Annotated in this window: 29 protein-coding genes and 2 pseudogenes; 18 read left to right on the top strand and 13 right to left on the bottom strand. The window is 69.4% G+C overall.

The window, feature by feature from the left end; translation table 11 throughout:
- Positions 1-251 precede the first annotated feature (251 nt).
- From ACIRD3_RS34240 to ACIRD3_RS34230, 3 genes are read right to left on the bottom strand one after another with little or no spacing between them, the layout of a single operon-like run.
- Positions 252-656, bottom strand: coding sequence for a DUF6009 family protein (locus ACIRD3_RS34240; protein ID WP_030240262.1), 405 nt, complete (start codon positions 654-656; stop codon positions 252-254).
- Positions 653-2,299 carry a phage/plasmid primase, P4 family gene (locus ACIRD3_RS34235; RefSeq protein WP_402224371.1) on the bottom strand — a complete coding sequence of 549 codons (1,647 nt, stop codon included), beginning with the start codon at positions 2,297-2,299 and terminating at the stop codon, positions 653-655. Before ACIRD3_RS34235 ends, ACIRD3_RS34240 begins: the two co-directional genes overlap by 4 nt.
- Positions 2,296-3,399: a bifunctional DNA primase/polymerase gene (locus ACIRD3_RS34230; protein WP_402224370.1), complete on the bottom strand. Its 1,104-nt coding sequence runs from the start codon at positions 3,397-3,399 to the stop codon at positions 2,296-2,298. The genes ACIRD3_RS34235 and ACIRD3_RS34230 overlap by 4 nt, the downstream gene beginning before the upstream one ends.
- A gap of 1,115 nt (positions 3,400-4,514) precedes the next feature.
- Between ACIRD3_RS34230 and ACIRD3_RS34225 the strand changes: the two genes are divergently transcribed.
- The 5 genes from ACIRD3_RS34225 (at position 4,515) to ACIRD3_RS34205 (ending at position 11,279) form a co-directional block, all read left to right on the top strand.
- Positions 4,515-5,546, top strand: a complete 1,032-nt coding sequence (locus tag ACIRD3_RS34225; RefSeq protein WP_402224367.1) for a hypothetical protein — start codon at positions 4,515-4,517, stop codon at positions 5,544-5,546.
- 92 nt (positions 5,547-5,638) lie between these two features.
- Complete coding sequence (locus ACIRD3_RS34220) at positions 5,639-7,546, top strand: DNA/RNA helicase domain-containing protein (protein WP_402224365.1); 1,908 nt, start codon at positions 5,639-5,641, stop codon at positions 7,544-7,546.
- A 408-nt stretch (positions 7,547-7,954) separates the two neighbouring features.
- Complete coding sequence (locus ACIRD3_RS34215; protein WP_402224363.1) at positions 7,955-8,620, top strand: hypothetical protein; 666 nt, start codon at positions 7,955-7,957, stop codon at positions 8,618-8,620.
- Between the two features lie 999 nt (positions 8,621-9,619).
- Positions 9,620-10,633, top strand: coding sequence for a DNA cytosine methyltransferase (locus ACIRD3_RS34210; RefSeq protein WP_402224361.1), 1,014 nt, complete (start codon positions 9,620-9,622; stop codon positions 10,631-10,633).
- A gap of 310 nt (positions 10,634-10,943) precedes the next feature.
- Entirely contained in the window at positions 10,944-11,279 is a 336-nt protein-coding gene (locus ACIRD3_RS34205; RefSeq protein WP_402224426.1) for a transposase, read from the top strand.
- 138 nt (positions 11,280-11,417) lie between these two features.
- Here ACIRD3_RS34205 and ACIRD3_RS34200 read toward each other — a convergent pair whose 3' ends face one another.
- The 3 genes and pseudogenes from ACIRD3_RS34200 to ACIRD3_RS34190 form a co-directional block, all read right to left on the bottom strand.
- Complete coding sequence (locus ACIRD3_RS34200; RefSeq protein WP_402224431.1) at positions 11,418-11,930, bottom strand: hypothetical protein; 513 nt, start codon at positions 11,928-11,930, stop codon at positions 11,418-11,420.
- A 154-nt stretch (positions 11,931-12,084) separates the two neighbouring features.
- Positions 12,085-12,834 (bottom strand): annotated as a pseudogene (locus tag ACIRD3_RS34195) (transposase family protein); the annotation flags it as partial.
- 189 nt (positions 12,835-13,023) lie between these two features.
- A complete protein-coding gene (locus ACIRD3_RS34190) occupies positions 13,024-13,896 on the bottom strand; it encodes a hypothetical protein (RefSeq protein ID WP_402224359.1) in 873 nt (290 codons plus the stop codon).
- A 139-nt stretch (positions 13,897-14,035) separates the two neighbouring features.
- Between ACIRD3_RS34190 and ACIRD3_RS34185 the strand changes: the two genes are divergently transcribed.
- Complete coding sequence (locus ACIRD3_RS34185; RefSeq protein WP_402224357.1) at positions 14,036-14,422, top strand: DUF6221 family protein; 387 nt, start codon at positions 14,036-14,038, stop codon at positions 14,420-14,422.
- A gap of 442 nt (positions 14,423-14,864) precedes the next feature.
- On the opposite strand, the gene ACIRD3_RS34180 is transcribed toward ACIRD3_RS34185, so the two are convergent.
- A complete protein-coding gene (locus tag ACIRD3_RS34180) occupies positions 14,865-15,401 on the bottom strand; it encodes an AAA family ATPase (RefSeq protein ID WP_402224355.1) in 537 nt (178 codons plus the stop codon).
- Positions 15,402-15,708: 307 nt separating this feature from the next.
- Between ACIRD3_RS34180 and ACIRD3_RS34175 the strand changes: the two genes are divergently transcribed.
- Entirely contained in the window at positions 15,709-16,188 is a 480-nt protein-coding gene (locus ACIRD3_RS34175) for a very short patch repair endonuclease (protein ID WP_402224353.1), read from the top strand.
- Here the strand turns inward: ACIRD3_RS34175 and ACIRD3_RS34170 are convergent.
- Complete coding sequence (locus ACIRD3_RS34170; RefSeq protein WP_402224350.1) at positions 16,181-17,518, bottom strand: DNA cytosine methyltransferase; 1,338 nt, start codon at positions 17,516-17,518, stop codon at positions 16,181-16,183. The two genes, ACIRD3_RS34175 and ACIRD3_RS34170, sit on opposite strands and share 8 nt — an antisense overlap.
- Positions 17,519-17,948: 430 nt before the next feature.
- Here ACIRD3_RS34170 and ACIRD3_RS34165 point away from each other — a divergent pair, with 430 nt between their 5' ends.
- The 4 genes from ACIRD3_RS34165 to ACIRD3_RS34150 all read left to right on the top strand — a co-directional run bounded on the left by ACIRD3_RS34165 (position 17,949) and on the right by ACIRD3_RS34150 (position 24,369).
- Positions 17,949-19,361 (top strand): PIN-like domain-containing protein, encoded by a 1,413-nt coding sequence (locus ACIRD3_RS34165; protein WP_402224347.1) that lies wholly within the window; start codon positions 17,949-17,951, stop codon positions 19,359-19,361.
- Between the two features lie 95 nt (positions 19,362-19,456).
- Positions 19,457-21,982, top strand: coding sequence for an ATP-binding protein (locus ACIRD3_RS34160; protein ID WP_402224344.1), 2,526 nt, complete (start codon positions 19,457-19,459; stop codon positions 21,980-21,982).
- Positions 21,979-23,748: a DEAD/DEAH box helicase family protein gene (locus tag ACIRD3_RS34155; RefSeq protein ID WP_402224341.1), complete on the top strand. Its 1,770-nt coding sequence runs from the start codon at positions 21,979-21,981 to the stop codon at positions 23,746-23,748. Before ACIRD3_RS34160 ends, ACIRD3_RS34155 begins: the two co-directional genes overlap by 4 nt.
- A gap of 12 nt (positions 23,749-23,760) precedes the next feature.
- The gene (locus ACIRD3_RS34150; protein ID WP_402224338.1) at positions 23,761-24,369 is read left to right on the top strand and encodes a hypothetical protein; all 609 of its coding nucleotides are present in this window, start codon (positions 23,761-23,763) and stop codon (positions 24,367-24,369) included.
- A gap of 86 nt (positions 24,370-24,455) precedes the next feature.
- Here ACIRD3_RS34150 and ACIRD3_RS34145 read toward each other — a convergent pair whose 3' ends face one another.
- Positions 24,456-25,325 carry a hypothetical protein gene (locus tag ACIRD3_RS34145; protein WP_402224337.1) on the bottom strand — a complete coding sequence of 290 codons (870 nt, stop codon included), beginning with the start codon at positions 25,323-25,325 and terminating at the stop codon, positions 24,456-24,458.
- A gap of 112 nt (positions 25,326-25,437) precedes the next feature.
- Here ACIRD3_RS34145 and ACIRD3_RS34140 point away from each other — a divergent pair, with 112 nt between their 5' ends.
- The 4 genes from ACIRD3_RS34140 (at position 25,438) to ACIRD3_RS34125 (ending at position 38,710) form a co-directional block, all read left to right on the top strand.
- A complete protein-coding gene (locus tag ACIRD3_RS34140) occupies positions 25,438-29,937 on the top strand; it encodes an AAA family ATPase (RefSeq protein WP_402224335.1) in 4,500 nt (1,499 codons plus the stop codon).
- Between the two features lie 436 nt (positions 29,938-30,373).
- The gene (locus ACIRD3_RS34135) at positions 30,374-32,386 is read left to right on the top strand and encodes a hypothetical protein (protein WP_402224333.1); all 2,013 of its coding nucleotides are present in this window, start codon (positions 30,374-30,376) and stop codon (positions 32,384-32,386) included.
- Positions 32,379-33,338: a hypothetical protein gene (locus ACIRD3_RS34130; RefSeq protein WP_402224330.1), complete on the top strand. Its 960-nt coding sequence runs from the start codon at positions 32,379-32,381 to the stop codon at positions 33,336-33,338. Before ACIRD3_RS34135 ends, ACIRD3_RS34130 begins: the two co-directional genes overlap by 8 nt.
- Positions 33,335-38,710 carry a DEAD/DEAH box helicase gene (locus ACIRD3_RS34125; protein ID WP_402224329.1) on the top strand — a complete coding sequence of 1,792 codons (5,376 nt, stop codon included), beginning with the start codon at positions 33,335-33,337 and terminating at the stop codon, positions 38,708-38,710. The genes ACIRD3_RS34130 and ACIRD3_RS34125 overlap by 4 nt, the downstream gene beginning before the upstream one ends.
- A gap of 172 nt (positions 38,711-38,882) precedes the next feature.
- On the opposite strand, the gene ACIRD3_RS34120 is transcribed toward ACIRD3_RS34125, so the two are convergent.
- Together ACIRD3_RS34120 and ACIRD3_RS34115 are read right to left on the bottom strand one after the other, a co-directional pair.
- Positions 38,883-39,893 carry an HNH endonuclease gene (locus ACIRD3_RS34120; protein ID WP_402224327.1) on the bottom strand — a complete coding sequence of 337 codons (1,011 nt, stop codon included), beginning with the start codon at positions 39,891-39,893 and terminating at the stop codon, positions 38,883-38,885.
- 231 nt (positions 39,894-40,124) lie between these two features.
- Positions 40,125-43,859, bottom strand: a complete 3,735-nt coding sequence (locus tag ACIRD3_RS34115) for a ricin-type beta-trefoil lectin domain protein (protein ID WP_402224324.1) — start codon at positions 43,857-43,859, stop codon at positions 40,125-40,127.
- A gap of 458 nt (positions 43,860-44,317) precedes the next feature.
- On the opposite strand from ACIRD3_RS34115, the gene ACIRD3_RS34110 reads away from it, so the two are divergent.
- Positions 44,318-51,451 (top strand): RHS repeat-associated core domain-containing protein, encoded by a 7,134-nt coding sequence (locus tag ACIRD3_RS34110; RefSeq protein WP_402224323.1) that lies wholly within the window; start codon positions 44,318-44,320, stop codon positions 51,449-51,451.
- Between the two features lie 41 nt (positions 51,452-51,492).
- Entirely contained in the window at positions 51,493-51,897 is a 405-nt protein-coding gene (locus ACIRD3_RS34105; protein ID WP_402224320.1) for a hypothetical protein, read from the top strand.
- A gap of 322 nt (positions 51,898-52,219) precedes the next feature.
- Here ACIRD3_RS34105 and ACIRD3_RS34100 read toward each other — a convergent pair.
- A pseudogene (locus ACIRD3_RS34100) lies at positions 52,220-53,221 on the bottom strand (IS5 family transposase).
- 505 nt (positions 53,222-53,726) lie between these two features.
- Entirely contained in the window at positions 53,727-54,878 is a 1,152-nt protein-coding gene (locus ACIRD3_RS34095) for a hypothetical protein (protein WP_402224319.1), read from the bottom strand.
- A 203-nt stretch (positions 54,879-55,081) separates the two neighbouring features.
- Between ACIRD3_RS34095 and ACIRD3_RS34090 the strand changes: the two genes are divergently transcribed.
- Positions 55,082-55,519 carry a hypothetical protein gene (locus tag ACIRD3_RS34090; RefSeq protein ID WP_402224316.1) on the top strand — a complete coding sequence of 146 codons (438 nt, stop codon included), beginning with the start codon at positions 55,082-55,084 and terminating at the stop codon, positions 55,517-55,519.
- Positions 55,520-56,025: the final 506 nt, after the last annotated feature.

Genomic DNA, 56,025 nt, shown 5'->3' with positions numbered 1-56,025 from the left:
GTTACCCAATGCTTACCCCCCCCCCCGGTTTTTGAACTTGCACGGCTCCCCCCGGGGGGGGGGGGGCCACCCCCCCCGCCGGGGGGGGGGGGGTGCCCCCCCGACCGCTTTATCAGCCCTCTGGCCGGAGGCGCCGCCGGGCAAAGAGCCCGTGCGCGGAAGCCCGCCACGCACAGAAGGCCGCCACTCAAAGCGGCGGTGGGGTGCCACCCGGGACTCGGGTGGCACCCCACCGCCGTCCACCGACGCGCTCAGGCCTTCGGAAGAGTTATCCCCAGCTCCAGCATCGCCGGGGAGGCCGGGCCGCCCTCGGAGCGCTCGGTCTTGTAGCCCTTGACCCCGGGGGCCACGGTGCGCGGGTCGACGGCCTCCGACGGGGCGCCGGTGGAGTACAGGCCGTCCGGGTCCTGGTCGCGGTCGTGGGGCAGCAGCCAGAAGACGCGGCGGCGGAACGTACCGGAGGCCCGGGAGGACTTGGCGTCCGGGCCGAGGATCGCGTAGCCGACCATGCGGCCGTCGCGGTGGTAGGCGGGGCGGCCGCGGCGGGTGGTGAGCCGGTCCAGCGACTGACGGACGTAGTCGAGGTCGGAGGTGTCCTCCAGCCAGACGAGGTCGGTTTCGTGGGCGAGCTCGGCCGGGTCGATCAGCGCGCTCACGCGGTGTGCTCCTCTGTGTCGTCAGTGATCAGGCCGATGCCCGGGTAGTACTTGCGGCTGTTGGACAGGACCATCTCCTTGGGAGAGGTCATACCCAGTGTCTCGCGGACTCGTGCGGCGAAGGCCCGCCCGGATACGGGATTGGCCCCCTCGAATCCGCACCACCGGGTGTAGGCGCCGAAGAGCTGGGCCTGTTCGGCGCGCATGCCCTCGCCGGTGACGCAGGCCTCCTTGAGGAAGCGGCCGACGTGGTCCTCGGTCTCCGCGTAGGCGGTGGTGGCGGTCTGGACGGCCTGCGGGCCGGCGAGGTCCTTCTCCCCGGCGAAGTAGCGGCGGGCGCCGTCGATGAGCCAGGCGAGGATGCCCGGGCCCTCCTCGGCGACCAGGACGTGGGCCAGGTTGTCGATCTTGCGTTCCTCGGGGACGACCCGTTCGAACGGGATCAGGCGCATGCGCCGCCAGAAGGCGAAGCCGCCGGTGCCGACCTCGGGGCGGTGGTTGCCGAGCAGCCAGAGCTTGTGGGTGGGCTCGAAGGAGAAGAAGTCCTGGCGCATCCGGCGGGCCTTGATCTTGTCGCCGCCGGTGAGCAACTTGACCCGGGCCTCGTCGAAGCGGTCGCCGGGCTTGAGCTCGGAGCAGACGATGATGCGCCGGCCGTGGAGCTCGGCGAGGTCGGTGGGGTGGCCGTCGAAGGTCTTGGCCATGAGGAAGCCGGGCGGGGCCGCGTCGGCGTAGTCGCCGAGCAGCTGGATCATGACGTCGAGGAGGACGGACTTGCCGTTCTTGCCCTGGCCGTAGAGGAAGGGCATGACCTGGGCGCCGACGTCGCCGCTGATCGAGTAGCCGAGCAGCAGGTGGAGGAAGTCGCGGGTCTGGCGGCCTTCCTTGTCGTCGCCGAAGGTGTCGGTGAGGAAGCGGTCCCAGCGCGGGGTGGGCATCCGGGCGGGGGCGAGGGTGGTGGAGCGGGAGTGGTGGTGGACCTTCGGGTCCGGCGGCACGATGGCGCCGGTGCGCAGGTCGACCACGCCGCCGGGGGTGCACAGGGCGTAGGCGTCGGCGTCCAGGAGCGCGGCGTTGAGGACCATGCCGGGCGCGGACTTGGCCTGGGCGAGCATGGCGTTCATGCCGGAGGTGGACAGGGCGCGGCGGCGGTGCCGGCGCAGGTCGGTGTTGGTGTAGAGGCCGCGGGGGTCGTGGGTGGCGATGCTCTCGGCCATCTCGCCGGCGGCCCACAGGACGGTGTCGTCCTCGTCGAGCTGCCAGCGGTGGGTGGACCATCGGTACCAGCCGATGCCGGGGACGTGGCGGTAGTCGCGTCCGTAGAGGTGGACGAAGAGCTTGGCGTTGCCGCGGTCGGAGAGGGAGTCGGGCAGCAGGCCGTGGGCGCTGGCCTGCGGGCCCGCGTGGGGGTCGGGCCGCGGGCCGGTGTGGGTCCGGGCGGCCGGTGCGCTCGGTGCCGTGGTGTGGAAGGGCTGCGCGGGTCCCTGGACGGTCTCCTCGGCGGGGTCGTCGAGGAGGCTGTCCTGGACGACGGCGCCGTGCCAGGGGGCTTGGGAGGGGCCTGGGACCGGCGGGTACTCCAGGATCTGCTGGGCTGCGGCCACGGGGTCGAAGACCGTCCTCTTGCGGGTGCTGTCGGTCATCCGCGGGCCTTCCCGATGTGCAGGGGCTGCCGGGCGCCGGCGGCGAGGCCGGAGCGGATGACGGCGGAGCTGTGCCGGTCCTGGGCGGGCCGAGCGGTGCGGGCCGCGTCGAGGAGGAGCTGCTCGGCGGCGGCGTGGGTCAGGTGCCCGGCGGAGACGAGGCCTCCGACGGTGTAGGCGGCGCGGTTGAGCTTGCCGGTGAATCCGGCACCCTCGGGGGTGGTGGCGCAGTCGGTGACGTCCTGCAGGACGGTGTCGAGGACACGTTCGGCTCCGCGCTTGCCGCCGCCGGCGGCCACGACGGCCTGGCGGGCGCGGTCGGGGACGGGGGCCGGGACGGGTCGCTGGATGTCCTGCCTGTCCTTCAGGTGTCCGGTGCGGACGAGTTCTTCGGCGAGCCACCGGGGGAGTGGGGCGGGGGTTCTCGCGCCGGGCAGGGGCGTGTAGGTGCCGGCGGCCGTGGCCGTGCCGGGGGCGACGATGTAGCCGCCATGGGCGCGGACGTCGACCTGCCAGGCCAGGGCCCGCCCGGTGGAGGAGCCGGTGGAGCAGGTGAAGCGGTGGCGGGTGTCGTCCAGGTACCAGATGTGCAGGCCGCCGGAGGGGGTGCGTACGCGCAGGGTGCCGGTGTCCTCGGCCGGGTCGGGGCGGTGGCGCAGGGCGGCGAGCAGGGCGAGGGTGTGGTAGCCGTTCTCCAGCCCGTCGAGGTCGACGTGGTCGTGGATCGGGATGCCGGGCAGGATGCGGTCCCTGGCGGGGACGGTGGCGGGGTGGCTGTCGACGTCGATGACGACCAGGTCGGCCGGGCCGCAGGCGACGCCGGTGCCGAAGTCGGGGTTGGTCCGCCACCAGGCGGTGATGACGTCCTGGTCGAGGGTGGCGGCGTGGAAGCCGTGGCACCAGCGGCCGGCCCCGGGGCACGGGCACTCGGTGGGGGAGTGGGGGGAGTCCTGGCAGGCCTGGCAGTTCGCGGGCGGGGTCTTGCGGCCGGGGGCCAGCGGATGGACGGGCCAGCCCTGGGCGGCGCACCAGCGGGCGACGGCCAGCGTGTCCGGCTGGCGGCCCGTTCGGTCGCTCCCCACGGCCTGCGGCGCCGTCACGCGGGTCCCTCCCCCTCGGTTCAGTAGCTGCTTCAGCTTGCTTCGGTCGCTCGGTAGCTGTCCGACGTTCGGTCGCTCGTTCAGTCGCTGAGGGCAAAAACCCAGGTCAGGGCACTGGTGAGCGCCGAATCAGCGACTGAAGCGACCGAAGTCCAGAAGATAGCTCACACAGACTATCCGAGCGAGGACGTGCGCACGCGGAGTGGCGGACCTCGCGGGGGAACTGAGCGACCGAACCCTGGGGCAGCGACCGAGCCGCTTCGGTCGCTGCTTTCGGTCTGCCGGCGTTTCCGCAGGTGGAAGCCGTTTTTCCAGCCGAACAGCGACTGAAGCGACTGAAGCCCGGGTCTATAACGCGCACACGCACACGGGAATGTCTTCATATACCCGAACTTGAGTCGCTTCAGTCGCTGTGGAGGTAGGTTAACAGCCACTGACCTGCGGTTTTGTCCAGCGACTGAAGCTCAGCGACCGAAGCGACCGAGTCTCTCCCCGCCCGGTCGCTCGGCGTGTCGCGCATGTCAGACCTGCTTGGAAGGCCCCCGGTTCGGTCGCTTGGGTCGCTTCAGTAGCTCAGCCCCGGACCGGAAAGGCAGCCCCCTGCCCGCTGGAACCGCAGTTCGATCTGCGGACTTCTGTCCGGGAAGCCGCTGCTTCGGTCGCTTGAGTCGCTTCGGTAGCTCCGGTTCGCCCGTGCGGACCGCAGGACCGACCGGCACTGGCGAGGTCCCTCGAGGCGGCCGGCACGCAGCACACCCCGACAGGGACGAGTAGGCCGCTTCGGTCGCTGAGGCTGAGCGCCAGGAGCGGCCGTACCACCTCCGAGCCCGGCCGACCATCTCCCCTGACGGGCAGTTCCCAGCGACGGAAGCGACCCAAGCGACCCAGGTACGGACCTGTCCGACGTCCGTGACCCACGCAGCCACCGAAGCGACCCAAGCGACCGAAGCCACGGCACTCAGGTCCGGTGTTCCGTCGTCAGGGAAACCGCTTCCGCACCGTCAGCCCCGTCTGGTAGACCTAACCCCGGTGACGCCATCTCCCGCCCGGCGGGACCCGCGCCACCGTCAGACCGCAACCACCGAACTCACCGCTTCGCGGCGGAGAGTCGAGCCGTGGAGGACCACGACGTGTCCGTCGTCGCCGTGTACGTCCCCGCTCCGTCGAAGCGGAACTTCCAGATCGGCCTGCGCGAGTCCATATGGGGCTGGAAGCTCGACACCGCCGACAAGGCCGACACCCCGCGAGTCCTGGCCGCGCTGAAGCCCGGGGACTACATCCTGTTCGGCCACCGGGGACCGAACGCTCGTGTCCCCGCCGGCGACTGGGCCGACGCGGTCCTGCGCGAACTGGCCGTCGCCCAGGTCACCGGGACCGTCTACCCCGACCAGAGCGAGGTCTGGCCCGACGACGTCTACCCGGTGCGCGTCCCCCTGGACGTCCTGGACCTCGAGTCCGCCGTCGCCGGAGCACAGCTCGGCGCCGCCGCGATGGAGGCCTTCCGCCTCTCCGCGAACAAGCAGGGCGCCCCGGTCCCCGTCGCCGACCCCGACGTCATGACCAGGCTGGTCGACTCCATCGAGCACCAGCCGGCATCCCGTGAGGAAGCCGCCGCCGAGCAGCCGCCGCTGCCCATCTCCTGGCACGGCCCGACCTCCGTCCAGAACCAGGACCGCTACCTCGACCTGGGCGACAACCTGGACCGGGCCGTGGTCACCTTCGCCCGCCGCGAGCAGGCCCGACTCCGCCGTGAGAAGTTCAACGGGGCCGGCTCGATCCGCTGTGACCTCTGCGGCCGGACGCTGCCCTCCCAGCTCGTCCGCGCGGCGCACGTGCGCAAGAGGTCACGGTGCAACCTCGAACAGCGCTCCCACCTCGCGAACCTGATGGCCGCCTGCCTGCTCGGCTGCGACGCCCTGTTCGAGGACGGCTTCATCCGGGTGTCCCCCGAGGGCATCGTGGAGGTCTCCCACAAGGGCGCCGCCTCCGCCGACCTCCTCACCGTCGCCAAGACCCTCGAAGGCCGACGCTGCACCGCCCACACACCGGAGAGCGCGGAGTACTTCGACTGGCACCGGAACAACTCCGCCGCGCTACCGCCGGCCGCCGAGCCCGCCCTGGCAGGACCCGCCGCAGCCGTGCTCTGAACACCATGCGAGGGCGCAGCCCCCTCGAGGCCCTCACCTCCGACGGCACCCTCCCGTGACGCCCTGTCAGACACCGGTGATATGCATCGGTCATGTACGTACACCGGGGGGTCATCGGCGACGTCGCGCGACGAGCCGCGCAGTCTGCGTTCATCGACGAGTGCACGAAGCGGTTCGAAGCCCTGCACGGCGCGGAGCCGGGGCCGCAGGAGATCGCCAGCTGGCAGCGCAGCTGGCCGGTCCTCCTCGACGCGCTGGTGCGCGCCGGACTCGGGGACCTCGACGTCCTGCTGGAGCTCTCCCTCCCGGGAACGGGAGAGCGCGTCGACGCCGCGGTCGTCGGCCAGGACGCGGACGGCACCCTGACCGTCGTGGTGGTCGAGCTGAAGCAGTGGACGTGGGCCCGGCCGTCACCGGGACTCTCCGCGTCGCTGGAGGTCGGAGGGCGGACCGTCCCCCATCCCGCCCGACAGGTCGGCGGCTACGTCCACTACCTGCGGGACTGGGCCGACGGCGGCAGCGGCGTACGGGCCAAGGGCACGGTGGTCCTGCACAACGCCCCCGCCGACCTGATCGACCGCCTGCGGGGCATGGCATCCGCCGGCGGGCCGAGCGCCGAGTTCCCCCTCCTCGGCCGCGACGACCTCGCGAGCAGCGTGCCCCCGGAGGAACTCGCGCGGCGCCTCGGCTGCGCCGGTCTCAGGCCCGCACCGCAGGACGCCGTCGACCGCTTCCTCGAAGGCCGCCACCGGCCCTCCGAGCGCGTCCTGGAGCGGCTGGCCGCCAACATCGAGAGCCGCCGCCACTTCTTCCTCATCGGCGAACAGGACCGGGCCCGCCTGGCGATCCTCGACGCCGTCAAACAGGCGGCCGCCCACCGGACCCCCACCGACGGGCAATCCCGGCCGGGCGCCATGGTCCTCGTCACCGGCGGACCCGGCACCGGCAAGACGGCCATCGCCGCCCGCGTCATGGGCGACCTGTGCGGCACAGCCGGCAGCAACCCCCGCCTGCTGACCCCCTCCGGCACCCTCACCCGCCAGCTCCAGCGGCTGCTCAGCGAGGACGCCCGCGGCCTCGTCGCGACGTTCAAGAACAAGAACCCCGGCGGCCTGGACAAGAGCAGCGTCGTCCTCCTCGACGAGGCCCACCGCGCCGCCACCTACCCGGACCAGCGCGGCCCCGGCTTCCCCATCGTCCTGCGCAAGCTCCTCGAACAGGTCGCCGTCCTCGTCCTCTTCCTCGACGAGCGCCAGATCGTGCGCCCCACCGAAGGCCTCAAAGCCGACGAACTGGAACACCACGCGCACGCCACCGGGGCGGCGTTCCGGCGCATCGACCTCGACACCCAGTTCCGCTGCAACGGCTCCCAGGCCTACCACCACTGGGTCGACACCCTGTTCTCCGAAACCGACACCCCACCACCGTGGAGCGGCAGCAGCTACGACCTCGCCCTGGCCGACGACCCCAATACGCTCGCCTCCTGGATCGACGGCCACACCGCGCGCGGCCACAGCGCCCGGATCACCGCGGGCTTCTGCTGGCCCTGGAACGCCACCGACGTCCCCCCGCTCGAGCCGGAGGTCGCCATCCGCTGGCACGGCCCGGACCACGACGAGCGCTCCTGGGCCCGTCCCTGGAACCTGCGCTCCGAACAGCCCGTCCCCGGCTTCCCCGACGTCCCGGCCCGCCCCTACTGGGCGACCGACCGCGGCGGCCACGACCAGGTCGGCTGCATCTACACCGCCCAGGGCCTCGAATACGCCTTCGGCGCCGTCATCCTGGGCCCCGACCTCGTCCGCCGCCGCGACCGCTGGCAGGCCCACCCCGAAGCCAGCCACGACGCCCGACAGCTGCGCACCCTCCCGCCCGAGCGCTACCGGTTCTACGCCCGGAACACCTACCGCGTCCTCGCCACCCGGGCCACCCGCGGCACCCGCCTCTACTCCACCGACCCCGAGACCCAGGCCTACCTCGCCTCCCTGCTGCCCGGCTCCTGATGCGGCGAACCGCCGGGAGCCGACCCGGGCCGTGAGCCGGACCCCTAACCGGCTCCGGCCCGGGTCGGTGGGCAGGCGGCCAGCACCGGGCGCGGTCAGCAGGTCGTTGGGGTCGGTCCCGAGACGGGCCGTCCGCGGCACTTCGTCGAGCCGCACCCTCACGTCTCCTCACTGCACGCCGCGGCCCCGCACCGGCGGGCACCGGCACCCCTGAGCCCCAGCCGCGCACCACATTCCGCCCCGGCGAACAGGCCCACAACGTACGCGCCCGAACTGTCATCCGGAGCGGCTACCACCGCCCGCGGCGGGGGCCGTCCCGGCCCGGGCCAGCAGACGGGCGCCCGTCCGAAGACGGCCTCGGCGACCTGCGCGGGCGGATTGTCGGTGGCGTGCTGTTGGGTATGCGCCATGACCGTCCACGAACTCGTCCTCGCCCTGCCCCGACCGGAGGACCTGCGCGCTCGCTGCCGCGCGGTGGCACTGCTCGACGCGATCGTCTCCGTGCCGTACGCCCCCAGCCACATGTTCGCCGTCGACTGGCGTCCGGGCGTCGACCTGGCCTTCATGGACAACGGCTCCGGCGACCAGTACGCCGTCGTCTTCGACCCGGTCGGCGTGTTCCTGTACGGGTTCGACCACGAGAGCGACGCCACCCCGTGGCGGGAGGAGGACCGCGCCCACTGGCCCGGGCTGCTCGACGGCCTGCCCGCCCCGCTCGCGCCCTACACGCAGGCGGAGGAGTTCCTGTTCGACGGGTTCTTCGACGCGACCGTGTGCGCCTGGTACGAGACCGGATCCACCGCCTGGCGCTGCGGGCCGGTCGAGTTCACCGACGGCGACACGGACGGCGCCGACTGGCTCTTCGACCTCCTCACCGCGCCTGACGGCACTCGGGCCTTCGCCGACTACGCCCAGGACTACTACACGCGCACCGTCGACGAGGATGCCGTCGCGGCCGTCTTCAACGGCGCCCCGCTCGACCGCCGCACGGTCACCGCGCTCTCGGCCCACGCGGACTTCGCCACCATCGCCGGCGAAGCCCGCGCCCTCGGGTACCCCGTAGACGACAGCTGACGGCCACTCCGACGCCTACCGTCTCCACGGACCTGCTGGGGGAGGCTGTCTGGGAGGACGAGCCGTCCCGGTCCGCGCAGAAAAACCTCCAGGCGTACCTCGCGGGTCTGCACGGGGCCGTCGGCGGCGTGGCGCCCGCCTGGTCCATGCGGCCCTGATGCGGTCCGGCCGCGAGGCGGCGGCCCGCGGGAGGACCTGGCCGCGGTCGCCACCCCGGTGCCGGGCCAGCCGTGCGATTCTGAGGCTGGGTATGTGCTTGTGCGCACAAGCACAGTAGGGAAGTGCGCTCATGATGACTGCTTCGGAATGTGTGAGCCATGAGGGACAGCGGACACGCGAGTGAAAGCGGTCAGCAGAGGGACGGCCCGGTGTTCGGTGCGGAACTTGCCCGGTGCAGGAAGGCCCGCAAGCCTGGACCGGCGTGTCTGTGCATGAAGGGCCCCGTGGGGCCGCCCTGTCCACGACGGGGTGATCCAGGTCGCGTCCGCGGGACCGAGGCAACGGGTACGCGTGCGTCGGCACTGCGACAAGACGCAGATTTTCCGCAGTAGATCGGGCCTCCTTCCAGGGTCGGCCCTTACGGGCGCGGCATGACGCTCCTCAGGCTCCCAGGACCCTGCGAAGGCGCCGCATCTCAGGGCAGCGGCCCGTTCTCGAGGCCGGTCGGCAACCCCGGCGACGAGGGACGCAGTGCCCCATGACGCCGACCTCTACCGGCAGCGGGCCGTCGGGGTCGGCGATCACTATGGCAGGACACCGTACGACGAGGAGTGCTGCGCGCTCACTCGTTAGCCGACTGCAGAACCCGCCTTGCTGGAGTGCCAGCGGCGAGAGCCCCGTGGAGGCAGCTGCTCCGTCCCGGCAGCCACATTGACGGTCCGCGCCTGTATGGTCGTTCGAGTCGGCTGCCGGTCGTTTCCGCACCATCAGCCCCACACGGTGCGGCAAATCGGGCCTGACCGCGCCATTCTGCCACCGCACTTGCTTCGGAGAGACCTGATGCCTGCCCCTGATGCCCCTGACACCCTGGACCTCTTCGCCGGGCCCGGCGGCTGGTCTGAGGGGCTGCGCGCCTTTCACGGCATCACTGACATCGGGGTCGAATGGGATGCCGCGGCCTGCCAGACGCGAGCGAGTGCGCGACACCGGACTGTTCGTGCGGACGTCGCCCAGATCGCGACTGCGCCAATGGTCGGCCGTATCCGTCGTCTCATCGCGTCTCCGCCCTGCCAGGCTTGGTCGCGGGCAGGCAAGCAGCTCGGACTCGAGGACCAACCCCTAGTTCACCAAGCTATCGATGACCTTGCCCGCGACCGTGATACACGGGCGGAGCTGCTGGCCGCTTGCAAGGACCCCCGTTCCCTCCTCGCTGCTGAACCCATGCGCTACCTCAGCGGTCTGCGCCCCGAGGACGTGGTGATGGAGGAGGTCCCCGACGCCCTCCCCCTGTTCCGCCACTATGCGGAGGTGCTCCGCAGCTGGGGCTACAGCACCTGGTGCGGCAACCTGAACGCGGCCGACTACGGCGTCCCACAGAGCCGACGCCGCGCCATCCTTATCGCGTCGAGGCTACGCACCGCACAGCCTCCCGAGCCCACCCACACCGAATACGGGGAGGAAGGCAGCCTCTTCGGGGAGGCGCGCGCCCGCTGGGTCTCCATGGCGGAGGGCATCGGCTGGGGTGCCACCGACCGGCCGGCCCCCACAGTCACTGCCGGAGGGGGGAAGACCGGCGGTGCCGAGCCCTTCCCGACCCAGGCCCGCCGCGCTCTTGCCGAGTCCCGCGACCGAGGCCTGTGGAAGGGCCGCACCGCCGCACCCGACACAGCGCGCATCACGGTCCAGGAGGCGGGCCTGCTGCAGTCCTTCCCCACAGGCTATCCGTGGCAGGGAACCCAGACGAAGCAGTACGAGCAGGCGGGCAACGCCGTGCCACCTCTGCTTGCCGCACACGTCGCTGCTGCGGCATTCGGCCTACCTCAGCCGCGACCCGCGGTAGCGGCGGCAGTCTGAGAGCGGTCTGCACGGCCCTCGACATCTTGCTGGGCGTAGCGTCCCTGGTTCCTGCCCGAGAAGTACGGCTTGCAGAAGGGGCCTACACCCGGCTTCGGAACTGGGCGATCGACGGAACCTGGGAGCGGGTCTTCACCGCCCTGCTCGCGCAGGCCGACGTCGAAGGCGACCTCGACCGGTCATGGCGGTCGACTCCACGAGTGTGCGTGCCCACCAGAACGCGGCCGGGCCCGTCAAAAGGGGCCCCGCCCGACGAACCCCGGCCACCGCGCCGTCGGACGGTCCCGCGGCGGGCTGACGACGGAGATCCCTGGCAGCGGACGGCCGCTGTCGCCCCTTGTGTCTCTTGCTCACGCCCGGCCAGGGCGGCGACGCGTCCGCGTTCGAGCACGTCATGGCGGCCCTGCGCGTGCCCGGGTCGGTCGGACGACCGCGCACCCGGCCGCTCGTGGCCCTGGCGGACCGGGCCTACTCGCCACGGGCCATCCGCGAACACCTGCGAAGGCGTGGTATCCGGGTGGTGGTCCCACAGCCCGCCGACCAGATCGCCAACCGCAAGCGCAGAGGCTGCCAGGGCGGTCGCCCGCCGGCCTTCGACCGCGAGGCCTACAGCCCGGCACCGCCGACCGGTGCATCAACCGGCTGAAGGATAAGCCGGCCTGACCACCTGCTACGAGAAGACCGCCACCGTCTACCAGGCCGGCCTCTACATCGCAGGCATCTCCATCTGATCCGCCCGCTGGTCCGAAAGAAAGGACCTGCGGGTGCAGCGGGTAACGACGGCTCAGCACTTCTCGTTCGAGTAGCTTGCCAGGTCGCTGATTATCCAGTGGCTGTCTACACGTTCCGCGATGTAGTGGCCGACGCTGGGGGGATTGCCGGGAAATTTGAACTCGCCCGTGAACTTGTCGATTGACACATAGTTCGTCGAGTCCTGGCAGTCCCGGATCCGTGCCGTGGGCGGGGCGGAGTTCAGGTCGACGGACTGGACCTTTGGTGACAGGACCGGGCGGCCCTTCATGACGAGGCCTGCCCCCCGAAAGTACGCCAGGTTGCGTTGGATGTGCTTCAGGGCCTCGCCGCGGGCGATCGTCTTGATGTCGCCTACCCCGTCCAAGGACCCGGTTGAGTAGATTTTGAGCTCTGCGTCCCGGAACGCCCAATAGGCAGCCATCGCCTGTTCGCTCGCATCGGCTGCGGGATCCGGGGCAACGCGGACCGACGATGAGGAGCACGACGTCAGCAGGACCGCCGAGCACAGAACGACGGCATACCCGGCCAGGCGCTTGCGTAGCACAGTGGAATCCCCCTCCAGAGACGGCTCCGGACCCGGCCCCGTCCTCGACTACGTATCGGTGTTGCATGACCACGCTAAGGGCAGTCCCGTATCGATCTCCACGGTGTGGGAACGCTGTCGTGCCGTGGGCGGGCCGGCTGGCTTTGGCCTGGTGGAGGTTGTGCAGACGGGCGATGCCGAGAACTGCATGGTGGACGCCGTCGCCCTTGAGGCGGCAGTCGCGCAGGACCTTCCAGGTCTTCATGCGCGCGAAGACATGCTCGGCCCGGGCTCGGACCTCTTGTGGGAGTGGTTGTGTTCGCGCTCCCAGTCACACAGTCCGCCGCCGGGCGGCCGGCGGCGCGGCGTGACCAGCCCGGTGCCGGGGTAGCCGCCGTCGGCGATCGCGGTGGTCTTGCCGACGCTGCTTTCGCTCCGGACCCGGCCCAGGCTTTGCAGTCGTTGCGGTTGCCCGGGAGGGGCCTACCGGCGAAGACCACCAGTCGCGTGTCGGCCTCGATGACGAACTGGTGGCTGGTGGAGTACCGATAGTTGTTGGACTGCGCGGCGACTGAGTGGTCCCGGGTGGGCAAGAGCGCGCCATCGACGATGAGCACGGTTCCCTTGGCGGATCGTTGCCGATGCTTGAGCGCCAGCAGCGGGCCGGTGTGGTCGACGATTCGATCGGCCGCGGACTTCGAGACGCGGAACAGCGGTGCGAGCAGTTGCAGCGTCAAATTGGTGCGCCAGTAGGCGGCCACCAACAGGCCCGGTCCTCCAAGGAAAGCGACCAGGGACGCCCGGGGCGGACCTCATCAGCGCCTTCACGCCTCAGCACTGTGATCAGCTTGCGGAACAGGCGGGGGCTCGGCCCGGAGAACGGGGCTATCCACGAAGAGCTCGAAACTGTGATCACGCCCGCCATTCCAAGATCATGGCAGGTGTTGTCCTGTCCGCGTGTAGTTAACCTTGTCCGGGTGTAGTTGTCCTCGTTCGGGTGACTGTCCGGGTGAAGTTGTCTGCCTCGATGCCTCCGGCCCCTACCTTCCGGAGTAGTGGCCGAGGCTGGGGGTGGTGGTGTGGGTGTGCCTGGTGGATTGCTCCCTGTGCTCCGTTAGCTGTTCAGGGAACTGCCCAGAGCCCGCGCGAGGAGACCACCCTGGGCCCGAGTGATGTTCAGTGCCGACAGGATGGCGGATTCTGGCTCACCGGCCGCGGTGGGATCCGGCCCGCCGCTGAGTGGTGATCCGGCGACACCCACCTGCCACGAAGCACAACGCCTCCCCTCCAAAAGGCGCTCTGCGGTTTCCTGGGCGATGTCACTCGGCACCCCGACAGCAACGAGTGCGCCGTGAACGACTGCTGTCGCGTCTGCCGGAAGTTCCGCCTCGACAAGAACCGGCAGCAGGAGCAGCAGACGACAGGCTGGATCCTGTACGCCGACTGCCACCTGCTCGGGAGTGCCGGAGATATAAGTGAGGTCGCGCCATGAGAAGCCCGGGCCCGACCAGTCCCCGTCGAAGCTCGCGACGACCTCCGCCCGACTCCATGCCGGATGGATGAGCAGGTAGTCGATTCCGTAGTCCCCGACGAAATTCCGGTAGACGATCAGGAACGTGTGGCCGGCATCGAACGGGATTCGGAATACCGGCCAGCTGCGGTCATCGAAGAGGACCTCGGAGAGCGCGTCGGTGTCAGCACTGTCGTCACCAAACCACTCCGGATCCCACCGCTCCCCCTCAAACGTGAGGCTGCACATAGCGAGAAGGTGGTTGGCCCAGAACCCGCCACGGTCCAGCAACGGCTCACCCGGCACCAACGGGCCGTGATCGTTTCCCCTGATCAGCACGGGATCAGGATGACAGGTCGTGCTGACAGCCAGCCCGGACGGCGAGGATTCCATTCCATTACGCGACAGGATGAGCCGCCCGGAGGCCGACTTCGGCCGGACGCCGAGGGCTCGTTGATCCGTGGAGACCAGACTCACCCGGACACCTATGCGTGGATGTCCGGGTGAAGCTGTCCCGCTCCTGGTCAGCGCTTCGTCACCGGACATCATCATCCGGACAGGACAGGTGTGGGCGACTTCGTGGACGCAACCGGCAGCCGACCGGCAGGATCCGTCCATGACCACGGACGACCACAGCGCCAAGAGGCCGGCCCCGCTTGTGGCGGCCTTCCTCAGGGCACGGCTCCAGGACGACTGGGATCACGCCCGTGACGCCATGATGAGCAGCGGGCACTGGACAGCCGAAAGAACGGTCGTTGTCCTGGACACGGGCGCTGAGATCGCGGACGCCTTCCTCGGCCCCGCGGACCACATCGCCCGTTTCGACCCAGCGCGCGTCATGGCGGAGGTCGACGCCAAGCGGGCCATCGTGGACGCCTACGACCGGTCGCCAGGGAACGACGGTACAACGGTGGCCTGCCACGAGGGGCTGCACACTGCTGTCCTCCTGCTCGCATCCGTGTACGCCGATCATGCCGACTACCGCGACGAGTGGCGCCCCTGATGGCCATCGGCGATTACGGGACAGGCCTTACTGGGCGAGTAAGGCCAGGAGCCGGGCGAGGACGGGCCGGTACGTGGAATAGCCCCGCGGGCCGGTCGGGAACGGTCTTGGAGGCTGCCAGGAACACCGGATATCCCGCGAGGCAGCCAGCCCGACGACGACCGTGGGCACCCGTCAGAACGTTGCCCTGCCCGACGACAACGACGACCAGGGCGGTGCCGTCGAACCGGCCGAGCCGTCCTCGCCGGGACGGACTGCGTTCCCGTGCGGCGCAGCCTGCCGAACGGCTCGACCATTGCCCTGCGCTCGGACGTCCTCCGCGTGCGGCGCTCTTAAAGTCCCCACTGCCGATCAGCTTCAGTGGCTGCTGCGCACAGGGCGGCGTCGGCCGAGCCGTTCCCAACGCGTATCCCGCGAGCGGCGTTCCGGTCGGAGTGCGCGGTCAGGGGCGGGGAGTCCAGCCGGTTGGGGTGAGGGCGGTGTCGATGAGGATCCGCTGGACGGTCTCGTCGAGGGTGCTGTGCCGGCTGATGACGTGTTCGATGCCGTGGGGGAGGAGGTCGTGAGCCCGGTACCACCCGGCCATGTCGTCGCGGGAGAACTCGGCGGCCTGGGGGCGGGTGGCGTGCCGGCGTACGGTCTCGTCGAAGTCGACGTCGAGGTAGTAGAGGTGGTTGCGCCCGCGGTGGTCGGCGGTGAGCCGGGCCAGCATCCCCCCGTAGCGCTCGGCGTCGAGGATGCCCTCGACGACAACGTGGAAGCCGTGGTCGAGAGCGTGGCGCGCCACCAGGTCGATAAGCCCGATGTTTGCTCCTCCCGGGACGTCGCGCTCGCGCAGTACGGTGCGCCGCAGCAGGTCCTGGGCGACGACGGCGATGCCGCGCCCGTAGGCGGCGCGCAGCCGTGCGGCGACGCTCGACTTCCCCGCGCCGCTCGGGCCGCGTACCACCACCAGCACCGTGTCGGGACTTCCTGTCATGCCAGAGCCCATCCCCACCGGGCTGTCTCCTATGCCGGCATGGGCGGGCTGGAGCCAGGAAGCCGTGGCCGCCAGGACGATCCCACCCGCGCACGGTGCGGCGTCGATAGCACTCCGAGTGTGGTCACGGCACGGAGCCCGGCGCGCCCGCGCCCTCAGCGCCGCGCAGCCTTCTGAACAGGCAGGACATCGAAGTCGTGGCGGAGTACTAGGCTGGCTACCGCCCGATTGGGGAACAGCAGCGAGGACTTTCCGGCGTCCGTCGGCGGCGGACGCCCGGTCCTCCCGAGCAACAGGAGCCTGTGTCGTGGCCACTGGCACACCGGGGGAGACACCGCAGGAGTGGGCCCCGCCGCCCGGGTCCTGGGCGTCGTCAGCGGCCAACCGGCGGAGCATGCTGGGCAACCGCAGCCGGGACACCCAGCCGGAGCTGGCGCTCCGCCGTCTCGTCCACGCCGCGGGGCTCCGGTACCGCGTGGCTGCGAAGCCCCTGCAGGGCATGCGCCGCAGTGCCGACCTGGTGTTCCGGCAGACCCGGGTCGCAGTGTTCGTCGACGGCTGCTTCTGGCACGGGTGCCCAGAGCATTTCGTCCCGCCCAAGACGAACCCCGACTACTGGCGGGAGAAGATCGGCCGCAACGTCCAGCGGGACCGTGACACCGACGCCCGGCTCGCGGCCGAGGGCTGGCTCGTACTGCGCTTCTGGGAGCACGAGTCCCCGGCGGCCTGCGCGCCGACGGTGGTGGAGCAGGTCCGGCAGCGGCGCGCAGGCGGTACCGTCAGCTGACCTTCCCCCGGTGCTGGGCGAAGTAGTCGTGGCGGGCGTGGTCCTGCTGGCCGACGAAGGCCTTGAACTCACCGAGCCGGTACACCAGCTCTCCGTTCTTCCGCGCCGTCTTCTCCACATGGAAGTCGCGCTCGATGTGGGCGATGCGCCGCTCGATCTCCGGCGGCGGGAGCTTCTTCGCGCCGGACTTGGCGATGAGGTCGGCCATCTTCTGCGCGGTGAGGGTCTTGACCGGGTGGTGGCGGAGCAGCAGGTAGACCGGGTCGAGTTCCGGGCGCTCCCATTCGACCGAGTCTGGGCGCTCCTCCTCCTTGCGCAGTGCGCTGGCGATCGCCTTGCCGAGCGCCTCCGCGACGGGCGGCGGGAAGGCGTTGCCGATCTGGCGGTAGACCGTGGTCTTACGGCCCTGGAACTCCCAGTGGTACGCCTTGCCGTGCCAGCCCTGGATGCGGGCGACCATGGCGGTGGTGAGCTTCGGGAGGTGGTCGCCGTCCGTGTCGGGGCCTGGAGCGGAGTTGGCGACGCCCATCGCGTCGACCCCCAGTGCACGCCAGGCGGCCTTGGCCCGGGTGGGGCCGAGGTCGGCGCCGCCGTGCTTCTTGGAGCCACCGACGATGGTGGGCGCAATGGCACAAGCCTTCTGGGCCCACGCCTCGACGTGCTGTTCGGCCCAGCCGTTGGCTCCCATGAGGTCCTTGAGCAGCTCGCCCACGGTGGGGGCCGGTTCCTTGGAGGGCTCGGGCCAGTGGAAGTACTTGGCGAACTCCTCCTGCAGGGCGACCAGGACGAACCGCGGCCGGAGCTGGGAGACGCCGAACTGGTGGGCCTCCAGCAGGCGCCACTCTCCGACGTACCCGGCGTTGTGGAGGAGTTCGAGGATGTGCTGGCGGTAGGCGGAGAACCGGTTGCCGCTCAGGCCCTTGACGTTCTCCAGGAGCAGCGCTTTGGGCTGGATGTCCCTGCACAGGTGCACGGCCCAGGCGAAGAGGTCCCGCTCGTCCGTCGCGCCGAGCTGGTTGCCGGCGATGCTGAAGGGCGGGCAGGGGACGCCCCCAGCGAGGAGGTCGACGTCCTTGTGCGCGCTGGGGTCCCAGAGCGACGGGTCGGCGACGTCCCCGACCTTGACGACTTCCTCTGCCTTGAGCACGGCGTCCTCGGGGCTCGCGCCCTCGGCCTCCATGAGCCGGGCGAGGTTGTGGCGGAGGGTTGCGGCGGCGTTCTGGTCGAGCTCCAGGGCGAGCCTGTGCGTGAATCCCGCATTGTGCAGGCCGAGGGACTGTCCGCCCGCGCCGGCGCAGATCTCGACCACCTCAAGGCGCTCAGGTGCCATGAGACCTCCTCTCGGTGGCGCCGCCCTCGAAGCGGACGCCGACGTGTTCCTCTGCCAGTGGCAGCCGCCTGTTCTGCTGCCGCTGCTGGCGGCCGCCTCGCGAGCATGTGCCCGGTATCCGGGCCGGATGTGCTTGCAGGCTTGCCTGTGACAGGTGGCACCAGCAGAACCTGAAGAGTAGGCGACACCTGTGACACAGCCCAAAACGCCGCACTCCGGCGTCCCGGGTCACTGCTCGTCTCCGGGCAGGGGGGCGCCGCCCCGGTCCGGTGCTCCTGGGCGAGGTCGCACCGGGCACAGAGGACCCGCTGTACGGGGAGCGGGAGGGCTCAGGACCGTGGGGGCGACTGCGCTCCGTAATTGTGCCTTGACGGGTTCCACTTGCCTCGACAGGATGGTGAGCCCGCAGCTGGGGAGGGAGCAAGGAAGCGTGGGCCAGGCAGACCTGCCGATGGTGGAGCAGTTCCGATCCTGGATCCTCCCCGACAGCGGTGTGGCAGCAGCCGACCGGAAGGCGTTCTTCGAGGACGCCCTCGTCGTGCTCGACACCAACGTGCTCCTCAGCCTGTACGAGTACAACCCTGCCGTGCGCAACCAGGTCCTGTCGCTCCTGGCGCAGATTTCCGGGAGCCTCTGGCTTCCGTACCAGGTCGGGCAGGAGTTTGTGCGGGGCCGGCGCCGTGTGATCATCGAGCGCAGCAAGGAGCTCGGCGACGCCCCGGCCGTGATCGACCGGCACCTGCAGCAGGCCTGCAAATCGGTGCTGGCCGCCAGCGCGCACGTGAAGCGGCTTCTGAAGAAGTACGCCAATGACGACGCGGCGCAGAGCGGTCTGGACGAGACGATCAACCAGGCGTCCGTCAAGGCCCTGCTGGCCGAGTGGCAGGACCTCCTGAAGGACCACGCCAAGCAGCTGAAGTCCGGCCACGACCTCCTGCCTGCTGCTGTCGAGTCCGACGATCCCGTCCTGCCGGAGGTAGCGGCGCTTTTCGGGGACCGCCTCGCCCCGCCGACCGAGTATGCGGTGGTGCAGCGCAGGCTGGAGGAGGCCCTGTCCTTCCGGTTCCCGAACGAGATCCCTCCTGGATTCGCTGACGACGGGAAGGGCAAGCCCCTGGACCGGGTCGGCGACTACCTCGTCTGGGCCGAGATCCTGGACAGGGCGGCTGACCCGGCAGTGAAACGGGTCCTGCTCGTGTCCGCTGATTCGAAGAAGGACTGGTACGAGGAGCTCGACGGCAAGGGCGGGAAGCGCCCGTGGCCGCAGCTCTTCGAGGAGCTGCGGCAGCGGACGGGCGCCGAGCTGCGCATCGAGCAGCCGGGGCAGTTCTTCCAGGGCATCGAGGAGTTCCTCGCACCGGGCACCGAGCTCACCACCGCCGCCTACGACGAGATCGACCGGGCGGCGGGGGCGGTGGCGCAGCGCGGCGCCGAGGAGGACTTCTCGGTGACGGACGACAACGCCCATGTCATCGCGCCGCCGGACGGGCTGGCGCTGGAGGCCTACCGTGCGGCGGGCCTCACGACCCGTACGGTGAGGCAGCTCGCGGAGTCGGAGCGGCGCCGGCACTTCCAGTGGTGGCTGATCGGAGTGACGGCCGAGCTCGGATTCCGTGTGCCTGACGACGACGAGCCCCTCGTGGAGCTCTGCGCAGCAGTCCGGTCGGAGACCAGGCCCGCTCCGGAGTGGTATCCCGGGTCCGCCCTCGCCCAGGGCGAGTGGCCGTACCGCAGCGACACCTGGGTGGCGCCCTGGTTCGTCCAGCTGGTGCAGGACGCCGGCGAGACCGACCGGCTGCCGCTGCAGAGGCTGGCCGCGCGCCAGGTGCAGCCGAAGGCCTGACCGCCGGTGCTCGTGCGGACGGCCCGTTGAGGGCCGGTGCGCTCGCGAGGAGGCGGACCCACTACTCGGATTTTGGACACGGAGCCGACCAGAAGATGGCGCACAAGCCGATCGACATCACCCCCGACCCCAAGGTGCTCGTGGCGCTCACGCGCACCCCGATCCTTCCGATCGACGCGCTCAGCGAGCTCATCGACAATGCCGTCGACTCCTTCCGGACCGCTGCCACCTCGGGAGCCCCCTCGGCGGTCCGCCAGGTGATCATCGAGGTTCCGGGATCCGCCGAGGTCGCGCGGGGTGAGGGGGTGGTCCGCGTCCGCGACACCGGGCCGGGCCTCACCGAGGGGCAGATCGCCGATTCGATGCGGGCCGGCTACACCTCCAAGAACCACTTCGACACCCTGGGCCTGTTCGGCATGGGATTCAACATCGCCACCGGGAAGCTCGGCCGCATCACGCGGGTGGTCTCCGCGCGCGAGGAGGACGACCACGCCGTCCAGGTCACGCTCGACCTGCCTGGGCTCATGCAGTCCCAGACCTTCACTGCGCGGGCCGAGCAGATCGAGAAGCCGCAGGGCCTGCGCCATGGCACCGTCGTGGAGGTCCGGAGCTGGTGGCCTGAGGGGGACGCCAACAGCGGCTTCATCCGCGAGCTCGCGAGGATGCCGAAGAAGACGCTGCGCAGCCGGCTGGGGCGGCGGTACGCCACCCTGCTGCGGCCGGGCGCGGCCGAGCCGGTGGTCATCACGGTCAACAACGAGCGCTGCCAGGCCTTCGAGCACTGCGTGTGGTCGCCGGAACGCTTCGTCGAGCGGAAGTCCCACGGCAAGATCCCCGCCCAGATCAGCTTCGACCGGGTTATTAGCAGTGCGAGGCGCTGCCTCCACGACGGCACCGACTTCGGCGAGCACGACGCCTGCCCCCGGTGCGGCGGGACGGAGAGCCGGGAGATAAGGCACCGGGTGCGCGGCTGGGTGGGCATCCAGCGCTTCGACGACCAGAACGACTTCGGGATCGACCTGATCCGCAACGGGCGGGCCATCCGCCAGGCGGAGAAGGCGGCGTTCTTCGAGTTCGCCGACGAGACCACCGGGCGCGTCGAGCGCGAGTACCCGGTGGACCAGCAGTACGGCCGGATCGTCGGCGAGGTCCACCTCGACCAGGTGCCGGTCGACTTCCAGAAGCAGCACTTCCAGCTGGCCTCCGACGAGTGGCAGGAGGCCATCGGCTTCCTGCGCGGGGGTTCGCTGCTGCCCAACAACTGGACCGACGGCGAGGTGAACGACTCGCCGGTGTCGCTGCTCTTCCAGGGGTACCGGAAGGTCCGCAACTTCGGCCGCGGCGACATGTACATGGGGAAGTACAACCCGGCCAAGGGCAAGGCCGACCGGATCCCGCGGAGCGTCGAGGAGGAGTACTACCGGCGCTTCCTCAACCGCGAACCCGGCTACTACGACGACGCGAAGTGGTGGGAGCTCGTCGAGACGGCCGCAGAGCCTCCGATCCAGGTGCTCCCCGAGTGCCCGGAGTGCGGCTTCCAGAACACGCCGACGGCCGAGGAGTGCGGAGGCTGCGGAGAGGTGCTCGACGGGAAGCCGTGCCTGGACGCGGGGTGCGGCAAGCAGATCCTGCGCTCCGCGACGGTCTGCCCGCATTGCGGCATGTCCCAGGTGCCCAGGGTCCAGCTGCCCTGGAAGTGCACGTTCTGCGCCCAGGAGAACAAGGCGGGGACGGAGCGCTGCGAGCAGTGCGGGCACGTCAAGGACGCGCCGCACCCGGCCAGCCCCGCTGCCCTGGGCTCCGCGTCCGCGGACGTCGAGGAGCTCAGCGCGGAGCAGCTCGCCGTCGTGCTGGCGGACGGGAAGCCGAGCAGCCCGCTGGACGTCCGGGTCCGTGCGACGCACCGGCCGATCCTCCCGGCCTTCGGGCAGTCGGCGGTGCCGCTCGTCACCAGTGCGGACACCCGGCAGATCACCGTCTACATCGACCCCACCCACCCCGTGTTCACGGCGATGGGGCTGCGGCCGGAGTTCCTGGTCGCGACCGAGGTCGCCCAGTTCCTCCACTCCCTCCACCGCAACCTCCAGGGCCGGCCCGGGCACACGGCCGCCGTACTGACCGCTGAAGTCCTCAAGAAGGGCTGGGGCGATGCGGTGACGGACAGCGCCGACGGCGTCCGGAACGACATCAAGTCGCTGTTCGACCAGATCACGGAGCGGATCCTCAGGGCGCCGCACGCGGACCGCTTCTACGACGAGCTCGACGAGGCGCAGCAGCTCGCGCTCGCCGAGTCGATGATCAAATCCGGTGCCGACCTCGCGGAGCTCGGACGCCTCAAGTCCACCGGCGGCTACCTCCGCTACTGCGACCGCGACACGGTCAGCGCCTTCTTCGGCCGCCACCCCGAGGGCTGGTTCAACGGCCTGGTCTGGGAGGACCCGTGGCCCAGCGAGAACGAGGCGGGCCCCCTGATCGCACGGAAGCTCCAGGAGGACCTCCGGGTCAAGTACCTGCGCTGCCTCGAGGACTGCGCCTCCTACCTCCGCTACGACCAGCCCGAACGGCTCATCGTCGTCCGTGCGCGGGCCGCCGTCGACTTCCTGGCCGGGAAGCTCGCATGACCCAGCGCATCGTCACCGACCTCAACCTGGCCGGGACGGGCTGGCAGTCCTTCGAGCGGACCGTGCAGCGCCTCGTCATGGCGCGCGGGTACACCGGGGTGCAGCTGGCAGGAGCCTCCGGCGACGGCGGAGCGGACGTCATCGGCAGCCTCAACGGGCGACGCTGGCTGTTCCAGATGAAGCGGTGGCGGTCCCCGGTAGGGCCCGAGGTCATCGCACAGACTGTCGACGCCTGCCGGCGCTACGACGCGCAGATCCCGGTCGTCGTCAGCCTGAACGGGTTCGAGGCCTCCGTCCGGGCCCAGCAGGAGCAGCTCGCGGCCAGGGGGATCCCCCTGCAGCTGTGGGACCGGCGCACGCTCCGCAAGCAGGCGGAGCGCGTCCCGGACACGCCGCCGGCGTTGCAGGACCCGGACCGCTTCCAGCTCCGCCCCTACCAGGAGCGCGCGGTGGACGGGCTGATGAACGAGCTGGTGAACGGTGCCCGCAGCGCACTCGTCGTCCTCGCGACCGGACTCGGCAAGACCTTCGTGGCCGCCGAGTTCCACCGGCGCGCCCGCGCCCTGCGGCCCGGGGCGAAGACCCTCGTCCTCGCCCACCGGAACGAGCTCGTCTACCAGCTCGAGCGCGCGTTCTGGCCCCTGCTGCCCGCTTCTGCGGCGACCGGGGTGTGGAACGGCTACGAGCGCCCGGACAAGGATGCGCTCAACGACCTGGACGTCGTGTTCGCCTGCGTGGACAGCGTCGCCACCGCCGTCGAGGCCGGGCGCGACCTGCCGGAGTTCGGCCTGGTCGTCGTCGACGAGTGCCACCACCTCGGAACCACCGCCTACAACGCCGTGCTCGGCGAGCTGTCGGCCGCCGACGGCGGCGCGTTCCTCCTCGGGATGACCGCGACCCCCTGGCGGCCCGACGGGAAGTCCCTGCACACCTGGTTCGACTTCCCCGTCGTGGACATCGACATGGTGCGCGGACTGCGCGAGGGGTACCTCGCCAATGTCGACTACCGGATGTTCACCGACAACATCGACTGGGACGCTCTGGCAGCCGGGCTCGCCGAGACCGCCCCCGCGCTCACACCCCGGGGGATCAACCGGACCGTCTTCATCGACGAGTGGGACGACGCAGTCGTCGACCGCCTCGCCGAGGCATGGGCCGAGCAGAAGAGCCCGAGGGGCATCGTCTTCTGCGGGACCATCGACCACGCGGAGCGGATGGCAGGCCGGATCAACGCGCTCGGGTTCACCAGCGCCGAGGTGATCGCCTCGCGCACGGGAGACGGCAGGGCGGTGGACGCAGCCACCCGCAACCGCCTCCTGTGGGACTTCGCCGACGGCCGCACCGGCATCCTCTGCGCGGTCGACGTCCTCAACGAGGGCGTCGACGTCCCGGACGTCAACATCGTGGTCTTCCAGCGGGTCACCCACAGCCGCCGGATCTTCGTCCAGCAGCTCGGCCGAGGCCTGCGCCTGGCCCCCGGCAAGGAGAAGGTCGTCGTCCTCGACTTCGTCTCCGACATCCGCCGCTTCGCCGCGGGCCTGAGCCTCCAGGACTCGCTCAGCACCCGGGGCGGCGCTGCCCGCGACCCCCGGGTGACGATCGGCAGCGAGGTCAGGTTCATGCGGGCCAACCGCGCGGACCAGGAGGGCGAGCAGTTCCTCCGCGAATGGCTCGACGACCTCGAAGCGGTCGAGGACGCCGGAGAGGACGTGCACATCCTCCGCTACCCACCCGACAGCTCGATCACGGCTGCGGCGAAACGATAGGACTCCCTGAACATGGCCGACCACCCCACCGACCCCGCCGCCGACTGGCACCGGCTCAAGCCGGACACCGCCCTCGCGGTCGCGGGCGTCCTCGACCTGCTGAAGAAGGACGGTGCTGACGCAGACGCCCAGAACCTCCTCGACGCCTACCTCTATGCCAAGCGCCTGCTGGCCGAGTCCATGCAGGCCCTCGTACGGACCGACCTGCCCGCAGAGTGCGACACCTTCAGGGACCTCCGTGCTCAACTCGCCGAGCGGATGGCCGAGGAGTACGGAGAGCGGATCCCGGAGCGCTACCTCACCGTGCCCTACGGCAGCCGTACCCACGAGCAGCTGTTCTCCATGCTCCTGCGCAGGCTCGGGCAGCCGGTGAGTGCGGCCCTCCTGCGCGTGGTCACCAGGGACTCCGTCCACACGGAGCGCCGCACCCGGGAACTGCGGGAGCTGGGCCTCGACATCGCGACCAGCCATGAGGGCGGCAGCGAGGTCTACACCCTGAGGTCGCTCGAGCTCGACACCTCGCTGATCCCCACGATCATCAAGAACAACCTCCGGGACAAGAAGGCGTCCGAGCAGGAGAAGGAGGCGGTAGCCGCCGTCCTCGCGGAGCACGCCGGCTGATCTGCGTCCGACGCGTATCCCCGCGCCCTGGTACAGATTCGGACCGTGGCGGGGCGCGGGGTATGCCGCAGGCCGGGCCGTACTCCTCAGGCGGTGCAGCTCTTGAGGATGAGAGCGGCTAGGTCCGGCTTGTCGAGGTAGCGGTGGACGTCGTGGGAGGAGGGGAAACCGCCGTTGTTCACCTCGATGTCCGTGATGCCGGTGGCGAGCCGGGACAGGCCGGCGCACCCGGTCACGAAGTCCTTCGACGCGTACAGGTTCGTCCACTCCACTCCGGCGGGGACTGCGAGCGGTTCGCCCTCTGAATGGATTCCCTTGCGGCCCGCGAGCCAGCTGAGCGGGGAGCCGCACGTCACCAGCCTTGTCACACCGGGAGCTTCACCGCGGCTGAGCAAGTCGTAGACGACTACACTGCCGAGGGAGTGGGCAATGACCAAACGCGCACCTGTCGCTGCCAGAACCCTGGCGACTTCTGCGCGCACGGCGTAGGCCGTCTCCTCATGACGCAGATAGGTGTAGGCCTCACGGACGAGCCACAGCAGGCGGCTCGTGACTCCTCTGCCCACCTTCCTGTCCACCGCCTGGATCCTGCGCACGATCCGTGGTGTGAGGGGGTTCTCCCCGAGCGTCAGGCCCGCCCCGGGCGAAGCGTCTTCGACAGCCGACGGGGCATAAGCCGCCAGCGCCTCGAGGATGAAGGCCTCTTCCTCCTCGCCGACAGGCCCGTCCTGGGAGGGGGAGCCCGCCTCCGGGCCGCCGAGCCGGATGAACCGGGTAGGCGTCCGGGGGAAGACCGCCTGGTAGGAGGGAACGGTCACAGCGACCCCGGGGGCGGCGGGCGAGACGGCAGCCAGCGCACCGTCGATGCTGGTCTGCCATCTTGAGCTCAGCCCGGTCGTGGTCGCCCCCGACCCCTGCCTGATTCCGTGCACCCCGACGATCTGCAGCGCGCTCATGAATCCCCCCATCCGCTGCCTCAGCAGCCTGTAGACGGCTGATGGTAGCCAGGCTCGCGGCAGCCGGTACAGGCCAGGCTAGGCTGGCAAGGCCAGACAGAGGGGGGCGGGTTTGAGCACGGAGGGACTGGACGGCATCGTCCGCAGGCGGCTGGTTGTCGTCGCGGTCGACAGCTACGAGGACGGGCAGGAAGGCTTCACCGAGGCCGTCGCCGCGCAGGTGGAGCGGATCACCGGATGGCTGGCCGACCCCGCGCTCGGCGACGACCGCCGCTTCGAGGTGGTGAAGGCCGAGCACTCGCCCCGCTCAGTGGACGATCTGCGCGCCTTCCTGCACGGCCAGAAGCTGGCAGCGGCCAGCTACAAGGAGGCGGTGGTGGTGTATATCACCGGCCACGGGCTGCGCCGCAATTCCCCGCGCCACTACCTGACGCTTCCGGCTACGGAGGAGGAACGCCTACTGGCAACCGCGTTCCCGACGAGCGAGCTCATCACCACAGTCCTGGACAGCCAGTCCGAGCACGTCCTGGTGCTCGTCGACTCATGCCACTCCGGAACGCTCCACGCCGAACTCGCAAGCCTGTTCCAGGATTTGTCCGACGAACGCCACAGCCACAAAGGGGCCGCGGTCGTCACCGCCGGCCACCACTACGAGAAGCCCCTGGTGGGTTCCTTCACCCGGCGCGTCGCCCTGGCTTGGGAGCGGATGCGCGACGAGGCCGCCGGCTACACCGGCTCCCACTTGTCGTTCGCGGAGTGGGAGCAGCTCCTGCACCAGGTAGGCCTGGATGAAGACGGTGCGGACAAGGGGCTGGTCAGCGCCGAGTGGGTCGTGCCGAGTTCACGCGGCAGTGCTCCGAGCGCGTGCCTGCCCAATCCGCGTTTCCGGCCGGTGGAGAGCGTGGCCGGCCCCGCGCTGCGCCAGCTCGCACTCGGTTCCGGGCCGCTGGATGAGTTCTGGCTGGAGCGGGCTTCGGGGCGGACAGGAGCTGACGATCCCGGCTGGTACTTCAGCGGGCGTGCTGAGCCGATGGGGCGCATGGTCGCCTTCATCCGGAACGGCACGGGTGTCCTTGTCGTCACCGGAGCTGCCGGGTCCGGGAAGTCCGCCCTTCTGGCGCGTCTGGTGACCCTGGCGGACACCGGGTTCGCAGCCGACCCGAGGTATGCCGACGTGGTGGCAGGCATCCCTGGCGAACTGCGGCCGGACCCGGGAGCGGTCGACGTAGCCGTCCTGGCCCGCAACAAGTCGGCCCGGGTGGTCGTGGAGGAGCTGCTGGCCGCGCTCGGCGGCGCCCCGAGCAACGGCGAGCTCCCGCTGCAGAGCCTGCTCGGCCTCCTGGCCGCGAGGGCCTCCGGCTCCGGTGGACCCGTCAACGTGGTCATCGACGCACTGGATGAGGCCGAGGATCCGCTGGCCTGTGTCGGCGATGTCATCGTCCCGCTGTCCCGGCTCGGGGAGAGGCGGGCCGTCCGGCTCGTGGTAGGTGTCCGCAGCTCGCCCTCGAGCGGTGAGTACGCGTCGGGAGGGGCCCTGAGGGACGAGCGGGCGGACCAGCTGCTGCAGCGGCTGGCCGACGCCCTCCGTACGGAGGGCGTCGCTTCGCAGATCCTGCGTACCGACGGGCCTGACTGCACGAGTGACATCGCCGCGTACACCGCTGCGCTGCTGGGCGCCCCGCAGGCTAGCCCGTACCACGGAGAGCCGGAGGCTGCGGACGCAGCGGCGCTCCACGTCGCTGAGGCGGTCGCTCCCTCCTTCCTCGATGCCCGGATCGCTGCCGAGCAGCTCAGGACGGCCGGTGCCTGCCAGGACCTGGAGGAGACCGGGTGGCTGAAGCGCCTCGCTGACGGCACTACCGGGCTCCTGCGCGAGGACATCCGGGCTGTGGCCTCTGCTGCGGGGGTGGAGAGCAGCCTCCTGGTCGCCGCGCTTCGCGCGACTGCGTTCGCACCAGGGGCCGGGCTGCCGTGGGCTGAGGTCTGGCCCGCGGTCACCGTCGCACTGGCCTCGGAGGCATACGGTCACGGCTTCACGGACGTCGAGGCGGCCGACCATGCCATCCGCATCCTCCGTTCCGGCCGTCTCACCGGGTACCTCGCCAGCGCTGAGGAGGATGGCCGCGCTGTCTACCGGCCTGTCCACCAGCGGCTGACCGACCTCCTCCTGACCGGCTGCACCCGCCTGCTGGAGCCGACAGCTGCGGCTGCTGGCCGGGAGGACCGCGACGATCCGCAGGCGCTCACGGCTGCGCAGGCTGCGATCTCCCGTGCGCTAGCGGGGCTGGTGGAGCGGACTACGCCGCATCTGGCGCATCCGTACGTGCGCAGGCACCTGCTGCACCATGCCGACGCCGGCGGCGTTCTGACCGACTCCGAGGTGCCAGTGGAGCTGCTCGCGCAGGAGTCCTCCGGGACGCTGCGCGCCCGCCTCGCTCTGCCGCTTCCGGCCGGAGACCCCGGGCGGCGGAACCTGACGGCGGCGGCCCTGATCGAGCCGTTCGCCGGTGCGGGCGCGGACTACGCCTCGCGCCTGGGCAGCATTGCCTTCCACCGTGCTGTCCGAGGCCTGGACGGGGAGGGCGGCATTCGGCCCGACGTGCTTGACCGGCTGCCGGTAAAGCCGTTGTGGGGCCGGTGGGCGGCACGTGTGAACGTACTGGCGCCTGCACCGGGGCACACGAAGGCCATGTGCGTGGTGCCGACATCGGACGGGCGCCAACTGGCTGCGCTGGCGGCCGATGCCGGCGGTGTCCGGGTCTGGGACGCGAGGACGGGCAGGCCTGTCGCGGACCTGGCTACCGGGACAGTCCACCGCATGTGCACCATCATGGCCACAGGCGGGCGCACCTTCCTCGTGACAGCGGGACGGTCGGACAGCGGTCAGTACGAGGTGCGGATCTACGACCCGGTCTCCGGACAGCCCATCGCCCAGACGCCGGTCCCGCGGACATACGATGTGCACGTCCTGGCAGACGGCCCGGCTCTGTGGAAACTGCTCGTCCTGACCCGCAAGGGCGCATTCCTGTGGAGGCCGCGGGCTAACAGGCTGTTCGAAGCTCCCGGCTTCCCGGACGGGATCACGCAGAGGTACGGCCAGGTCCAGGAACCCTCCCGGCGACAGCCGTCACTGACAGCAGTGGTCCGCTCCAGGGACGGCAAGGCCGTCGTCGCTGTCTGCTGTGAGGACGGGATCCGTCTGTGGGACCCCGTGTCGGGAACGACCGTGAGCGCTCCCTTCGGAGGCAGCCAGGTCGCCGGACTGGTGGGCGTCACCCGGCTGGAGGGGGACGACCTCCTGATTGCCGAGTCCCCCAATCCCCTGGTACCCCTGCGGGTATGGAATCCCTTCACCTTCGAGCAGGTGGCGTCCAGCCGGGAAGGCGGCAGCACGGCAGTGGCCGGTGCCCGCGGGACGGCGTTCGCCTACGTCGCACGCAACCGCATCGTCCTGCAGAGCCTTGACGAGGGCACAGTCCGCACGTTCGACGCTGAAATCCCGTCCGTAGACGCCCTCGCGGTTGCGGAGGACCCGGCAGGGCCGCGAGTGATGTCGGCCGGCCCGGAAGGCATCCGGGTCTGGGATCCCGGGCTCGGCGGGCCGCTGTACGAGGACGGGCTGGACGAGTCGGCGTACCGGGGCCCCTCGCTGGACAGGCGCCGACGGAGTGCGCCCACCTGGTCTATGTGCAGGTCGTTCCTGCCCGCGGACGGTGAGTCCCCGGGAAGCGACGTCCTCGTCCTCGCGACCCGGAGCGGACTCGACATCCACAGCGCAACGACGGGCCTCCTGCTCAAGCGGATCGGTACGGGTCTTGTCGGGCAGGTCCTGCCGCTCGCCCGTACGGGGGCACGGGTGGCTGTCAGCGACCCGGATGGCAACCTGTCTGTCTGGGACCTCCCGTCGGGACAGAAGGTGATGACGGTCCGGAAGGAGCTGTCCCAGTCCACCCTGTCCTCATGCGTCGCATGGACGGCGGACGGACTGCCGATGTCTGTCTCCCTGGCCGCCACTGGCAGCGGCCCGAACCTCACCACCGTCGTCCTTGACTACGAGAACGGGCAGCCCGTCTTCAGGACGCTCCCGCTCAGCGCCGACACGGGCGGATCAGCCGTCCGCCTCCTGGGAGCCCTGCCCCCTTCCCCGTCCGGTGCTGTCGCTGTCGTGGCAGGGGTCGGCCTGGAGACGGTGCTCATCGATGCCGCCTCCGGGCGGCTTGCCGGCACGCTGTCCGGCTGGGACCACAGGGGCGGCCACGGCAGTGTCCTGTGCACTCTGCCCGGCGGCAGGGGCCTGCTGCTGGCGATGTCCAACGGCACGGACATCGGCGTCTGGGACGTGGCCACCCTGGCGCAGACCACCGTGTGGAAGTCCCCGGACACCTTCGCCATGACGGGCCTGCCCCTCCCCGGCGGCCGGACGCTGCTCGTCTCAGGCGGCACCAGCGGCGTGAGGATCTGGGACCCGCGCACCGGCGATCTCGTCCACACCGTCCTGACAGGTGCCCCTGTCCACGGCATCGCCGTGGACAGGGGCACTGCCGGTCCGGTGATCCATCTCTACGGTCCCGCCGGCCTGGCTACAGTCTCGGTCGACCCCAGGCTGCTGTGACAGGCAGCGAAGGCCCCGCGGGACGTGTCCATCCGGCGCCTGCCGAACCAGTCCGGGCCGCTGGACCGTCCCGGCTCCTGCCGTACAGCTGAAGTCCGCCGGGTGCACACCGCCTTGGGGCGGCGTCGTCACCGCAGGAAGGCGAGGCCAACCAGTTCGCCCAGGGCTGGATAATCTTCAACCCTACATTCAGGCGGACGCGTTCGTGTGCCCTTTGAAGAAACCTCCGAGCCGGCCTAGCCTCGTCTCCTTCCATGAAGCTGCTGGTTATGAACAGCCCGGCCAAGATGATAAATCTGAGCAGTGCTGACTGATCATCAGCATGTTCCTGAGCTGGGGGGCTATTCATGCATGTGAGCGCGGCCGCTGCACTGCCTGCGCGCGGCCAGGGCGAGGTCCGGGCTGCCGGGACTGGTCGCGGACATGGAACCGACAGGTGAGGGACGAGTCCGGCGACGGGCCGGGCAGCCGCTGGGCCGCATACGAGTGGTGGCAGACCCGCCTTGCCGAGGCGTTCTTCGGCGGGCACCGCAAAGACACACCGGTCCTCTTCTTCATCAATGACAACGAGCTACGCGAGCTCCAGGGCAGCGCCGAGGTCCAGGGCCTCAGCACAGCCGTCAGTTCCGTGCTCGGCTGGCATGGGGACCCGTACCAACCGGTCTCGGACCGCTGCCGCGTTTGGAAGCGCGGAAAGCGCGAGGATCCTCCGCCCTGCCTCCCGCTCCTCGCGACAGCTGTGCTGGCAGCTGCCAGGATGCAGCGGACTGAAGCGGGGCCCGGCGCTCCCGCGTACTACGCGCGCCTTGCCGAGGTGCTCTGTCCTTCTTGGGGCGGGGAGCGGCACAGGAAGCCGCTTGAGAGCAACTACGAGGCCGTCGTCGGCCAGTGGCTGTGCCTGGATGAATGGCTCCGGGAGCAGGGCGGGGCACGCGGCCTCAGCACTATCAGGAGGAACCCGGCCCTACGGAAGATCGGCTACGCCCAGTCCCAGGCTCTGGTCAGGGCGTCCGACCACGCGGCCCTGCGGCGGTTCTTCCGCTCGGAGAACCTGTCGCCAGGCCAGGAAGTCCACGGAAGGCGGCTGCTGGAGAAGCTCCAGATGTGGAGCTCCGTCAATCCAGGGGGCCTGTCCCAGCGGCTTCGCCAGGCGCTCGGCTCCCATGCAGAGGGTCCGCTCCTGGAGCCTTTGCTGGTCACCCTGTTCGAGGGCTGGGACGGGAGCACGAACCTGGGACACGGCAGCAGCGGCCTGCCCCAGGTGCGCCTGCGCGTCGTCCTCGAGGACGAATTCACAGGATGGGAAGCGCGCTGGCACGCGGAGGCCGTGTCCGATGTGGAGCACGACCTACTCCGGCATCCCGCCGGAGCGCTGGAAATCGCGCTCGCGGACCAGGTGTACGAACTCTCCGGGGCGATACCTGACCTGGCCCAGGCCCTGCAGCACGGGCTCTGTGCACGCGGGGCGGTGGCCGAAGCCTGCGTCGAAGGCGGACGCAGTGTCCTGGCGCTGCGCGAGGACCCTCTCGCCGGCGGCTGGACGGAAACCGATGTGCTGACAGCCCTCGAGCCCTATGTGTTCCTGTTCAACCCGTCCGGCCAGGGTCCGCTGCAGAGCCTCCTGGCCGATGCAGGCCATCAGTGGCGCTGCCCTGAGCCCGTCCCGGTTCCGGGCTGGCAGGTCACTCCCGAGCTGCGGTTCGACGACGAGCAGGCCCTGGCCGCGGCTCTGTCCCGGTCCGCTGTCGGGAGCGTCCGCCACCATCCGCAGCAGCGCCTGAGCCTTCGCAACGGGCTGCTCGTCGAACGCGGGTGGCGGCACCGCTCGCTCTTCCTACTGGGCGGGGAGCCCGATGCCATGGTCCCCGAGGCCTACCGCCGGCCCGGCCTGGTGACACTGGACGGCCAGCCGCTGGCCGTCCCGCCGGACGGCCTGACGGTGCTGCGGGGGAAGGGCCTCGCCCCCGGGCGGCACGTACTGGCAGCCGGCGGCACCGCCGCTGACTTCTACCTCGCATCGGCGCCGGAGCCCCTGGCCGACGCTCCGGGCGGCCCCGTGCCCGGTGCCCCGCCGGGAACCGTCGCCGTTCCCCTGGGCGGCGACGTGCGCTTCCTCACCGCCCAAGGCCACTTCCTCGCGGCCCGGCGGCCTCAGGAGCCCGCGTGGTGGAGGGACCGCGCCCCCGCGCTCTGCGGCGGCGGGACAGCCCGCATACCGGTTCCGCCCGGCGCTGTCTGGCTGGTGGCTGCTTCCGGCGCCGGCGAGCCCGCCGTCACCCTGCTGCAGCCGCAGGAGCCGGACTTCGGCTCCCTCAGCCGGGCTGCCAAGGACTACTGGAGCCGGCTCGTCCTGCTCGACCTGGCCGGCACAGCCCACTCGACCCTGTGGAAGCGCTACAGGGAGGCAGCCCTCAGCCAGTTCCCGCGAGGGGGATTCACACGTGTTTGACCCGGACCACTTCATCTCCTGGATGGCACAGCAGGGCAGCGGCCCCCTGGCCGCGCTCATCCGCCACACATCATGGGCCGCCGGCTGCGACAGGCGGCCCGCCACCCAGTGGCTCAGCCGCATCGAAGCCCTCGGCGCCGTCACGATCGACTGGCGAACCGGCCGGTGGAGCGCGAACGCCTGCGAGATCACGGACCTGCCCGGGAACACCCAGACCGCCGTCCTCACCGGTGCGCGGCCCGTCGGGCCGGGCTTCTACCAGGAGCACGGAGCGGTGACGGCCGTACCCCAGGAACCTGAAGAGTCCGGGATACCCCTGCCGACGGCCGTATGGCTGCAGTACTCGGAGCGCTCCCGCCTCCATGAGTTCGCGGCGTCCACCGGCTCCGCGGCCGTCCCGTGCGCGGCTGAGTCCGCCGCCAGGTCCCTACGTCCGTTCACCCTGGGGCCTGCGGCGGCTCCCCCGGCGCGCGACAGCCCAGCCGAACGGTTCGACCCCGTCGCCGGCCGGTTCGTCCCCGTCGCCCTCGGCGGCAGCTGGCCCGCCCCCGGCCTGTACCGGTTCACGCAGTACAACCGCCTGCAGCGCTACTCCCTGCTCCACCGGCCCAGGCTGCCCTCGGCTCCCGGCCGTCTGCACACCCCCGACCCGTTCCCGGAGCAGACCTGGCACAGCGTCGACCGGAGGGCAGGCATCCACCACGTCATCCCGCCGGCAGCGTTCCCCCTGCGCTGGAAAGCCGACCGAACAGGCAGCCGAAGCGCCGGCACGCTGGGACGCATGACCGTTGACCGCAGGGCGCCCCTGCCGCTGGCCCACGAACGGGCAGCGGTCCTGTGCACAGGGCTGGCGAGCCTGCGCACAGCAGGCACGGAGCACTACGACGGGGTCCCCTTCTTCATCGCCGACCGCATTGCCCGCACCCTGCACCGCCGTCTGGAGACTGAATGAGCACACCCCTGCCCGGCCTGGACGCCTTCACGACGCACAACGCCTTGGCCGAGGCCTACCTGCGCTACTACGACACCGCCTTCCGGCTTCGCAACAACAGCCTCCAAGCGGAACGCCGGGCTCTGCTCGACCAGCCCGGCGGCGTCTTCGCCGACCCCTTCGTCGAACTCCGGCCGGACTACGCCCTCACAGGGCGCAGCATCGCCGAATCAGCCACGGCAGCCGGAGCTCCCCCCGAACTGGCCGACTTCGCCGAGTGCGGGCTCTTCGAGAAGGGGATGGAGCTCTACACCCACCAGGAACGGACCCTGGCCAGCACCATGGCCGCCGGCCGGAACGCAGTGATCACAGCCGGCACCGGGTCAGGGAAGACTGAAGCATTCCTCCTGCCCATCCTGGCCGACCTGCTGCGCGAGTCACAGGACTGGAAGGGCGAGCCCGCAGTGCCCAACCCGTGGTGGGAGCGGTCTTCAGCGGACTACTGCCCCCAGCGGCAGGGCGAGACCGGGCACACGCCCGCAGTCCGGGCGATGATCCTCTACCCCATGAACGCACTCGTGGACGACCAGCTCGTCAGGCTCAGGCGGGCCCTGGACAGCGACCGGGCCCGCACGTGGCTTCGCGCCCACCGCGGCGGCCACCGCTTCTACTTCGGGCGCTTCACCGGCAGCACCCCCGTGACCGGCAGCCAGGAGCAGCGCTACGCCGTCGACGAGCTGCGCAGCTACCTGAAGGCCACCGCCGCCCGCGGCGAGCGCGCCCGTGCGGCCGCCGAGGAGAGCTGCAGAGAGGACATCCGCTACTTCGCCCCCCGCCTGGACGGGGCGGAGATGCGCAGCAGGTGGGACATGTACCACTCGTCCCCCGACATCCTGATCACCAACTACTCCATGCTCAACGTGATGCTCCGGCGCAGCCGCGACGAGGACTTCTTCCTCCGCACCGCGCAGTGGCTGGACTCGCACGACGACGCCCGGTTCACCCTGGTGCTCGACGAACTCCACATGTACCGGGGCACGCAGGGCACCGAGACCGCCTACCTGGTCCGCAACCTCCTCCACCGGCTCGGCCTGAACCAGCGCCCAGAGAAGCTCAGGATCCTCGCCGCTTCCGCATCACTGGACGAGACCCGTGAGAAGGACCGCCGCTTCCTCCAGGAGTTCTTCGCTGCAGGGGAGGAGTCCTTCCACTTCATCTCCGGAGAGGCTGCTCCCCGTGCCGCGGGCCCGGAGGACATCTCCGCAGCCGCCCCTAGGCTGGCACGGTACGCCGGGACTGAGCCCGGTCCCGCTGAGGCCGCCGAGCTGCTCTCCGCGACCGGTGCGGCGCAGGCGCTGGCCAGCGCGCTCGGTGCCGGGTCGGCCGGTCCCTCCGCCCCGGCCATGGCCTCTGCGGCCCTCGCCAGGAAGCTGTTCCCCTCCAGCAGCAGCGAGGAAGCCGGCAAGGCCCTGCAGGGGACGGCGGCCGCCATCCGTGCTGCTGCCGAGGCCGGGGTCGACGGCCTGCCCAGGATCCGCATCCACCTCTTCTTCCGCAACGTGGCCGGCATGTGGGCCTGCTCGGACCCCCGGTGCCCGGAGGTCCCTGCCCCCTTCCAGGACCCGTCACGGTCCGTCGGCAGGATCTACTCCGTCCCCCGCACCTTCTGCGACTGCGGCGCCCGCGTCCTGGAACTGCTCTACTGCCAGTCCTGCGGCGAGGCCATGCTGGGCGGCTACGTGCCGCAGAGCGCTACCGGACGCGGAGTCTTCAAGTCCGTCCTGCTGCCTGACAGCCCTGACCTGTCCCGTGCCCCCGACCAGGCCGGCAAGGACCGGTCAGCGGAGAACTACATCGTCTACTGGCCCTCCAAGGGCCCGCAGCGCGCTGACGACGACGCTGAGTGGAGCGCCGACAACAGCAGTGTCACGTTCGCCTTCCGTCGCAGTGCCTACGATCCGGCTACCGGGCTGCTGTCCAACGGGGCAGCCAAGGCCACCGGCTGGAGCTTCCATGTGAGCACGCCTGTCGACAAGAACACCGGCCGGCCCAAGCACGCGCTCTCCTCGTTCCCGCCCTTCCCCACCCGCAGCCCGTGCTGCGGAGCCGACTGGGAGCGCCTCTACACCAAGCACGGCACACGCAGGCCCATCACCGACCCCGCGCGGCTGGCATCGTCCGTGCGGACGATGAGGACCGGTTTCGAGAAGATCAACCAGGTGCTGTCGGACGAGCTCGCCGAGCAGTTCACCGACCCTGCCGAGCGCAAGCTGATCGTCTTCACGGACAGCCGGCAGGACGCCGCCAAGCTCTCCGCAGGCATCGCCCTGCGGCACTACCAGGACCTCATCCGGCTGCTCGCCCTGGACGAGCTGGGACGGTCTGCCCGAGCCGCTGAAGACGTGGCTGCCGTTCGCGCCGATCCGCAAGGGCAGTCCGAGGCCGGTACCGCTGCCGTCGAACGCCTCAGCGCGCAGAACAAAGACGACCTGAACGCCCTGCGCCTGGCACTACTGCTCCAGAATGAAGCCGACGCGGCCGCATCGGAAGCACGGCTCGCATCCCCGCCAGCCCTCGAGGCTCTGGCCAAGGTGCACGTCAACAAGCGCCTGCTCTCCCTGGGAGTCAACCCCGCGGGCCCGAAGCCGAGCGTGCAGCACGTCAATGACCTGCCCTGGCACGAGCTCTTCGACTGGGAACAGCAGCCCCCCGCGCTTCAGCTGGGAACCTCAGACGCCCAGAAGGCTGCCCTGAGCTCCGAGAACGGGCTCCTGGAGAACACCCTCGAAGCCCTCTTCTCCGGTGCCGGACGCGATATCGAATCGCTCGGACTGGGCTCTGTCGCCCCCTCACCAGCTGTCCCCGACCCTGACGGCCTCGGCCGCGCCAGCCTGCGGATCCTCGCCGAACTACGCCGCTTCCAGGACCTCCGCGACGGCAGGGACCAGCCTCCGGCGCAGCTCCGGGAGTACTGGAAAGCCGTCGCACAGCACCAGGACAAGCACCCCGACGATGTGCAGATCGCCGCCGAGGCCGCGTGGGGCGATACGGTACGGGAGTACCTCATCGACCCGAGGAAGGCGGCCGTCCAGCCTTCCCCCAGCCACTCGTGGCGGTGCGGCCAGTGCGGGCGCCGGCACCTCACCCCGAGCGCCGGTACCTGCACGCGGTGCCACAGCACCCTCCCCGCGCAGCCGGAACCTGACAGGAACCCGGAAGCAGGCGACTACTACGCGTGGAAGGCAGCCAGTGACCGCGCCGCCTTCCGCCTCAACTGCGCCGAGCTGACGGGCCAGACGGACCGTCTCGATGCCCAGTCCCGTCAGGCCCGCTTCCAGCACGTCTTCCTGAACGACCCGCCCGAGGTCCCGCTCGTGCACGGGATCGACCTCCTTGCGGTCACCACCACCATGGAGGCCGGCGTCGACATCGGACCGCTGTCCGCCGTCCTGATGGCCAACATGCCGCCCAGCCGCTTCAACTACCAGCAGCGCGTCGGGCGGGCCGGCCGCCGGGCCTCGCCGGTCGCGGTCGCGCTGACTGTCTGCCGGGGACGCAGCCACGACGAGCACTACTTCGCGAACCCGTCATCGATCACCAACGACCCAACCCCGCCTCCCTACCTGACCCTCCAACGGCCGGAGATCTTGGAACGCGCCCTGGCCGCCGAGGTCCTGCGGCTCGCGTTCCGCAACCTCGATGCCCACGGCGGCTCAGGCAGCGTGCACGGAGAGTTCGGCAAAGCCCGGGACTGGCCCGCGGCCCAGCCAGCCGTCCGGGAGTGGCTCAGCCAGCAGGACGGCGTACTAGCCGCGGCAGCACAGGCGCTGAGCGCCTTCACCCCGCTCCAGCCGACTGAGATCCTCACCAGCCAGTGGCTGGAGAAGCTACTGAAGAAGGTCACAGAGGTGGCTGCCCAGCCCACCGGCTCCGAGGAACTCAGCGAGCGGCTCGCGCACGCGGGCGTGCTGCCCATGTTCGGGTTCCCCACCCGGGTCAGGCAGCTCTACCTGAAGGTCCCGCAGAGGAGGTCTCCATGGCCGCCTGACCACACGATCGACCGCGACATTGCCATGTCCGTCTCCCAGTTCGCCCCGGGCAGCGAGGTCGTCAAGGACGGCCAGGTGTTCACCGTCAAGGGGATCACCGACTTCGAGCCCACATCCAGGAGCCCCAGGCCCGTAGCGGACCCCCTGGAGAACCCCCAGGCCGTAGGACTGTGCCGGGTCTGCAACCACGTCGAGACGGCACCGTCCGGCGAGGGCCCCTGCCCGCAGTGCAGCTCGGAGAACTACAGTGTCGTAGAACTGCGGGAGCCCGCAGGCTTCCGCGCCAGCGAGCCGCGCGACTTCGACGGGGTATTCGCCTGGGCCCCGCGCACCGTCTCGTCCCGGGCCGCCGCCAACCTCTCAGCCCTCCAGTTCACCTCCTGGGAGGGCGCACACGTCTACTCCGGCCCGGGCGAGCGCTACATCATCAACGACAACAACGGCGACCTGTTCAGACTGCGCCGCACCTCGGGCAGCTGGGGCGGGTACACCGCTGTCAAGGGCAACGGACCGGGAAGCGATGAGGAAGTCCAGGTGGCTCTCGGGGCGGTCCTGCCCACGGACTTCTTCTTCCTCGGCCCCGTATCCGCCGTCGACGAGACCCACGGGTACCGGCTCAACCTCTCCCCGGCTCCTCCCGCCTACGGCAGCGACATCAGCCAGGGCCGCCGGGCCGCCTGGTACTCGCTCGCATTCCTGCTGCGCAGCGCGGCCGCCAAGTTCCTCGACGTCGGCCGGCAGGAACTCCTGGCCGGGATCCACCCGGGAGCGCATCCGGACGGCCATGTCGCCTACACCTTCCTGGCGGACGCCCTGGAGAACGGAGCAGGGTTCAGCACTCACCTCGGCAGCCCTCAGGTCATCGGCGACTACATGCGGGCCACCCACGCGTACCTGGACTCGCTGAGGGAGACCGAGCACTCCGCCGTCTGCACCTCTTCGTGCCCAGGCTGCCTGCGCGACTACTCCAACATGGCCTACCACCCCCTGCTCGACTGGCGCCTGGCCGGCGACCTGCTGACCGTCCTCTCCGGAGGGTTCGCGAGCACCTCGGACGACCGTGCCCGCCAGTCCCTGGCCGGCCTCCAGAAGATGCACAAGGGCACCTTCCTGGAAGGCAACCTGCCCGGGGTGACCTTCACCTCCCGCAGCGGCCTGCCCCACGCGGTGGTGGCGAAGCATCCGCTCCACATGTGCGAGGAGGAACTGGTGAGCGACGACCTCCGGCCTGCCCTGGACGCCGCCCTTTCGTTCACACAGGACGCCGACCGGGTCATCGTCGCCGACTGGTTCACGCTGGAGAAGAGCCCCATGCAGATCATCGAGCTGCTCCAGACCCGCTGAACACAGCCGGTACCGGTCAGGCGAGACGTTCCCCGGTGGGCCGTGTCAACGGCCCACCGGGGAACACCGTGCCGCCAGAAACGCTCCAACCGCACCCGTCAATCCCATGACGAATCCAACGACCCAGCCGTCACACCAGCCACGCCGAATCACATCCGGCAGCAGCGCAAGGTCAGGTCCTGGTCTCCTGAGAGCCTGTCTTGGCCTCCGACATCAGTCGCCGCAGTTCCGAAGGCGTCGGCCACGGGGCGCGGCGATGGATCATCCGGTGACAGTTTGCGCATATCAGGGCAAGGTCCGACAGCTTCGTCCTGCTTTCTCCTGCCGCGTGCAAAGGGACCACGTGGTGACACTCGATGTACCCGGCGCCGCGGTCACCGTAGGCCTGCTGGAAGTCGAAACTGCAGACCTCGCAGGAAAGGCGGCGGCCTTGCCGCACCACTGAGTCGATCTTCCGTCGGCGCAGTTCCGGACTGCGTTCCCGGGCGAGGTGCTGCCGCAGCAGGAGACGGCCCTCCGGTGCATCGAAGTCCTCCGGGTCCTCACCTGGTGCCACTGGCGCCTGAAAGCCGCCGGTAAGGACCCCGGCCCGGATGAGCTGAGCGGCAGCAGCCATTTCCACCGGACTGTCCAGGAACGCCTGCAGGACAGCGCGGTCCGTAGCGCCGCCGTTGGTGGGCTTGCCCTTGTAGTCCGGATGGCGCGTAGCGATGTCGAAGGTCTTGCGCGCCACCCCGTTGGCGTTTCGGAACGTGTCGTTCCTGGATGAGACGTCATGGATCGGGAGCAGCTGGAGCAGGCGGGACAGCTCAACCACGCGGGGGTCGGTTGCGGCCAGTCCTCTCCAGCCGTTCTCCGCGGTGACGTCACAGGCGAGGACGACCTCGTCCCAGGCCCAGTCGGGATTGCGGACCGACTTGACCGTGAAACCGAGCCGCTTCAGCCACACGACGGCCTCCCCGGTACCACCATGGAACTCGGTGGGCAGCAGCGCCGTGCCGTGCTCGTACTGGTGAGCCACGCCCGCGATGGCCTTGGAGTCGTACTCCCTACCCTCATACACGAGCAGGTAGGTGCGAGCCTGGCCGAACCCGTACTGGGAGAGGAAGGCGTCCTGGCCGACGCGGTCGTACTCCTCTACAGCGCTGAGCACCGACTCGCGACTGATGACTCCTCTAAACATGCTTCCCAGCATAGGACTTGGTGGAATACGGAGGCCCGGGGTCGCGCCCTGAGACCGGTGTGCCCAGGTAGTGCCGCACTGTTTCCCCGGCGGGCTACGGGTCCCGTCCGGCAGCTGTTCCACTCGGCGATGGTCTTCGTGCCGGACGCACAGGGCGGGTCCCGGCGCGTTCGCCGGGACCCGCCCTCGGGTGTCAGCCAGACCGCGTCGAGCAGTCCGCTAGCGGAGTGACTACGGTGCGTGCTTCTCGTAGGTGAGGTTCCACTGCTGATTGGCCTGTATGCCGGGGCAGTCCCAGATGCCGAGGCGGGTCCCCTGCTCGGTGTGCCACCCGGGCAGCTCGAGGCAGCGGCCGCCGGGGTTGTCCGCGGTGACGGTGGCGGGCAGGTAGATCCGGCCGTCGGGGCGGACGGCCCACTTCTGGCCGGTGTTGCCGACGCAGCGGGAGAGCATCAGGCCGGTGCCGTTGGCGAGGGCGTTGCCCTTGGTGGACACGCACCAGCTTCCCGACCGGACGGTGCCGTCGATGGCGAAGTTGAACCGCTGGTTGACGGTCTGCCAGCAGGCGTAGACGGCGACGTCGGTGCCCTCGTTGGGCCCCCCGATGGAGTCCATGCACTGCCAGTCGACGAGCTGGGGGTGGACGGTGACGCTGGAGTCGGAGTAGCCGGCGAACGCCGAGTGGTCGAAGCCGTCGACCTTGCCCTTGACTCCGGTGCCGCTCTTGCCGGGGAAGATGGAGATCACATTGGCGCTGTCCATGACCCACAGGTCGGGGGTGCCGTCGTTGTTGAGGTCGCCGGCGCCGATGCGGGGGTAGTCGGACGCCTTGAGCGGCTGGCCGACGGCGAGCTTGATCCCCTGGTCGGGCTTGGTGAGGGCGCTGTAGTCGACGGTGCCGTCGGCCTTCCAGCCCAGCGGGTAGGCGTAGATGTCGCCGGTGACGCGGTTGCGTGCCCAGACGGTCGCCTGGTTGGTCGGATCGGTGGTGCCGGGGATGGTGGTCGGCCCGTTGGCCGCGCCGGGGTTGATCAGTTCCAGGTCGGCCCAGCTGCCGGAGGCGGCGGGGAGGTAGGTAGCGGCGTCGAGGGCGTCGGCGAGGCCGTTGGGCTGGAAGAGGTAGAGGTTGTTGTTCTCCAGGGAGAGGATGGAAGTCTGGGTCATGATGACCTTGCGGCTCGCGTTGCCCGGGTCACCGCCGACGGCCTCACCGTCGGGCGTGCCGATCGCGAGGACCTGCGAGGCGCTGCTCCAGTTGGCCTGGTTGTATCCGGGGCACGCCGCGCCCGTCAGGTAGGTGGTGCAGCTAGGCCGGTTGAGGGCGACAGGGGTGAGGGTGTCGAAGCGCCCGGTGCCATTGTTAGGAATGAGGTAGAGGGCCTCGCGGAGCTTGGACGTAGTGTCCTTGTTGTAGTGCGCGAGGACCTCGTCGACGGCCTGGCCGACGGCGAAGGTGCCGTGGTGGCTGACCTGGTAGTCGGCCCACGTGGTGCCGTACGTGCGGTTGTTGGGCGCTGCCGCAGCAGGGGCGGCCAGCGACGTGGTCGGGTCGGTGGTGCCGCCGATGACGCGCAGGTCGCCGTTCTTGTCGACGGTGACCATGTCGGGCTTCTGGTCGTTGTCGACGTCGCCGAACAGCGGCTGGGTGTCGGGCCGCCAGGGGACGTAGAAGTTGTAGACGGCCGGCTGGCTGTAGTTGCCGGCGTTGTCCATGGCCCACGCGTAGAGGGTGTTGGTGCCCCAGTCCTTGGGCTTGTACGTGTAGGGCTGGCCCGGGGCCAGGGTGTCCTGGCCGCACTTCCATCCGACGACCGGGGTCGGGTCAGTGCTCACGCGCACGCACGCGACGCCCGAGGCCTGCAGGCCAGCACCGGGGGCGGGGTCCTCGGCGTTGATCGTGAAGCTGCCCACGTCGTTGACGTACTTGGCCGGGCTGGGGTTGGGCGTGCCCGACAGCGGGAAGTCGGTCGACTTGATGCTGACGCGCGGGTTGGTCTTGTCGACGCGGAAGTAGCACCAGGCGCTGTTGGGCGAGGTCAGAGTGGTGTCGTCGGCGCGGGCGACCCAGCCGTACTGGTGGCCGTCCGACAATGATCCCACGCTCTTCGTGGGCCCAGGATCGTTGTAGCTGCCGCCCCAGTCGCCGACCGCGGCACCGAAGTTGGGGTCGTTGTCGTCCCACATCTGGTAACCGGTGTACAGGCTCTGCCCGGTGGGCGACCAGCTGTTGGCAGTGACATAGATGTTCTGGTTGTTGCCGACCCATCCGGGGTTGTCCCAGGGGTTGGCCCCGCCGCTGGTGCACTCGGCCGTCGCGTTGGTGGACGCGAAGCCCGGAGTGGGGGTGGTACGCGGCCACCAGACGGTGGGCGTGATGTCGTAGGTGGTGGTGATGGACGGGTTGTTGGCCAGGAAGTGGCGGAAGTTCTTGTCCCACTCGGAGGTCTGCGGCGCGACGCCGACCGTCCAGATCTGCCACTTCTCCGCAGCGGCCCGCTTCATGGTGTCCGTCAAGTCGATGGTCAGCGGGCCGGTGCCCTTGAGCCACTGGCCGTTGACCGGGGCGCAGCCTTCCATGACGACGTTCCCGTTGTCCCCGCAGGGCTGCGCGTACCAGTTGGTGTCGGTGCCGATGGTGCTGCCCGGGGGGCCCGAGTAGATGACGAACGGCGTGTCGGTCGCCATGTTCGAGGCGCCGGTGACCTGGCCGTTGAAGGCGGCGCCGAGGATGGTGGGGGCGGAGGCGGCGCCCGGGGGGACCGTGTAGATGGCGGGATTGATGCCGAACTGGAAGTACGCGCGCTGGCGTCCCTCCTTGCCGCAGTCGATGTTGGGGTCGCTGCTGTGGTACCCGCAGTAGCCGGTGGCGACGTTGGACTTCAGATTGTAGTTCTTGGCCCCCTTGTAGTTCTCCTGGACCTCGACCGAGCCCTGCGAGTAGCTGGTGGCCGCGACGAAGGCGGGGTCGATGTACCACGGGCCGTCACCGGCGCCTAGGGCGTCCTGGTTCGGCGTCAGCTCGATCGCCGACGGCGTGACCTTGGTGCTGATCGCGGCGACGTTCGCGCCGTCGCCCGGTGCCTCGGCGCTCGACGGGATCCCCACCGCGCCGTCCGCGGGAGACGGGACCGGGGCGGCGGCCAGCGCTACGCGCTGCTCCGAGCGGGAAGCGCGGGCCGCGGGAGTGGGAGGGCTCGCGGGCTTGCTGGAGTCCCACTGCAGAGGCGCCGGGGCCCGGAAGCGGGTGGCACCCTTGTCGTCGACGACGCTGATCGCACCCGACTGGTCGGCCGCGACCGACAGGCCTTGCGCGGAGACCGGGAAGGTCAGCGACTTCAGAGCCGCGCTCTCGGCTGCCTCCTTGGTGCGCACGATGATGACGTCCCGCCAGCCGCCCTGGGGCAGCGCGGTCAGCTGCAGGTCCACACCGGGGAGGACGTTGGCGTAGGTCGCGTTGGCCCCGGCCACGGATGGCTTCGGCAGCGGGAACGGGGCGTTCACCGCCAGGCTCTTGCCGTCGTCGGTGGTCACGGTCGCCATTGGGCCGGTCCCGCCGCCCGAGAACGTCAGACCGGTGGTGGCCACCGCCGGGCTGAGCGTGCCGTTGCCGTTGGCGCGCAGCGTCGGGTCGATGTCGGTCCAGGTGCCACTGCGCTTGGTGCGTACGGCCTGGGCGTTGTCGGTGGTGGTCAGTGTGCCGTTCGGGTTGGCGACGGTCTTGGAGAGCTCGTTGGTCAGCGTCTCGACAGCGACGGGCTTGCCGGTCGACTTGGCCTTGGCGATCGCGTCGAGCATGGCCTGCTGCTCAGGTGTGCGGGCGGGTGCGGGCGAGGTGGGCGCGGGGAACTTCACGCCGCCCACGGGACCGTGTGTCGGCGGTACGGGGGCGGTGTCGGCGAGTGCTGCTGGGGCGCTGAGAAGGGCGAGGCTGAGTGCGCAGCCGGTGCCGAGGGCGGTGAGCGCCATGAGGCGCTTGCGTATGGACGGTGCTGGCGGCGTGTGCCTGACGGCGTTCGGAGTGCTGGTCATGGTGGAGCTGTGAGTTCCCTCCCGGTCGGACGCCCCTCGAAGGGGAGCGTTCGGGTGGGAACGATGGGGCCTGACCTGCAGTTGGGTCAACCCCGGTGCCTGGTTGCGATGACATGTCTGGATTTGGAGCGGGTTGCGAGGTCAAGACTTCATAAACATCTCATGCATGGCGTTCGAACGATCTGGCGACGTGATCGCCGGTTCACATATCGTCACCTCGATCGTGGCACGGTCATGACTATATGACGCTGTGTCGACAATGAGCGAGGAGAGACCACGTGACGGTTTGGCCTGCCCGGAAACGGGCCGGGAGACGAACAGGCGGCCGATGGCGGTCGCCTGCTGTGGCAGCCGCAGTAGCGCTGGCACTGACGGGGGTGAGCGTGCCACCGGCTGTGGCATGGACCTACCCCGAGCCGGAGGGCGAGGTCTGGACGCCCCCGAACACTCCCTTGGGAAGCACAGGCGTCTCGGTCAAGGGGCATGACGCCAAGCCGAAGGGCTCCAGCATTCCGGGCAAGGCCGCCGACTGGAAGCCGCAGGTCGCGCCGCCTGTCGTCACCGGCACGGCGACAGTCGTCGTCGGAGCCGACAGCGCGGAAGCCGAGGCAGCCCGCAAGGCCACCGGCGGGGCATCGCCCGCCTCCGGCGGCCAGACCGGGTCCAAGGCCGGGAACCTGGCCGTCCGGGTCTCACCCGGAACCGGCACCGGCGAGAGCGCCCACACCGTCACCGTCGAGGTCGCTGGCCAGGACAAGGGCAAGGCGGCTGGCGTCAGCGGGCCGCTGATCACGCTCAAGGACGCCGGGGCACCGAGCGGAGGCAACGGCCGCGAGGCACGCGTCACCCTGGACCTCAAGGCCCTGCAGGCCGGCGGATGGTCGGACCGCGCGGGCCTCGTCGCGCTCCCGGCCTGCTCCCTGACAACGCCGGAACGCCCCGAGTGCCGCACGCAGACGCCTGTGACGGCGAAGACCGACAGCACCGGCTCAGTAACTGCGGACATCACCCTGCCTCCCGCTGCGGCGCCCGCAAGCCCGCACACCGGCGCCGTGAAGGCCTCATACTCCACCCGCAGCACCGACTCCGCTGTTTCCCAGGCCGTTGACAGCACGGGCGTCAATGCGAGCCCGGTGGTCCTTGCTGCAGTCACGTCGCCGTCGGGTGCCATGGGCAACTACACCGCGACATCGCTCTCGTCGTCAGCGGCGTGGACAGCGGGCTCCAACACGGGCAGCTTCACGTACAGCTACCCCATCCAGCTTCCGCCGACCCTCGGTGGGGCCGCTCCCGCCGTGGCGCTGGGCTACAACTCGGCGGACGTGGACGGCAAGACGTCCGCCACGAACGCGCAGCCCTCGTGGGTCGGTGACGGCTGGGGCTACGAGCCCGGCTTCATCGAACGCACCTACCGCAGCTGCGACAAGGCCGGGATCACAGGCTCACCGGACCAGTGCTGGGGCGGCCAGAACGCCACCATCTCCCTGGGCGGCCGGTCCGGGGCTCTCGTGCGCGACGACGCCACCGGCGGCTGGCACCTCGAGAGCGACGACGGGACCAAGGTCGAGCAGCTCAACGGCGCGCCGAAAGCCGTCGGCGACACCGACTACCAGGGCTTGGAGTACTGGCGGGTCACCACGCCGGACGGCGTCCAGTACTACTTCGGCCTCAACCACCTGCCGGGCGGTGACGCAAGCGATCCCGCCGCGAACTCGGTGCTGACCCTGCCGGTGTACTCGCCCAACAGCGGCGACCCCTGCTACAGCGCGGCCAGCGGGAACAACTCGTGGTGCCAGATGGCGTGGCGCTGGCAGCTCGACTTCGTCGTCGACCCGCACGGCAACCTGACCACGTACAAGTACGCCGCCGAAGGCAACAAGTACAAGCGCGGCCGTGTCCAGAGCGGCGGCGCCGGAACCCTCACGGACTACCAGCGCGCCGCCTACCTCAAGGAGATCGCCTACGGCCAGCGCCTGGACGAGCAGAAGACAGCCAAGGGCGGCGCGAACCCGGCGGCCAAGGTCGTCTTCTCCGTCTCGGAGCGCTGCATACCCGGCGGGGCGATCACCTGCGCCGAGGACCAGCGCACGGCGGCCAATGCCGACGCCTGGCCGGACACCCCGATCGACCAGATCTGCACCGACAGCTCGTGCACGGTCTCGGCGCCCACGTTCTTCACGACCAAGCGCCTGACCGCGATCACCACACAGGTCCTGGTCGACTCCGCCTACCGCACGGTCGACACCTGGAACCTCAACCAGGAGCTCGCCGACCCCGGCGACAGCACCAAGCGCCTCCTGCAGCTCGACTCCGTCCAGCGTGTGCCGAGCAACGGCCAGGCGGAGATCAAGGACCTCCCCGCCGTTCAGTTCCAGTACAAGATGCGCGCCAACCGCGTCGACGGCCTCGTCCCTGCATCACCGATGTTCATGCGCCCGCGCCTGATGGGCGTCACCACCGAGACCGGCGGCCGCATCAACGTCATCTACAGCGACCCCGAGTGCTCGAGGGTCAACAACCGCATGCCGGCCTCCGAGGACGGCAACATGATGGCCTGCATACCCGTCAAGTGGTACCTGCAGGGCCAGTCCTCCAAGGACCCGGTCAACGACTGGTTCGACAAGCCCCTCGTCAAGGTCGTCACGGAGCAGGACCTCGTCAGCACACCGGCGGTCAGCAAGACCACCGAGTACACCTACGAGGGTGGAGCCGCCTGGCACCGCAACGACGGCGAGTTCACCGACCCCAAGACCCGGACGTGGGACCAGTTCCGCGGCTACCAGTCGGTGATCACCACCACCGGAAGCGGCGACGCCTCCGAGGCGCCCAAAACCCAGCAGCGGGTCACCTACCTGCGGGGCATGGACGGTGACTACCTGGCCAACGGTACCCAGCGCAGCGTGCAGGTGCCTAGCCCGCTGGGAGGGAACGTCACCGACAGCGGTCAGCTCGCCGGACGCGTGGTCGCCACCGAGGTCTTCGACAAGGCCGGCGGCGCGGTCGCCCAGGTGGCCGGAACCGTCTACAGCGGGCAGCAGAAGTCCGCGACCCACGCCCAGAGCGCGGGCGCGCCGAAGGTCTACGCCTGGCTCCCGGACTCCGAGAGCACCCAGGTCGCCAAGGCCAGGCTCGCCGACGGCAGCTGGCGCACGACCACGTCGGTCACTACCACCGAGCCGGCCAACGGCAACCGCGTCATCAAGGTCGACGACAAGGGCGACGGCACCGCCGCGACCCCCGAGACCTGCACTACGACCGGCTACGCCGTCGGCGACAACCCGCAGATGCTGACCCTGGCGTCCGAGACGACCACCTACCAGGGGCCCTGCTCTGGAGCGGCCACCGCCGCCAACACCCTGGCCGCCAGCCGCATCATCTACGACGGCAAGGCGTTCGCGAAGGCGGGTGCGGCCGGAGACGTCACCAGCAACCAGGTCCTCGACCGCTTCGATCAGGCGGGCAACCCCGTCTACGTCCACAACGGCAGCGCGACCTTCGACGCCTACGGCCGAGGCCTGACGACCGCGACGACTGATGGGTCGACCTACGACCGCAGCGGCGCACAGATCACCGGCCCGTCCGTCACCCCGGCCGTCACCACTGTGGCCTTTAGCCCGGCCGCAGGCCGACTGCCGACTGAGATCCGCACCACCGGGCCGATGGGCGCGGGATGGACCACGACCGTCACCCAGGATCCCGCCCGCGGATCGCCACTGATCAGCAAGGACATCAACGACCGCGTCACCACCAGCCAGTACGACGCTCTCGGCCGCCTCACCGCGGTGTGGACGCCCGACCGGCCCACCACGGAACTGCCGAGCCGGAAGTTCACCTACGCGCTCAACGGCGCCAAGGCCCCGTCCGCGATCACGACCGAGTCGATCAACGACGACGCGCTCTCCTACTCGGCCAGCATCGAGATCTACGACGGCCTCGGACGACCCAGGCAGACCCAGAGCACCAGCGACGCCAAGCCCACCGGGCGCCTGATCACCGACACCGTCTACGACAGCCACGGCTGGGTGATCAAGACCTCCGCGCCCTACTACGAGCAGGGCTCCTTCCCCACTCAGTCCGTCTTCCTCCCGGCGGCCGACGGACAGGTCCCCGGCCAGACATGGAACACCTACGACGGAAGCGGGCGCGTCGTGCGCTCGGAGTTCCGCTCCAACGGAAACCTCCAGTGGGCCACCACCACCGCATACCCCGGCGCGGACCGGACCGATGTCACCCCACCGTCGGGGGCCACACCGACCTCCACCGTGACCGACGCCCGGGGACGCACCGCAGCGCTATGGCAGTACCGGACGCCGACCGCGACCGGCAACCCCGCTGACGCTGACGTCACCGCCTACGGCTACACGCCGACGGGCCTGGCCTCGTCGCGGACCGACAGCAGCGGCAACACCTGGACCTACACGTACGACCTGCGAGGACGCCAGACCTCGGCGTCCGACCCGGACACCGGCGTCACGCGCACGTTCTACGACGCCAACTCGCGCGTCGACCACACCGTCGACGCGAAGAACACGACGCTCGCCTTCACCTACGACCTGCTCGGCCGCAAGACCGGCACGTTCAACGGCACGGTGGCACCCGCCAACCAGCTGGCCTCCTGGACCTACGACACGCTCGTCAAGGGCCAGTCCACGTCCTCAACCCGCTACGTGGGCGGAGCCGCCGGAGCCGCCTACACGAACGCCGTCACCGGCTACGACACCGCCTACCGGCCGCTCGGCACCTCCATCACCATCCCCTCCGCAGAAGGAGCGCTCGCCGGCACCTACACCACGGCCAACACCTACAGCCCCGTCATCGGGTCCCTGAAGAAGCTCGACATCCCCGCCGCGGGCGGCCTGCCGGCCGAGACCGTCAGCTACGGCCGGACCATCACCGGCCTGCTGACCTCGTCCGCCAGCCGCGGCAAGGCCGTCGTCGCGAAGGTCGAGTACGACGCCCTCGCACGACCGGTGCGTACGACCGCCGGCGAGTACGGCAAGCAGGTCGTCGCCACCCAGCAGTACGACTGGGCCACTGGACGGGTCATCAACAACTTCATCGACCGCCAGGTCGGCACCGTGTCGGTCGACCACACCAGCTACACCTACACCCAGTCCGGCCGCATCACCTCGATCACGGACGTCCAGGACGCCACCGCCACCGACACCCAGTGCTTCACCTATGACCACCTGAGCCGACTGACCGGCGCCTGGACGGACACCGGCGGCATCTCCACCACCGCGGACTGGACCGACTCCTCCGGCGAAGTCCACGGAACCGGCAGCTCCACCACCGTCCCCGGCATCGGCGCCTGCACCAACAAGGACGGCCCGGCCACCCTCAGCCCCGGCGGACGCACCATCGGCGGCCCGGCACCCTACTGGAACACCTACACCTACGACGCGACCGGCAACCGAACCGGCCTCGTCCAGCACGACACCACCGGCAACAGCCTCAACGACACCACCACCACCCAGACCTTCGGAGCCGCGAAAACCACCAACACTCCCACCAGCGCCCCCAACACCGGCGGCGGGACCGGCGGGCCCCACGCCCTTCTGACCTCCACCACCAGCGGACCCGCTGGCACCAAGGCCGTCAGCTACCAGTACGACGCCACGGGCAAAACCACCGCCATCACCGACACCGGCGGCACCACCACCCTGACCTGGAACGGTGAGGACAAGCTCGACTCCCTCACCAAGACCGGCCAGGCCGGCGCCACCACCTACCTCTACGACGGCGACGGCAACCAGCTCATCCGCCGCAACCCCGGCAAGACCACACTCAACCTGCCCACCGACGAGCTCACCCTCGACACGGCCAGCGGCTCCATGAGCAACGTCCGCTCCATCGCCGGCCCCGGCGGCCTGGCCTACACCCGCGTCACCGCCGCCGTCGGCGGAGGCACCGTCCTGATCCAGGCCGCCGACCCACACGGCACCAACGGCGTCCAGATCACCAGCAACCCCGCGCAGACCGTCATCCGCCGTCCCACCGACCCGTTCGGCAACCCCCGCGGCACCCAGCCCGCCGCCAACCAGTGGGCCGGCACCAAGGGCTTCGTCGGTGGCAGCAAGGACGACACCACCGGACTCACCAACCTGGGCGCCCGCCAGTACGACCCCGCCCACGGACGCTTCATCAGCCCGGACCCCGTCCTGGACCAAGCCGATCCCCAGCAGTGGAACGGCTACGCCTACAGCAACAACAACCCCGTCAACCTCTCCGACCCCAGCGGCCTACGGCCCGAAGGCGTCTGCGGCGGGTTCGGAACCTGCGCCGACTTCAGGGGCAACATCACCACCGAGACCTTCAAGCTCGAACGCGACGGCTCCTGGACCGAGAGCTACTGGAACTGGTACAGCGGAAACAGGGACCACCCCAACCACGTAGGCAACCACTACTTCATCCTCTACCGCGGCGGAACGTACAAGGCGGCCTTCAAGCAACTCACCGACACACTTCAGTACGTTCCGGGACTGAACGCCGTCGGAGCCGTCGGATCCGCCGCGATAGACGCATCTGACGGCAACTACATGAGCGCCGCTCAGAACCTGGCCGGCCTCATCCCCGGCGAGCGCGTAGCCGCAAAGGCAGCGGGTATCGCTGGAAAGGCTGCAAAAGCCGCAAGCAAGTCGGAGAAAATTGAGCAATCAGCCGAGAACGTCACAAGTGCCACCTGTGCCATCAGTGGCCTCGCTAGCACGGCCCACAGCTTCCTGCCAGGCACACAGGTTCTCCTAGCAGACGGCGCAACTCGATCCATTGAGGACCTTCGGGTCGGCGATCAGGTTCAGGCAACGGACCCAGCGACTGGAATCACCGAGTCCAAGCCCGTGATTCGTACGATTCGCACGCCGGACGACGAGAAATTCACCGATCTAACCCTGCGGGCGGGCGACCCCGGCAGCAGTTCTGAGGCGACGGAGACTCTCACCAGCACCCAGCACCACCCGTTCTGGGATGAAACCACACGCCGATGGACCGATGCATCGGAGCTGAGCCCCGGAGACCAGGTTCGAGCCCCCGGCGGACACGCCCTCACCGTCATGTCGGTGAGGAACTACAGCACCGTCCAGCAGACGGCCTATGACCTCACTATTTCTGATCTTCACGCGTACTATGTGCTGGCGGCTACCACGCCGGTTCTTGTCCACAACGATGGTGCCGAAAAATACCTTGAAGGATGCCCTGTCACCGTTCAGTCCCGTATGGTGACCAACTCGGCAAACCAGCAGGTAGAGCGCCTGACCGTGGGCAGCGAGGACGATCTTCTAGCGATCGCCGATCACCTCGCTGGTGGTAGCCTAGACAACTTTGAGAATAGGAAGCCAGACTTCTGGCGCGGCAAGCTGCCCGACGGCACGCATCGAGACATCGAGTTCAATCTCGAAGGACATAAGACCCCGCCGGAGGGTCCTCATGTTAAGCTGTCCGAGCTGGCGGATAACAGTCGCGGAGTCACTAAGGGAAACCCGTGGAGGACCGTTTTGAAGGTATTTATCACTGGACGTGAATTCAGGTGACGGCGGTTAGGAGGCACGTCAACTGGAAGTTTGCGGAAAGTGTGCTCGATGCGGTCTTGCCGGGGTCAACGGCATATGACCCGAATAGAATTTCCGGAATTCCTGCAGAGGATTGGAAGCCGTTTGATATCGAAGAGCGGGATGCCGATGCAATCGAAGACGACTTCCTGTCCTACTGTGCGGACCTTGAAGGGCCACTCATTGTAGTAAATAGCACTAGCTTCGACGAGGATCAGGGCCCGTTCTTCGTTGACGCCGCCTCCCTTGTCGATTTCGTAAAGACATTCCATGTCCGAGTCCGCGACTATTTTATGTATGCCAGTGTTATTGTCGTCTCTCCCGTCACCGGATGGGTGATTGTTGTTCAGGATGACGGATACATTGTCAAGGTGCGAGGTAATGCCGTCATGACTATGCCGCTTGGTGCTGGCGGCACCGGCACTTAGGAATATCGCTCCTAAAGGCTGCGCCTCTTTTGGCGAGTCGACGTTTTTAGGCGGGATTGGCTTCAGGGCGCCAGGGCTAGCTGGATGGTCTGCTCTGAAGCCAACCCTCCTCGCATCCCCTCTTGAGGTGGTGCGCACGGGCGTAATATGCCCCAGCCGTGTCGACACTGCTAGATGCCGCGAGCAAGATCCAATTCGGCGGCCCACTTCGTGCCAGTTCTCGTATCTTGCGCGAGCGTTGGCGTCGCGGATGGTGGCCATGCACCGCGGAAGGTGAGGGGCAGAGGGTCCCGGTACTACTAGGGCGCGTATTCGGTCGTGATCAATAGGTTCGAGTTAGGTCCTTGATCCAGATCATTGCGCCGCGGAGGTGGAGGCCGGCGAGGTAGCTTTCCGGGGTCTTGTCGTACCGGGTGGCGATGCCTTGCCAGGCCTTCAGCTTGTTGATCAGGCGCTCGACGGTGTTGCGCTCCTTGTAGAGCTCGGCGTCGTGACTGAGAGGCCGGCCGCCTGCGCTGCCCTTCTTCTTCCGGTTGGCACTCTGGTCCTTCTTCTCCGGAATGACGGCCTTGATCCTGCGTCGACGCAGGGGGGCACGGTTGCCGCGGGACGAGTAGGCCTTGTCCCCGGCGGCCGCGTCGGGTCGGGTGCGGGGACGGCCGACCGGCCCGCGAACCCGGACCTTCTTCAGCACGGGGATGAGCTGCGGGCTGTCCGCGGCCTGGCCCTCGGTCAGGATGAACACCAGCGGGCGGCACTTTCGGTCGCCGGCGCAATGGACCTTGCTGGTCTGTCCGCCCCGGGAGCGTCCGAGCAGGGCTTCCTTCAGCCGGAGCTTGCGCCGGCGCCGGATGCGTCGTCGTTCTTCCCGTTTCGGATCACCTGAGGCGTCCCGCCCGTCTTGCTCCTCCGGGCCTCCCCCTTTTGTCTGGCCTTCTCCGCCTCCTCGGCGGCCTTCTCCAGGGCGGCCATGGTGTCGGAATCGAGGTGCATCCCGGCGGCGTCGTGGTGAGCCCCGCACAGTCGTGGAGTCCACGCTGACCAGGGACAAGTCCACCTCGCCGCGCTTCGCAGCCTCCGCGATCACGCCCTCCATCAGGGCTTCGAAGACGCCGGCGTCCCTCCACTGCCGGAACCGGTTGGAGACGGTTGACCACGCACCGAACTCCTTCGGCATCTCCCGCCACTGCCCGCCCGTCCGGAATCGCCAGATCACGCCCTCGAACTGCTGCCGCAGCCGTTCCGGGTACGGGCCGTACTCGCCGATCGGCAAGTACGGCTCGATCAACACCCACTCTGCATCTGTAAGTTGCGCGCGCGTCACGCACCACGGTCTACCGGATCAGGACCCGACGCGAAGGTGAATCGGGCAGATTGATCACGACCGAATACGCGTCCTAGCGGAGACGTGGCCGGATATGGCCGACCTGGTTTCGAAGGTTACTCAGGAGCGGCAGATCTCGATCCCGATCGGGGCTGGGGCAATGTTGAGAAAGTCCTTTGAGGGAATGGTTCATGAAGCCCTTGCCGAAGCTGGTGGCGCCCCGGTGGCGCGAGATGGCCAAGGGCTGTCTTAACTGCCTCGCTATCAACCACTGCCACAATACGTGCTATAGCGGGTTTGATCATTCAAATAAAACCCATAAAGTCCTCCTGTGGGCGGCTGTAGATTTGCCGTGTCGAGCGTCTCCGACACCTCTGATTGAGCGGCACTATAAAGAGCGATGAGCAGCGCGCCTGGTATGGCTCCGGTATTTTGCGATCTTCTTCCGACGATTCGTACCCGGCTTCCGTCTGGGCCATACAGGCCGCAGGCCCTGATCTATACATCAACCCGAAGATGGAACGACCAGGGCATCGAGGGCCTGTTGCGCTCGGCCAAGGCTGTCCTTGCCAGCGCGGCGAAGGCCGGCTTTGGCATATTTCTCCACCATAGTGGTGGACTTCCAGTCCTCGGTGATGACCATGATCTCTGCGGCGCTGTAGCCATGGGCGGCGAGGTCGGCGGGGACGCCGGCACGAAGGCCGTGGCTGGTGGCGTTCTTGGCGTCGAAGCCCGGGGTGCGGCCGACTATGCGTTTGAAGGCGCGGTTCACTGCGTGGCCGGACATGCCGACACCAGAGGCCGGGACGGGCATGAGTCGGCCCCAGCGGGTGATACCGCGCAGTAGCGGCAATTGCGGCTCGGCTTGGCCGAGTTCGGCGAGCATTGAGATGTAGGTGCGCACGACGGTGATGGCTACCGGGTCGCGGATGACGTACTCGCGTCCGGTGGACCAGTGGTCGTTCTTGCTGGTGCGCTTGCCGACGACCATCTGTTCGCTGCCGTCCGCCAGGTACTCGACGGCGATGGAGTCGATCCGGTAGGCGGCCTGTTCGGAGCGGCGGGCGCGGGTGCGGTAGCCGAGGTGCAGGATCGTCAGGTCGCGCCAGCGGGCGAGGGGGATGTCCGCGGTGGCGCCCTGCTGGAGGTGGGCGATGCGGGCGGCGTCGACGGGCGGGCTGGACTTCGGGGTGCGGCGGGCGCGGGCGTGGTCGGCGGCCTGCTTGCGGATAAGTTCGGCGGTCGCCTTCTTCGGCGGCCAGTTCTCGTACCCCGCGCGGGCGTTGGCGTCGCGGATCGCGGCCATCGCGAGACGCAGTGAGCTGACGGGGGCACCGGTGCCGTCGCGGCCGCCGCGGCGGCGCAGGTGGGAAATGTAGGAGACCATGTTCGCCTCGCTGGTACGCGGGCCCGGGTGGCGGCCGTTGTCGGCGCACCAGCGGGCGAAGTAGCGCCACTGCTCGGCATAGGTCTGGCTGGTGCGCGCCGGCCGGGCAGTGGCGAGGTCGTCGGCCGCGTCCTCGGTCAGGGTCTCGTTCGGGTCGAGCCCGGCCCCGGTGAGCGGGACGAGCGCCTCGCCGTCGTCGACCAGTTCGCCGAGCACGATCTCGGCGGTGGCTCCCACCAGAGCCGGCAGGTTGTCCGCGTCGTCGTCCACAGGTGCTCCCTTCCCACGCGCGGGCTGATGATCCGTCCGGGACAGACTATCTGTACCATCCTCTGTATCGCGTCCTCTAAATCCAGTTAGAGGATGCAATACAGAGATTGATACATAAGAGGCCTCTCGAGAGTGCGGCCTCGTCTGGGACTCGTTTACCGTGTTATTTGTGTTCAGCGTCGTGAGCTGCAAAAGTGTGCAGCATGAAGATCACGATCACGGTGGAGAATCCGACTCCCGAGGCACTTGAGAAGCTGCTCGCCCTCGCTGCCATGCCGGCGGCCGTCGTGACCGCGCAGCCTGACGACCGGTGGACCCCGGAGCGGGCTCGCTCGTACTACGACCGCCTTCCGCCCCGCGCACAGCAGATCCTGCTCCAGGTCGTCGAGGGTGAAGGCGACTGCGCCGCAGACGAGTTGAAGGCGAACGGCCGAAGCCTGCGCGGATCCACCGGTGCCTTCCGCCGGGTGCTCACAGAAGGCAAGCGCACCGGGCTCTGGCCGGAGGCACTCCCGGCACCGCTGGTCTCCCACATCGTCGGCGGACAACTCAAGAAGCTCGAGATGCCAGGGCGCGGCACCGAGCAGTACGCTCTCAAGGCCTTCGAGGAAGGCCTTCGCGGTCTGCGGACTGGTGGCTGACAGCACTGATCCACTCGAGCCCCTCAGACTCACCCGGCCCGGTGATCGGGCTACTGATGCGTACTAGACAGCTTCGTCAACAGGGCAAGTCGGGCGGTCGAGCTGGTGGTTGGCGGTGATCGTCCAAGCACTGGTGGAGCCCATGGGCTGAACGCTAGTACCGGCCGCTGACGTCGAGCCGTCGCCGATAGCGGCGGACACGGTTCGACGGTTGCCGTTGCGCACCTCAACCGCATTGGCCCCGGCGGGGGCCGCTGACCCGTGCCGCTTCCGCTGCCCGGGCCGGTCGCCGTCGTCTGCCGCATCTTGTGCCGAGTGGGCATCACTGCGCCGATCGCGAAAGTCCGGCTGCCGCCGGACCCGGGCCTTGACGGCCCTTTCCGCGCTCATTCGTTCGAAGGCTGGCCGCCGTCTAGAGATCGTCTTCAAAGGTCAGATCCAGAGGAGGATCGAGGCGATGGTGACGGCGGCCTGGTAGGACTCGCGGGTCTTGTCGTAGCGGGTGG

The organism is Kitasatospora sp. NPDC093550, assembly GCF_044764985.1.
In the GTDB taxonomy this organism is placed as follows: domain Bacteria; phylum Actinomycetota; class Actinomycetes; order Streptomycetales; family Streptomycetaceae; genus Kitasatospora.
Note: the sequence above shows the minus strand (reverse complement) of the source record. Positions and strands in the feature narration are given on the sequence as shown.

What these genes read in the sequence shown, in the direction of transcription:
- ACIRD3_RS34235 (WP_402224371.1), bottom strand. Translation starts at nt 2,299, where the DNA reads ATGACCGACAGCACCCGCAAGAGGACGGTCTTCGACCCCGTGGCCGCA.
- ACIRD3_RS34220 (WP_402224365.1), top strand. Translation starts at nt 5,639, where the DNA reads ATGTACGTACACCGGGGGGTCATCGGCGACGTCGCGCGACGAGCCGCG.
- ACIRD3_RS34215 (WP_402224363.1), top strand. Translation starts at nt 7,955, where the DNA reads ATGACCGTCCACGAACTCGTCCTCGCCCTGCCCCGACCGGAGGACCTG.
- ACIRD3_RS34210 (WP_402224361.1), top strand. Translation starts at nt 9,620, where the DNA reads ATGCCTGCCCCTGATGCCCCTGACACCCTGGACCTCTTCGCCGGGCCC.
- ACIRD3_RS34185 (WP_402224357.1), top strand. Translation starts at nt 14,036, where the DNA reads ATGACCACGGACGACCACAGCGCCAAGAGGCCGGCCCCGCTTGTGGCG.
- ACIRD3_RS34180 (WP_402224355.1), bottom strand. Translation starts at nt 15,401, where the DNA reads ATGACAGGAAGTCCCGACACGGTGCTGGTGGTGGTACGCGGCCCGAGC.
- ACIRD3_RS34170 (WP_402224350.1), bottom strand. Translation starts at nt 17,518, where the DNA reads ATGGCACCTGAGCGCCTTGAGGTGGTCGAGATCTGCGCCGGCGCGGGC.
- ACIRD3_RS34160 (WP_402224344.1), top strand. Translation starts at nt 19,457, where the DNA reads ATGGCGCACAAGCCGATCGACATCACCCCCGACCCCAAGGTGCTCGTG.
- ACIRD3_RS34155 (WP_402224341.1), top strand. Translation starts at nt 21,979, where the DNA reads ATGACCCAGCGCATCGTCACCGACCTCAACCTGGCCGGGACGGGCTGG.
- ACIRD3_RS34150 (WP_402224338.1), top strand. Translation starts at nt 23,761, where the DNA reads ATGGCCGACCACCCCACCGACCCCGCCGCCGACTGGCACCGGCTCAAG.
- ACIRD3_RS34145 (WP_402224337.1), bottom strand. Translation starts at nt 25,325, where the DNA reads ATGAGCGCGCTGCAGATCGTCGGGGTGCACGGAATCAGGCAGGGGTCG.
- ACIRD3_RS34125 (WP_402224329.1), top strand. Translation starts at nt 33,335, where the DNA reads ATGAGCACACCCCTGCCCGGCCTGGACGCCTTCACGACGCACAACGCC.
- ACIRD3_RS34120 (WP_402224327.1), bottom strand. Translation starts at nt 39,893, where the DNA reads ATGTTTAGAGGAGTCATCAGTCGCGAGTCGGTGCTCAGCGCTGTAGAG.
- ACIRD3_RS34115 (WP_402224324.1), bottom strand. Translation starts at nt 43,859, where the DNA reads ATGGCGCTCACCGCCCTCGGCACCGGCTGCGCACTCAGCCTCGCCCTT.
- ACIRD3_RS34090 (WP_402224316.1), top strand. Translation starts at nt 55,082, where the DNA reads ATGAAGATCACGATCACGGTGGAGAATCCGACTCCCGAGGCACTTGAG.